The following is a 56,167-nucleotide window of genomic DNA, read 5'->3' as shown; positions in this document are numbered from 1 at the left end:
ACCGCGGCTGGAGCGGTTCAACGGCTCTGCTGCCGTCGACATTCAGGGTGCCGCTGCTGCCGGTGTCAGCTCGGGCGCGGCGATGGACGAAATCGACAAGCTGATGAGCCAGTTGCCGGCGGGTTATTCGCACGAATGGACGGGCCTTTCGGCACAGGAAAAACTGTCGGGCAATCAGGCCACATCGCTCTATGCAATATCTGTCCTGGTCGTGTTCCTCTGTCTGGCAGCGCTTTACGAAAGCTGGTCGATTCCGTTTGCGGTCATGCTCTCGGTCCCGATCGGTATTTTCGGCGCGCTGCTTGCGGCGAGCCTGTTTGGCCAGACCAATGACGTCTATTTCAAGGTCGGCCTGCTGACGACCGTGGGCCTTGCGGCGAAGAACGCAATTCTCATCGTGGAGTTCGCCATCGAACGGCAGACCGCCGGCATGGGGCTGGTCGAGGCCACACTCGAAGCCGCGCGCCAGCGGTTGCGTCCGATCCTGATGACGTCCTTTGCGTTCATCCTTGGCGTGGCGCCGCTGGCAACTGCAAGCGGCGCCGGTTCCGGCGCCCAGAATTCCATCGGTATCGGCGTCATGGGCGGCATGATCGCGGCAACCGTTCTCGGAGTGTTTTTTGTGCCCCTGCTTTTTGTCGCGGTCAGCCGGTTGTTCCGGCGCCGGAAGAGCGCCGATGGCAAGGTTCCCGACAACAGTGAAACGGCAACAGCCGGTTCGAACTGAGGCATGGGGCGAGATAATGAGCAAGATGGACGCAATGACAATCACAACACCAGCCTCACCCGATCAGTCTTCTCGCGGGAAGCGCCATTTCCGCCTCGGTCAATTGCTTGGGTTTCTTCTGTTGAGCTCAAGCCTTGCCGGATGCGTCGTCGGGCCGGACTATCAGAAGCCGTTGATTGCGATGCCCGGCCAGTGGGGAAGCAGCAAACAGGTAAAGGCGCCCAAGCCGGCGGACCTGTCCAACTGGTGGAAGCGGTTGCGCGATCCAGAGCTGGATGCACTTGTCGACGAAGCGGTCGCAGGCAATCTGGATGTTGCCACTGCAAAGGCGAAAATCCGTGAAGCGCGCGCGACATACCGGCAGACCGCAGGCACGCTTCTGCCATCACTTGACGGGTCCGCATCGGCAACCCGAAACAGGGTGAGTGCCACCAGCACGGGGACCTCCGCGGAGACGTCCAGCCAGTTCCAGACGGGATTTGACGCGAGCTGGGAGCTCGATCTTTTCGGTGCCAACAAACGCAGCGTTGAAGCGGCAAAGTATGGTCTGGATGCAGCCGGCGAAGATCTGCGGTCCACATTGCTGACTTTGATCGGCGATGTCACCTCCAACTATGCCCAGGCGCGCGGCTATCAGGCGCGCATCGCACTGGCCCGCCGTACGGCAGCCTCGCAGAGGGAGACGGCGGCGCTCACGCGCACCAAGTTCGAGGCCGGGTCATCCTCCGCCCTCGATGTTGCCAATGCCTCCGGCCTGGCCAACAGCACGGAAGCCAACATACCATCCCTGGAGACAAGTTATGCGGAAGCGGTACACCGGCTTTCCGTCCTGACGGGCAGGGCGCCTGCAGCCCTCACGGACAGGCTGAAGCGCAGCACACCCATTCCGACGCCGCGCCTGCCTGTCCCGACAGGGGTTCCGGCCGACATCCTGCGCACGCGGCCGGACGTGAGGATGGCGGAGCGCCAATACGCGCAGTACACCGCAAAGATCGGGCAGGCTGAAGCTGCCCGTTATCCCAGCGTCAGCCTGACCGGCAATATCGACACCACGGCCCTGAATATTGGCGATCTCGGCAAGAATTCCACCATCGGCTGGTCGTTCGGCCCGGCATTGAGCGTGCCCATCTTCAGCGGCGGCCAGAAGAAAGCCGCGGTGGAAGTCGCCCAGGCACAGCGCGACCAGTATTTTGTTGCCTACCGGTCGTCGATCCTCACCGCGCTCGAAGATGTCGAAAATGCCATCGTATCGCTGGCACAGGAACGCATCAGGAATGGAAAGCTGGCCGCATCGGCCAAGCACTACCGCGATGCGGCCAGCCTGTCCCGCTCTCTCTACCAGAGCGGAACATCGAGCTTCCTTGATGTGCTTGACGCGGAACGTTCGCTGTATTCGGCGGAAGACGCCCTGCTGCAAAGCCGCGTGGCAATCGCGGCCGATTACATCGCCCTCAACAAGGCGCTTGGCGGCGGATGGAGCGGTTTGGTCGATACAGGCAAACCTGAAGTGAAGGATGTCAATACGGGTCCGCACATCGTAAGCAACCGACAGCTGATGACGAACTGGCAGAAATAAAAACGGCGAGCCCGTAAGGCCCGCCGTTCTGTGCAAAGGATTTGACTGGAGATCGTATCAACTTTGCCACTTGGCGATGCTGCTTGAGTGTCAGCGTCGCCAAATTTCTTGCATCGGGTATTAGAAGTTGCGCTGGAAGCGGATCGCGCCACCGAAAGCATCGTCGTTGCCGCCATGGGCAAGCGAATAATCCTTACGGGCACCGTCGAACTTGGTGTAGTTGAATTCAGGCGTGATCGTGAAGCCGGGAACGATTTCATAGGCAACGTTCAAAGCACCCGCCAGCGTGCCTTCGGATTCATAGGCAAGCTGCGCATTGATAGTCGCCTTGTCCGAAACCTTGGCAGCCAGGCCACCCCAGATGGCGTAGTCACCTTCCCAGGTGCCGAACCAGTTGCGGCGGCCGAGCGGTGCATCGTCATAGTTGGACTGGTAACCGCCCATGACCCATGCGGATACCGTGTCGGTGAACTTCACGTCCAGACGCAGCTTGCCGGCCCATTCCTCGACCTTGGAGTCGTAGCCGACGATGCCGGAAATCTTGCCCCAGGACTGTTCATACTTTGCGCCGGCCAGCACGTGAGGCATGTAGTCGTCGATACGATAGTCGTAGCTATAGTAGTTGTTGCCAACGCTTTCACCCTGTTCAGCGCCGATCATGGCAGAGAAGCCATTGCCCGCATTGAACGTATAGCTGACCTGGTTGCTGTGGTCCGACTGATAGTTGATCACGTCGTCGTTGATGACATTGCCGGCATAACCGGTGAACGAGCCGAAGATTTCATCGGCCACGCCGATACGAAAACCACCGAGTTCGATATAGGCATTCGGTATGGACGTATCATTGGCACCATTATTGTACTGGAAACGCGTCTCGATATAGGAGCGCAACGTGCCGAGTTCGGTTTCCGTGCGGGCATCGAAACGGAGCGTGGCGCGCGTCTTCTTCTGCCAGGTTCCGAATTCTCCGCCCTTGTAGACATTATCGCCGCCCTTGGCGTCATAACGCAGATAACCGCCGATTTTCAGGCAGGTTTCCGTGCCGGGGATATAGAAAAAGCCTTTGCCGTAGGTGTCGCAAACGCGAACATATTCAACGGCTTCTGGTTCGGCAACGACGACTGCGTCGGCAGCGCGTGCACCGGTTACTGCAACGAGCGCTGCAGCCGAGCCGAGAAGGAAGCTCTTGATTGTCATGGGGGATCTCCACACTCTATTGAATGAGTTGCTCAGCCGCATTGCCTTGCAACGAACAGATGAAATCGCTGTCTGTACCGTCCGTAATGGAGATTTGTAACGGTTTTATCACGCAACCGGTGTGGGCGGATGGGCCAAGGTGGTTTCTTGTAAAAACCATGCCTTGCCTCGACCCGTGTGCCATTCCTGCAACAGTCAGAAGCCGCTTATTTGCGATGAGAACTGTTTGATTGCGCCGGTAAAACACAATGGCGGGCTCGACAGGGGATATGAAGCAAAATAACTATGAACCATGACCGCAGCCAATGAAGACACCATCGCCAATCGCATTAGCCGCATCCTTGCGGACAGGATTGTGACGGGCCAATTGGAGCCGGGCGCAAAGCTGCGGCAGGATCATGTGGCGGAAGAATTCGGCGCAAGTCATGTCCCGGTCAGGGAAGCCTTCCGCAAACTGGAAGCACAGGGCCTTGCCGTCAGTGAGCCGCGCCGGGGCGTGCGCGTTGCGTCGTTTGACCTGGCCGAGGTGCGCGAGGTCGCCCTGATGCGCGCCGAGCTTGAGGGGTTGGCGCTCCGGCAGGCTGCGCCGCACCTGACATCGTCCATTCTGGAAGAGGCCGAACAGGCCACCGTTGCCGGCGATAATTCCCGCGACGTGCGCTCCTGGGAAGAGGCGAATCGGCGTTTTCATCGCCTGATTCTCACGCCATGCGCGATGCCGCGTCTCCTGGCGGCCATTGATGACCTTCATTCGGTGAGCGCGCGCTTTCTGTTTTCCGCGTGGCGATCGGAGTGGGAAGTTCGAACCGATCATGATCACAGGGCAATCCTGGGTTTCTTGCGCCAGGGCAATATCGAGAATGCAGTTGCAGTCCTCGAACGGCACGTGCAGTGGATCGGACAAAAGCCGGTCAAAAGCCCGACGGGTTCAACCCGCGACGTTTTCGCTATCGTCGGCTGACCAAGACAGGACGTCGCCTGCGTTTCGATTTTTGAACAGACAAACGCTTCCGCTTGTGCCTGCCGTTCACGACGGTTGCATTTTTGTGCGCGCCTTATAAAATTATAGATAATTTATGATTCTATCTATAATAAGCCATCAGATGGCGCAGAACATATGAGGCCGCACGCAAATGTTGAAAGTTTCCCCGCAGAAGCCAGAAGATTTTACGTCCGCTAACGATGTGGAGGGGCGATGGAGCGTTGATGAAGCCAAAAAAATCTATAATTTGCCATTCAATGATCTGCTGTTCGAAGCGCAGACGGTGCACAGGCGGTACTTCGATCCCAACGCCGTCCAGCTGAGCAAGCTGCTGTCGATCAAAACCGGCGGATGTCCTGAAGATTGCGGCTATTGCAGCCAGTCGGCGCATTACCCCACCGGGCTCAGGGCCTCAAAGCTCCTGCAGGTCGAAAAGGTCGTCGCGGAAGCGCGCAAGGCGCGTGATAGCGGCGCAACGCGATATTGCATGGGCGCGGCGTGGCGAGGCCCCAAGGACCGCGACATCGGCATGGTCGTTGCCATGGTCGAAGGTGTCCGCGCGCTTGGCATGGAAACCTGCATGACACTGGGCATGCTCTCGCCGGAACAGGCAGCAAGGCTCGCCGACGCCGGTCTCGATTATTACAATCACAACATCGATACGTCGGAGCGTTTCTACAGCGCGATCATCAGCACCCGCAGCTTCGCCGATCGTCTCGAAACGCTGGCGCATGTGCGCGATGCCGGGATCAAGGTTTGCTCGGGCGGCATCCTTGGCATGGGCGAGACGGTGGATGACCATATCGCCATGCTGGTTACGCTGGCAAACCTGCCCGTGCCGCCCGAGAGCGTGCCGATCAACATGCTGATCCCCATTCCAGGATCGAAGCTGGCCGATGCTGCCCCGGTGGATCCCATCGAATTTGTCCGCGCCATTGCCGTTGCCCGCATCCTGATGCCCGAAACCCATGTTCGTCTCTCCGCCGGTCGCTCGGACATGAGCGACGAGATGCAGGCCTTGTGTTTCCTCGCCGGCGCCAATTCGATCTTTGTCGGCGATACGTTGCTCACCACCGAAAACCCTGGCGAGGACCAGGACGCGGCCTTGTTCCGCCGGTTGGGGCTGAAGGCCATGCCGCTGGGTGCGTCGGAGTGATGTCCGGCTTTCTCGCCGGTTACGGCAGAACCCTGGCCGGGCTGGAACGGAGGGGAAGGCGACGTTCCCTCATTCCGAATGGCGGGATCGATTTTACCTCCAACGACTATCTCGGCTTTGCCCATTCGCAGCGCATCAGAAGCGCCATCGCCGCCGCGATGGAGCGCGGCGTCCCGGCCGGATCGGGCGGCTCGCGTCTCTTGCGCGGAAATCATGCGGAACATGTATTGCTGGAAGAAGAAGCGGCGGCCTTTTTCGGCTCACAGCGGATGCTGTACTTCTCGACCGGTTACGCGGCCAACGCCGCGCTGTTTTCGACCCTGCCGCAGCGCGGCGATCTCATCGTCCACGATGCGCTCATCCATGCAAGCGCGCATGAAGGCATTGCCGCGAGCCGGGCGCAGGCGGTGGTGGCACGGCACAATGATGTCGGGAGCTTCGAAAATGAATTGGCCAAGTGGCGCAAGGCGGGCGGCAGCGGCCATGCCTGGATCGCAGTGGAAAGCCTCTACTCCATGGATGGGGACTGCGCGCCGCTTGCTGAACTTGCGGCGCTCGCGGACCGCTATGACAGCTTTCTTGTCATCGATGAAGCGCACGCCACCGGCGTGTTCGGCGACAATGGCAGTGGTCTCGCGACCGGGCTGGAACGGCGCGACAATGTTGTCCTCCTGCATACGTGCGGCAAGGCGCTGGGCGTGTCCGGTGCGCTCCTGGGGGCAAATGCGGTCGTCTGCGATTACCTCGTGAACCGCGCCCGTTCCTTCATCTATTCCACCGCCCCATCCCCGCTCATGGCAGCAGGGGTGCGCGAGGCGCTGAAAATGCTTGCCGAGGAACCCGGGCGCCGGCTGGACCTGCAGCGCCTTTCGACATTTGCCCGGTCATATCTGGCAGAAACAATCGGCATGGGAGGCAGCAGCTCGCACATACTGCCCATCATGATTGGCGGTACGATCCGTGCATTGCGTATCGCCGAACGCATGCGCGCGGAAGGGTTCGACATCCGTGCGATCCGCCCGCCGACGGTACCCGAAGGCACCGCGCGATTGAGGATTGCGATCACATTGAATGTCGATGAGACCGCGATTTCCCGGATGCTGGATTGTCTGAAAATAGCCCTTGCCGAGGAGGCCGCATGACGCAGCGTTTTGTCGTGACAGGAACAGATACCAATATCGGCAAGACGGTCTTTTCCGCCGCATTGGCTGGTGCACTTGGTGCTTCTTACTGGAAACCGGTTCAGGCCGGTCTTGAGGGGGAAACGGACAGCGAGGCTGTCATGCGTCTCGGCGGGATACCGGCCGGAAGGATCATTCCCGAGGCATGGCGCCTGCGCACGCCTGCCTCTCCGCATCTCGCCGCCCGGCTGGATAATGTCGAGATACAACCGGAATTGCTGGTTCCGCCCTCGATCGAGGCGCCGCTGATCATCGAGGGTGCCGGCGGTGTCATGGTTCCCCTGACGGAAACCGTGGTGTTTGCCGATGTCTTCTCCCGCTGGCGGATACCGGTCATTCTGTGCGCCCGCACCGGACTTGGAACGATCAACCATACCTTGCTGTCGCTGGAGGCCTTGCGGCAGCGCTCGGTGCCGGTTTTCGGCGTCGTCTTTATCGGCGATGAAGTTGCGGATACCCAGCACATCATCGGCGAGCTGGGACAGGTTCGTTGCCTTGGGCGGCTGCCACTGCTTGAAGCCGTGACACCCGAAGCGCTGCGTCAAGCCTTTCGCGATCATTTCGACGTGGCGCATTTCCGGACGGCAGCCGCATGACGGGCGCCCTCGTATCCTCGCCGGTCTGGCATCCATTCACCCAGCACGCGCTTGAACCCGCGATGAAACGCATTGTCAGAACGGAGGGAGCCTGGCTGTTTGACGCGCAAGGCAATGCCATCCTTGATGCGATTTCCTCCTGGTGGGTCATCACGCACGGGCATCGGCACCCACTGATCATGGAGGCGATCCGCACCGCCTGCGACAGTTACGACCAGATCATCTTTGCCGAATTCACCCATGAGCCGGCGGAAAAGCTGGCGCGCGGCCTGCTGGCCGTCGCACCTGCGGGCCTCGCCCACGTGTTCTATTCGGACAGCGGGTCGACCTGCGTGGAAGTGGCGCTGAAGATGGCGCTCGGCTTCTTCCATAATACCGGCGCACCGCGCTCGCGCATTGTCGTCATGGAGGACGGTTATCACGGCGACACGATTGGAACCATGTCGGCGGGGGAGCGCGGCGTCTTCAACGCGGCATACCAGTCCCTGTTGTTCAGCGTCGACCGTTTGCCGTTTCCCTCGCCCGGCCACGAACAGGCCACGCTCGATGAATTTGAAAGGCTGTGCCGGAGCGGTCAGGCCGCGGCATTGCTGGTCGAGCCTTTGGTGCTCGGGGCAGGGGGCATGCGGATGTACCCGGCTTTTGTGCTGGCCGAACTGAAGCGGATTGCCGCGCGGCATGGCACGTTGCTCATCGCCGACGAGGTGATGACGGGCTGGGGGCGTACGGGAACGCTCTTTGCCTGCACTCAGGCTGGCATCGCGCCGGACATATTGTGCACGTCAAAGGGCTTGACGGGCGGTGCCTTGCCGCTGGCCGCCACGCTGTGCACAGCGCCGGTTTTTGATGCGCATCTGTCGACAGACCGCAGCCGGATGTTCTTTCATTCGAGTTCCTACACCGCGAATCCGATTGCCTGCGCAGCGGCCCTCGCTAACCTTGCCGTGTGGGAAAACGAGCCCGTCGAGGCGCGTATTCAAGCGCTGGAAGCCATGCATCGCGGGAAACTCAAACGGTTCGCCGCAGATGGCCGATTCAGCAATGTGCGGCAGGCGGGTACGATTGCAGCGCTTGATCTGGACGTGCCCGCATCGGGTTATCTCTCGGATGCCGGACCCAAACTGCGGGCGTTCTTCCGCTCCCGAAACCTGCTGATCCGCCCGCTTGGCAACATCATCTATCTGATGCCGCCCTATGGCGCGGAGGAGGGCGATCTTGATCGTGCCTATGACGCGATTGACGAGGCAGCGGATCTGTTTGCGGCAGGCAGGCGATGAGCCGTATCATTGGTTTGGGCCATTACGTTCCGGAGCGCCGCGTGGAAAACGCGGAGATAGAGGTCAACCTTGGGCTCGAGCCCGGCTGGATCGAGCGAAGAACGGGTATCCGTACCCGGTATTGGGCAAGGGATGGCGAGCTGCTCACCGATCTCGCCGCAAAGGCCGGACAGTCGGCACTTGATGACGCCGGGCTGCAATCGGCCGATATCGCCTTGACGCTGCTGGCCACGTCAACGCCCGACCACCTGCTGCCACCGTCGGCGCCGCTGCTTGCGCATCGGCTCAAGCTCGTCAATTCGGGTGCCCTGGATCTTGCCGGAGCCTGCTCGGGTTTCCTCTATGCGCTGACGCTGGCGGACGGTTTCGTCCGCACACAGAAGCGGCCGGTTCTCGTGGTTGCCGCCAACATTCTGAGCCGCCGTATCAACCCGGCGGAACGGGCCAGTGCCGTCCTCTTTGCCGACGCGGCAGGTGCTGTCGTTCTGGCGCCGTCGGCAGAGCCAGGTACGGGCCTGCTCGGTGTGGATTTGGCCGCCGATGGCAGCCATTATGATTTGATCTCCATTCCCGCCGGCGGTTCGAAGACGCCTTTTTCGCCGGACATGGCGGCGGCGGACTGCCTGATGACCATGCGCAACGGCAAGGAAATGTTTGCGCAGGCCGTGCACATGATGACGCGCTGCGCCGAACGGGCAATGGCGGATGCGCGCATAGGCGCTCGGGACGTCAGCCGGTTCGTGCCGCACCAGGCCAATGCGCGTATTTTTGATCTCGTCAGCGACAATCTTGGCATTGACGCCGTGCGGACGGTCCGCACCATAGCGGCCTATGGCAATTCCTCGGCAGCCACCATTCCGCTGTCCTTATCGCTGGCGCAGCGTGATCGGCGATTCATGCCGGGTGAACGGCTGTTGCTGACGGCTGCCGGTGCGGGTCTGACCGGTGGCGCCGTTGTCTGGGGCATCTAGACAGGTGTCCGAATAGGCCGCCATGCCCGGCACTATTTCTGAATGTTGCGCATGATCATGTCGTAATGCGCGTTCACATAGTCGCCGAGTTGCGGCAGGTTGGTCTGGCAGTCCAGGAGTTTGTCGATCGTCAATGTCAGTGCCGGGCTGAGCAGGATATGGCTGCTCTCGCTGGTCGCGGCTCCTGGCCGGAAAACACCTTCGCGGACGCCCCTTTCAACGAGGTTCTGAAACATGGTCAGCATGGGCAGGACAAACTCGTTGTAATGAGCCATTGTCAGCTCGGGAAAACTCCGGCCGTCGGAAATCAGAAAACGCAGGATTTCCCGCGAGTAGGGATTGACGGTCATGTGCTCGTAAACCGTATCGAGGAAAAGCCGGATGAGCTCATGCGGCGGGCGGTTCTGATGCTCGCTCAGGAACTGTTCTTCGTTGAAAATCGGCTGCGAAAGCTTGCGCACGACATCGTGAAACAACTCTTCCTTGTTCTGGAAATACAGATAGATCGTGCCTTTGGTAACGCCTGCCCGCCTGGCCACATCCTCGATGCGCGTGGCGGTATAGCCGCGCTCGACGAACTCGTCGAAAGCCGCATGCAGAATCTCCTGCGGGCGCTGTGCCTTGCGGCGCGCCCGCACGCCGGGGGTGGTGTCCGGCCCGGTTGTGCTTGACGCATTTTTTATTTCGGCCATGATTTCATCCAATGGAGCCTTGAAGTCGACTTGGACAACATTATACATTGACTGAACGATCAGTCAATAATATACCCGCCACACCTTTTCATGGATTGGTTGAATGATGCGGCCTGACTTTTTCTCCTCCGGATTTGTGGTTGAGCGCCAGCGGCAACGGTATGATGTGTCTGCCGTGCCCAGGCTGCTGGTGATGATTTTGGGGCTTGCCCTGCTGGCCGGTTGCCAGCCGAAAAAAGCGGCTGAACAGAAGCCGCCGGCCCAGGTGAATGTCGCCAAGATCGTGTTCACGGATTATGCGCAGAGTGTTTCGGTCACCGGTGAAATACGGGCGAAGATCGACAGCAATCTTTCGTTCCGGGTGAGCGGGAAGGTGACCGAACGGCTTGTGGATGTGGGTGACCATGTTGCTGCCGGCGACGTGCTGGCGCGTATCGACCCGACCCAGCAGCAGGCCGACGTTGCCGCGTCCGATGCGGCGGTCCGTTCCGCCGAGGCGCAACTCCGCCAGACCACCTCCGCCTTCGACCGGCAAAAAGCGCTGCTCGCACAGGGTTTCACCACGAGGAGCGCCTATGACGGTGCCGAGGAAGCCCAGCGCACGGCACAGGGCTCGCTCGATGCAGCCAGGGCGCAACTGCAGACATCGCGCGAAACTCTGTCCTATACCGAGTTGAAAGCCGACGCTTCCGGCGTGGTTACCGCGCGCAACATCGAGGTGGGGCAGGTGACGCAGATCGCATCGACTGCGTTCACGGTGGCGGTGGATGGTCCGCGCGACGCGATTTTCAATGTCTATGAGGGACTGGTCACGCGCAGCATCGGCGATCAGCAGATCCAGATTATTCTGTTCGACAACCCCGCCATAACGGCCACAGGCATTATCCGCGAGGTCTCTCCGACGGTGGACGATGCCTCCGGCACCGTGCGGGTCAAGGTGGCGGTGCAGAACCCGACGCCTCAGATGGCTCTTGGTTCCGTGGTGATCGGAACGGTCAAATTGCCGGCCGTCAAGGCGGCTGTTCTGCCATCGTCGGTCTTGACCTCGGACAATGGCAAGCCGGCCGTTTGGGTCGTCGATCCGCAAACAAACGCCGTCGACCTGCGCGACGTGACCGTGACGGCTTACGAGTCGCTGTCTGTCGCGATTGGCGGCGGATTGCAGGCAGGCGAACAGGTGGTGACGACAGGCGGAACCAGGTTGCGGCCAACCGAGATTGTAGCAATCAAGAGTGGTGATCCGTCATGAGGCGTGTTCTCGTTTACGGCGCAAGCCTTGTCTGTCTGGGTGTGGCTCTCAGTGCCTGCCAGAAGGAAGGCGAGGCCAAGCAGCCGGATGTCGTGCGTCCGGTTCTGTCGGTCGTCGTCAAATCGCAAACCCTGCAGGTCCGGGGATTTGCCGGCAAGATAGAACCGCGTTTTGAAACCCAGCTCGGCTTCCGCACCCTCGGGCGCATCGTGCGCCGTGATGTGTCGGTCGGAGACCAGGTTTCGAACGGGCAGGAGATCGCGGCAATCGATCCGCTCGCGCTCGAACTCGCGGTGCAGGCAGCGCAGGCGAACCTGTCGTCCATCAAGGCCCAGCTTGCCAACGCCGCGTCGACGGCCGACCGGCAGAAGGCGCTTCTCAGCCAGAATTCGGCGACGGAAGCTGTCGTCGATCAGGCGCAGCAGGCCTATGAAGCCGCCGTCGCCTCGGTTGTGCGGTCGGAAGCTGACCTGACGAAGGCGCGCGAAGAACTCGGCTATGCGGTGCTGCGGTCCGATTTCGACGGCGTGGTGACGTCCCTGCAGGCCGATGTCGGGCAGACCGTGACCGCCGGCCAGCTGGTGGCCGTCGTTGCACGCCCTGATGTCCGTGAGGCGGTGGTCGATATTCCCGAAACGGTGGCCGGCGCGATCGAGGCGGGAAGCAGGTTCGGTGTCTCCCTGCAGACCGATCCGACAATACAGACGGCAGGTGTTGTCAGGGAAATCGCACCGCAGGCGGATGAAGCCACGCGCACGCGCCGAACCCGCATCACGCTGCAGCAGCCGCCGGAAGGGTTCCGTTTGGGGACCACGGTGACGGCTTATCTCACCACCGCAGCGGATCCGCGCATCCGCATTCCGGCAACGGCAATCTTCGACAAGGATGGCAAGACGTTCGTGTGGCTGATCGATGAAAAGCAGGCGGCGGTTTCGGCCAGGGAAGTCAAACTGGAAGACCGCACCAATGCGGACGCCATTGTCGTGTCCGGACTGACCGACGGTGACCGGATCGCCACGGCAGGGGCGCATAGCCTGGTCGAAGGCCAGAAAATCAAGATGACTGACGGGAAACCGCTATGAAGAAGTTCAACCTTTCGGAATGGGCGCTCGATCACCGGTCTCTCGTCTGGTATTTCATGATCGTTTTCACAATTGCCGGGATTTTCTCCTATCTCAATCTCGGCCGCGAGGAAGACCCGAACTTTACCATCAAGACCATGGTGATCTCGGCCCAATGGCCGGGAGCGTCGGTCGAGGACACGACGACACAGGTCACCGAGCGGATTGAAAAGAAGCTCGAGGAACTCGATACGCTGGACTATACCCGCAGTGTCAGTTCGCCGGGATCGACGACGATTTTCCTCAACCTCAAGGATACGGTGCGCGGCGATGCCGTCACGCAAACCTGGATCCGCGTCCGCAACATGATCCGCGATATTTCTCCGCAGTTTCCGCAAGGGGTCGTCGGGCCGTTCTTCAACGACCAGTTCGGCGATGTCTATGGCAATGTCTACGGCTTTACCTCCGACGGGCTGAGCCGGCGGCAACTGCGCGATTACGTCGAAGACGTCAGGCGGAAAATCCTGACGGTTCCCGATGTCGGCAAGGTCGAGCTTGTGGGTGCGCAGGACGAGGCGATCTATCTGGAGTTCTCGCCCAAGCAGGTCGCGGCCCTCGGGCTGGACCAGCAGGCCATCATCAGCACCCTGCAGGCGCAGAATGCGATCACCCCGTCGGGCGTCATCGAAACCGGCCCTGAACGGGTGATGATCCGGGTGAACGGCCAGTTCGTGTCGGAGAAGAGCCTGCAGGCCATCAATCTTCGCGTCAATGACCGCTTCTTCCGGTTGAGCGATGTCGCGCGGGTTACCCGCGGTTATATCGATCCGCCGCCCAGCCTGTTCCGCGTGAACGGCAAGGAAGCCATCGGTCTTGCCATCGGCATGAAGCCGAACGGCAACCTCCTGAAGTTTGGCGAACACCTCAAGGCGCAGATGCAGCAGATCACGGCGGATCTGCCCGTGGGCGTTGGCGTCAATCTGGTTTCGGACCAGCCGCAAATCGTCGAGGAGGCGGTATCCGGCTTTACGCGCGCCCTGTTTGAGGCCGTGGCCATCGTGCTGGCGGTCAGCTTTGTCAGCCTGGGCATGCGTGCCGGTTTCGTGGTTGCGCTGGCCATACCGCTTGTCCTGGCGATCACCTTCATGGTGATGGAATATATGGGCATCTCGCTCCAGCGTATTTCACTCGGTGCGCTGATCATCGCGCTGGGCTTGCTCGTCGACGACGCGATGATCGCCGTCGAGATGATGGTGGCGCGGCTTGAGGCAGGGGATAATCTGCGCAAGGCCGCCACCTATGTATACACACACACTGCCTTTCCGATGCTGACCGGTACGCTGGTGACGGTATCCGGCTTCATTCCCGTTGGCCTCAACAGCAGTGCGGCGGGTGAATTCACCTATACGCTGTTCGTCGTGATCGCCGTATCGCTGGTTGTTTCGTGGATCGTGGCAGTCATCTTCACGCCGCTGCTCGGCGTGACGCTGCTGCCGAAGACGATGAAGAACAAGCACGAGAACCCCGGCCGGTTTACCCTGTGGTTCCAGCGTATTCTCCTGCTCTGCATGCGGTTCCGCTGGGTGACCATTGCCGCGACCGTCGTGATTTTCGCGGTTTCCCTGTACGGAATGGGTCACGTCCAGCAGCAGTTCTTCCCCAACTCCGATCGTCATGAGCTGATTGTCGACTGGAACCTGCCGCAGAATGCCTCGATCCTTGAAACCAAGGCGCAGATGGACAAGTTCGAGGCTGAGCAATTGGCCGGCAACGCCGATATCGATCATTGGAGCTCCTATGTCGGGCAGGGTGCCATCCGCTTCCTCCTGTCATTCGACGTGCAGCCGTCAAATCCGTTCTTCGGGCAGACGGTGATCGTGACGAAGAGCCTGGAGGCACGCGACCGGCTGCGGACGACGTTGCAGGCATGGCTGAAGAACGAGTTCCCAAGCACCGACGCCTTTGTCCATCTGCTGGATATCGGACCGCCGGTCGGCCGTCCGGTCCAGTACCGGGTCAGCGGGCCGGATGTGCAGAAGGTGCGCGATTACGCCCATGATATGGCCAATCTGATTGCCGGCAATCCATCCATCGGCGACATCACCTTCGATTGGAACGAACCCTCCCGCGTCATCAAGGTCGACGTGCTGCAGGACAAGGCGCGTCAGCTCGGGATCACCTCGGAATCGATTGCCTCGTCGCTCAATGCCGTTGTCGGCGGTTCGACGATCACGCAGGTCAGGGATTCCATCTATCTGATCAATGTGGTTGTGCGCGCCCGCGCCGATGAACGCGGCTCGATCGACCAGCTTCGCAACATCCAGCTGACGACCAGCAACGGCCAGTCCGTGCCGGCTGCAGCTGTTGCGAATTTCCGCTACGAGCTGGAGCAGTCGGTGGTCTGGCGTCGCGCGCGCCAACCCACCATAACGCTCAAGGCCGGTATCGTCGGTGACCTTCAGCCCGCAACAGTGGTGACGCAACTGGCGCCCAAGGTCGCCGAGTTCGCAGGCAAGCTGCCGCCGGGTTACGGTGTTGTCGTTGGCGGTGCGGTGGAAGAAAGCGGCAAGGCCCAGGCGCCCATCGCAGCCGTTGCTCCGCTCATGCTGTTTGCCATGGTGACCCTTTTGATGATCCAGTTGCAAAGCTTCCAGCGGCTGTTCCTGGTCTTCGCGGTTGCGCCGCTGGCCATCATCGGTGTCGTTGCCGCGTTGCTCTCCAGCAATTCTCCGCTTGGCTTTGTGGCTTTGCTGGGCGTCCTGGCGTTGATCGGCATCCTGATCCGCAATTCTGTGATCCTTGTCGTCCAGATCGAGGATCTGCGGCGGGAAGGCAAGGATCCGTGGAGTGCTGTGGTCGAAGCGACGGAGCATCGCATGCGGCCGATCATGCTGACGGCGGCCGCGGCCAGCCTTGCGCTGATCCCGATTGCCCGGGAAATATTCTGGGGGCCGATGGCCTATGCCATGATGGGCGGCATTATCGTGGGTACGGTGCTGACGCTTCTGTTCCTGCCCGCACTCTACATCGCGTGGTTCCGCATCAAGGCGCCTGACAATACTGTTCCGCCCGCAGGGCATCAGGAACCGGCAAGCGTAAATGCATGATTGGTTGAGGCGGGCGGAGCCAGCGTTCCGCCCATAAAAAAACCGGGGCCTTGCGGCCCCGGACAATCAGCCTTTGCGATGACTAGAAATTGCGCTGGAAGCGGATGATACCACCGAAGGCATCGTCATTGCCGCCATGGGCAAGGGAATAGTCCTTACGCGCGCCGTCAAACTTCGTGTAGTTGAGTTCCGGTGTGATCGTGAAGCCGGGAACAAGCTCGTAAGCCACGTTCAAAGCAGCAGCAATCGTGCCCTGTTCTTCGTAAGCAACCTGCGCATTGACGGTTGCCTTGTCGGTAACCTTGGCAGCCAGGCCGCCCCAGATGGCGTAGTCGCCTTCCCACGTGCCGAACCAGTTGCGGTTGACATTGGTGTTGAAGGACTGGTCGTCATAGTTGGTCTGGTAGGCACCCATCACCCAGGCGGAAACCGTGTCGGTGAACTTGACGTCCAGACGAGCCTTGAAGCCCCATTCTTCCACGGCAGAGTCGTAACCGGCGATACCGGAGATCGTTCCCCAGCCCTGTTCGTACTTGGCACCCACGAGGACGTGGGGCATGTAGTCATCGATGCGGTAATCGTAACCCTGATCCACTTCGCCCTGCTCGGCGGCGATGATCGCCGAGAAGCCATTGCCGGCATTGTATGTGTAGCTTATCTGGTTGCTGGCAAAGCTGTTGTACTGGATCACGTCGTCATTGATGATGTTACCGGCATATCCGACCCACGAGCCGAAGATTTCGTCGGCCACGCCGACGCGGAAGCCGCCCAGTTCGATAAAGGCCTGCGGAATGGACGCGCCATCCTGATTGCCATCGGTATACTGGAAACGCGTCTGGATGTAGGAGCGCAATGTGCCAAGTTCGGTTTCCGTCCGGGCATCAAAACGCACCTCGGCACGGGCACGCTTGTAATAGGTGTCGTTCTGGCCGCCCATGTGTCCGCCCTTGTATGGGTCGTCACCGCCGCCGGCATCGTAGCGCATGTAACCGCCGATCTTCAGGCATGTCTCGGTGCCCGGGATATAGAAGAAGCCGGCACCATATGCGTCACACACTTTGACGTACTCGACGGCTTCTGGTTCAGCGACAACAACTGCATCTGCAGCGCGAGCTCCCGATACTGCAACAAGTGCAGCGGCAGAGCCGAGAAGAAGAGTTTTGATATTCATGTCGATCTCCAGTGAAGGATCATTGTTCTAGGGGCAAGCCAAATTCGCGGTGCCTCACTTATGTCTTACTTTGGTACCCTTTTGGTCAAAGGACATAACTGGTGGTATATTGCTACCAGACACAATGTTGCTAATTTGCACCAGTCACCCCGACGCAAAATGCCGTCATGGCGTGTCGGTCTTGTCTTTCCGGCTGCGCGAAACGCCCAGCCGGCTTACTGTTTTTCGATGCAAATCAAATCTTTGTAAGGTCCGCATCCTGCTATAGGTCACCGACGAATCCCGTTCACGAAAACCGCAATCTTCCGCAAATGTCGCGGGAAAGCCGCGTCCGGCGCAATTTGGCTGCGCAAAGTTGGTAGCAAAAAGCCACCAGTTTTATCCTTTGACTGCCTGGAAAATCGGATGCAACGTGAACCGGCAAATTCTCGTTCATGCGGCAAAACTGCGTGGAACAGGGAGGCAAATGAGTTCAATTGATCTCCAGTCAATGCTCAACGACCCTGCCTTTCCAAGGGGCAGGGTCATTTCTTTTGAGCATGATGGTCGAGATCGGGTGGCGCGGCGAGTGCGCTTTCCGCAAGCGAAGGTCTTCAGGCGTTGCGATCTATGGGCAACAGATCGTAATCCCCGTTGGCAAGATGAATGTCGAATTGGGCGCGGGCTATATGGGCGGCGACCATGTTTTCGAAAACGTCATTGAGGGTCGGCAATATCTCGATCTGCCGGCCGCCGTCTTCCAGCAGACGAACGAGCCCTTCCGCTTCGGCCCGTTTCATAAGCCGGCGAATATGGGTGCGTGACACGCCGAAAAGATTGCCGATTTCATCATAGGGGAAGCTGACGATATTCTCCCGGTCTGCCGGTTGCTGTTCCTTCATTGTCATCAGCTTGCAGAGCAGGACTCCGCCGCCATCGCTGATGGCGAAGAGTTGGGAACTGTGCAGGTTGGAAATCATGGTGCTGACATTGAGCAGCGAATGCAGGCTGGAGGCGAAATAGCGTTCGAGGAAGCCGTCCGTATCGTCGATCAATTGCTGGTAATGTCTCGAAGGAAACAATTTGTCGGCCGCAGCGATGGCAACGCCGACAATCCTGCGCATGCCGGATATCAGCTTGTCCGTCGGCTGGATCAGATGGTTCCGGTGGTCGGTTTCGTCGAGCACGCGGCTGACGAGCCCGATATTCTCCAGAAGATCGATTGTCGCCGAGGTGGTGTTCTTGCTGCAGAGCTTCAGGCTCGACGTTATGTTCTGGATGCTGGAAATGGTTGCGCCGTGATGTCCATTGTCGCGGGTGAAATGCAGTGCGAGAATCGACATGCAGATGACTTGCCGGGCGACATTCGCCATGACCTTGTTGGCCATGTAACGGCCTTCAAAAATTCCGACGGCGTCGTCCGCATAGTCCGCCGCTGCTTCGCTGAAATTGGGATGCTGACGCAGGATCGCGACGCGCTGCAGCAGCCACTCGGAACGTGTTTCATGACTTATGAAGGGAAGGGTTTCGGGCATCCGGTCGTTCATGAAGGCTATTCCCATTCGATTGCCACTCCGTCTGGATTTGCACCAGTGTCGTTTTGCCCTTTGCGGGCAGTTGGTTCGGCGGGTGTCGGGGAGCCCTGTCCTGATCACGCAATGTACATGGTCCTGCGATGAACGCTGATAACAAGTGCGTGAATCAAACGGCACGCCTCGCGTGTGGTCTGGCTTCCCCGGGTACAGAAATTACCTCCACCCCCACGCAAGCGGTCTTGCCTGCTGCGCGACTGGTCTCGGCTGGATGGTCAGGTTTGGGACGGTAAAGACAGGGCGTCTCTAGCCGTCACTTGGCGGAATAGGCGGCAATCATGGCGTCGCACGCCCGCTTCAACTGTTGCTGAGGACCTTCCACGCCAGCACTTTGGCCGCACACGCGGGCCCCCTCGACAAGCAGCACAAGCGCATCCGCCAATTGTTCGGCCTGTGTGACCCCTGCCATGCGGCAAAGGTCGATCAGGCGCTGCTTGTGCACTTTCTTGGCATCGACGATCACTTTGAAAGCGGGGTGATTCGCTTCCTTGAGTTCAATGGCGGCATTGGCCAGGTCGCAGCCGCGCGGATCACTGAACACGCATTCGGCGGCTTCATGAATCCAGCCGCGTATCTGCGCAAGCGGATCATCCGGAAAGGCCGTTTCCAGATCGCGCCAGATCTGTTCGCGCCGTGCGGAAACCTGTTTGAGGCACTCGCAGATCAGGTCGTCCTTCGATCCGAAGTGGCGATACAGCGTCATCTTGTTGGAATCGGCGGCCTCGGCAATCGCGTCGACACCAACGCCCTTGATGCCTTGCTGGCGAAACAGCTCGATGGCGCTGGCCACGATGCGGGCGCGCGGCGGCATTCGGCTGCCGTTGGATTCCCCTGATATAACAGTATCGTGAGGTTTCGAAATTTCCTGCGTAGGCGCGCTTGACATAGATGTTACCGTCCAGTAACTATGGGTTGTTACTTACCGGTAACACGCATTTGGTTCTCATGTCAATTTTTCAAATTGGTGTTCGGGCCGACGCCTTACAAAAGTACTGATTTACCATTCTATTCGTTATTGCGGCGCCGTTGCCGCACAGAAGGAGAGCATCATGCCACAGACATATGCCGATCTTACCCTTGCTGAAGCTTTATCAGATCCCATGATCAACGCCGTCATGCGCGCTGACCATGTGACCCGCAGCGAGCTTGAACTCCTTATGAAATCTGTGGCGCGAAAAAATATTGAAGCTGTCGCATCCAATAATTGGCAGCGCCCGTTTACGGTGGATCAACCCGCGGTATCCAAGAGCCTGCTTGCCATGGGCGCGCGCGTTCGCTCGGCCTGCTGCGAAGGGTCCGTTTAGCGTTCGGGTTGGAGTTCGGGCAGTCCACGGATTGCCAATGCAAATGATCGCCGGCAGTTCCCATGGAGCTGCCGGTTTTGTTTTGCAGCAAGCGGTGCTGCACAGGATTTTCGCAGTTGCACAAAATATCGGCAGACAATGTGCAATTGTTGAGCGCGGCTGTTTGTCTTGGCGGCCCGGTTTTGTTTGCTGGCAAGCCATCATTTGCTGTTTTTACGCCTCCGGGCGGGCCCGCAATTAAGCCTCCGCCGAAAGTGGCACGCAAATTGCTTTGGGTAGTGTATCCGCAGGTGATGGCGCACGATTGGGCGCAGCACCGGCAAAAAGGATCAGCACGCACAACTACCTATGAGAGAAGCCATAATGACAAAATACAAACTCGAATACATCTGGCTCGACGGTTACACGCCGGTCCCCAACCTTCGCGGCAAGACGCAGGTCAAGGAATTCGATGCTTTCCCCAAACTGGAACAGCTGCCTCTCTGGAACTTCGACGGAAGTTCGACGATGCAGGCCGAGGGCAGAAGTTCGGATTGCGTTTTGAAGCCGGTTGCCGTCTATCCGGACAGCGAGCGCAAGAATGGCGTTCTCGTGATGTGCGAAGTGATGATGCCCGATGGCAAGACACCGCATCCTTCCAATACGCGTGCAAGCATCAATGACGATGAAGGCGCATGGTTCGGGTTCGAACAGGAATATTTCCTCTACAAGAACGGCCGCCCGCTCGGCTTCCCCGAGGCCGGCTTCCCTGCGCCCCAGGGCCCCTATTATACGGGCGTCGGCTACAGCAATGTCGGCGATGTCGCCCGCAAGATCGTCGAAGAACATCTCGATATCTGCCTTGCTGCCGGTCTGAACCACGAAGGCATCAATGCCGAAGTGGCCAAGGGACAGTGGGAATTCCAGATTTTCGGCAAGGGCTCCAAGAAGGCCGCGGACGAAATCTGGATGGCGCGCTATCTCCTGCAGCGTCTGTGCGAAAAGTACGGTATCGACGTCGAATACCATTGCAAGCCGCTCGGTGATACCGATTGGAATGGTTCCGGCATGCATGCCAACTTCTCGACGGACTATATGCGCGAAGTCGGCGGCAAAGATTATTTCGAACAGGTCATGGCTGCGTTCGAAGCCGCCTGCGATGAGCATATTGCCGTATACGGACCGGACAATCATCTGCGCCTGACCGGCAAGCACGAGACCCAGTCCATCCATCAGTTCAGCTATGGCGTCGCCGATCGTGGTGCGTCGATCCGCGTGCCGCACAGCTTTGTCGCCAATGGCTATCGGGGCTACCTCGAAGATCGCCGTCCGAATTCCCAGGGCGATCCCTACCAGATCGCGTCGCAGATTCTGCGCACGATCGCATCGGTTCCGGAACCGGTCGAAGACAGGCTCGCTGCCGTCGCTTAAGTTGTTCTGGCATGGCGCGGGTTTTCCCGCGCCATGCCGCTCCCCTCGGATGAGCGATGGAAATCGATCGAGATCCGAAGCCGGCTGCAGGCCTGTTCGCAGCCACCCCTTTGCCATACCTCCGGTAGAATATGAACTCACTTGCAATCAGTAAGTGAGAAGATCATGCTGTGTTTGCAATGCCATGGATCAATCATGCCGGGTCACGCTGATGCGCAATTCACCTGCAAATATTCCTGGAAGCGAGACATTTTCAGCCACAATCGACGTGCAGATTCCACTTGATGACTTCGAGTGGTGCGTTGAAAATGCGCTTCACTCCCCAGGGACGGGAGGCATCAAGGCATTGTTAAACCGGAACGCATGGTGCGTGCCCGGGGGAAACGCGAACCAGATCGCAAGGAACATGTGAAGATGAACCAGTTTCTGACACATACGCTCGCCGCATCGGTGATTGTCGGCGCCGGATTGACACTATTTGCCCTCCCTGCATCCGCAGCGAGCACTGCTGCCCAGTCTGTCACCAAAGAGTGCAGCACGAAGTACAATGCGGCCAAGCAGGCCGGTACGCTCAATGGCCAGAAATGGCCGCAGTTCCTGTCGACCTGCAGTGCGAGCCTGAAGACCGATGCTGCGGCACCGGCTCCTGCGGCCACGGCACCGGCGGTCAAGCAGGCTCAGGACGCCACCAAGCCGGCCAAAACGCCGGCAATGGCAGCAGCGCCGGCAGCAGCCGGAACCATGTCGGCCAAAGCGGTGACCAAGGAATGCAGCACCCAGTATCAGGCTGCCAAAACCGCCGGTACATTGAAGGATCAGAAGTGGCCGCAGTTCCTGTCGGCGTGCAGCGACAGCCTCAAGGCCGACAAATCCGATGCGGCAATGCCGCCGGAACCGGCCGCCGCGCCAGCCAAGGCGACCGCCGGCAAAGCGGGCGCAGCAACCGAAACCGCCGCCAACGGCAAACCTTTGTCTGCCGGTGAAATCGCATTCCGTTCCCGCATTCGCGAATGCGGCGATGAGTGGCAGAAGGCAAAGGCTGCCAACAAGGTTGCCGGCCAGACATGGCCGCAATACTGGAGTGCATGCAACACCCGCCTGAAGTCTGAATAGGAACAGCCTGCCATTCGGCAGGCCGCGATTGAATTCCAAGCACGCCCGGACGGCTCAATTGCCTGTCCGGGCGTTTCTGCTTGCAACGTCGTGGCTTTTCTGGCGTCATCCAACGCTCACAGAGGCGGTATAATATCCGGCTCTGCGCTCGCAAACAGGAGAATGCCATGCCGATCCAGGATCTGGTGAACACCATAGCCACCCAAGCCAATCTCGATCCGCAGGCAGCGGAAAAGGCGGCAGGAACCGTGTTGTCCGTGCTCCAGCATGAAGCTCCGGAACAGGCAGCCAGCCTTTTTGCCAAGATGCCGGGCGCGGCCCAGTTGGCGCAGAGTTTCGACGTCATGGCTGCCGGCAATCAGTCGGGCGGGCTCATCTCCAGCATAACCGGTTTTCTCAGCGGCGCTGCGGGTGAAAAAGTCGGCGCGCTGGTCAATGGCATGGCGGCGCTCAAGGCCAGCGGCTTGACGGTGGAGCAGATTCAGCAGGCGGGTACCGCCGTGATCGCCCATGCCAAGCAATCCGCCGATCCGCAGCTGGTCGATAAGATCGTTGCATCGGTTCCGGGCCTGAAGGGGCATTTTGGTCTTTGAAACAATAGGGTTGATGCGGTTGCCGGCTGACAACCGCATCGCCACCGGATAAACCGCTTCTCGTATCGCGAAGGGCTAGCGAAGGAGCGGGCAGGATGAACGGAACGCGACGCGCGTTTTATTTCGCGCTTGGCTGGGTGATGGTTGCGCTCGGCTTTATCGGCGCGCTCCTTCCGGTCATGCCCACCACCATTTTCCTGATCATCGCCGCCTGGTGTTTCGGCCGTTCTTCGCCGCGTTTCGAGAAATGGCTGCTGGAACACCCGGTCTTCGGCCCGACTTTGGTGCAGTGGCAGCGCCATGGCACCATTCCGCTCCGGGTGAAATGGATTGCCTGCGGCGGCATGGCGTTCGGTTATGGCTCCTTCTGGTATTTTGCGCGGCCGACGCCGCTTCTCGGCGGTGTCGTCATGTTGTTCCTCATCGCCTGCGCCATTTATGTCGTTTCCCGCCCGACCGGGAAATGACGGGCGACCTCGTGCGAATCGAAACGCCCATTCAAGGCCATTGACGTCCCGTCGGCGATGCAGGGAGGTTCCGTCCTGCGGATAAGCGGGATCGCGCGAAACCGGAAGTTGCAGGAATCGGGTGGACAGTGGGGACGCGGGCGAGATGCCGCCCCGAAAAACAGTTGACAAGCGCGCGCAAAAAATCCAACTCTATTACATTAAAAGGGGATATATTCCATTACAATGGAATTATTTGGATGAGGAGCAGCGGTGTCTGATTTACTCGTAAGCTTGTACACCGACAAGCTGGCCGAACTGAAGACCAAGGCTGACGGCGTTGCTGTGACCATCCGTCCGGTGCTCGCGCCCGAGGCACAACTGGTCACGGACTGGGTCCGCGAACATTTCAGTGCCAATTGGGCCAGCGAAGTCACGGTTGCCATCACCCGCCAGCCCTCGGCCTGTCTCATCGCCATCGAGGATGGCGCGCTTGCAGGATTTGCCTGCTACGACGCGATAGCGCGCGGCTTCTTCGGCCCGACGGGCGTCCATCCCGACAAGCAGGGGAAGGGCTTCGGCCTTGCCCTCTTTTCAGCCGCCTTGCAAACCATGAAAACGCTCGGCCATGCCTATGCGTTCATCGGTGATGCCGGTCCGGTGGACTTCTACGTGAAGGCCGCCGGCGCCATCGAAATCCCAGCCGAAAACAAAGGCATCTATCAGGGCATGTTGCGCGCCAAGCGAACCTGAAGCCTATCCCCAATCACAGTTCCCATGGAGTGAATACAGTGTCCAGCCAATTGCCTCTCGCCCTGTTCGTCGGCATTCCCAACCCGGTCCTGTCACCCGATGAGATCGCGCTGTTTCGCGAGACCAACCCGCTCGGCCTCTTTGTCGGCCGCCGCAACCAGCGTGAGCCCGAGCAGGTCAAGGCATTGATCGAAAGCTTCCGCGAGGCTGTCGGGCGTGCCGATGCGCCGGTCTTCACCGACCAGGAGGGTGGCCGCGTTCAGCATCTCGACGCCGGCCCGTGGCCGCTGTTCCGCAGTTTTGGCGAGTTTGCCCGTCTCGCACGGCATGATCTTGAGCTGGCACGAAAGGCGCTGCGGCTCTCTTCCCGTGCCATGGGCACCATGATGACCGAGCTTGGACTGTCCAGCGGTTGCTCGCCGGTGCTCGATCTGGTGTTCGATACCACAAGCGACGTCATCGGCGCCCGGTCGTTCGGGGCTGATCCGGAACTCGTGACGCTGCTCGGCCGCGAGGTCATCGACGGTTTGCTGGAGACGGGCAACATGCCGGTCATGAAGCACATCCCGGGCCACGGCCGCGCCACGCTGGATTCCCACAAGGAGCGGCCGGTCGTCGATGCGAGCAAGGAAACCCTCCTTGCAACGGATTTCAAGCCGTTCATCGATCTCAAGGATACGCCCTGGGCGATGGTGGCGCATGTGGTCTATTCGGCCTATGACAAGGAGCAGCCCGCTTCCGTCTCGCCCGTCATGCTGGATGTCATCCGCAAGGACCTGGGGTATGACGGTGTCCTCGTCTCCGACTGCATTTTCATGAATTCTCTGACCGGCACCATGCCGGAACGCGTCGCGCAGGTTCTCGACGCGGGCTTCGATATTGCGCTGCACAGCCATGGCGATCTTGCGGACAGCGAAGCGGCGGCGAAGGCATCCCGCCCGCTGACCGCAGACGCCGCCCGCCGCATCGCCGCCGCCAATGCCCGGCTTGGATCGCTGAAAGTCGATGTCAAGGCGGTGCATGCGGAAGTGGAAGACATGTTTGCAGGTGCACTGGTCAGCTGATCGTCTTTAATCAATAAAAACAGGGGAATACGCATGTCGAGAAACCGTCTGTTTGCAGCAGCTTCTGCAATGATGCTCCTGTCTGCGCCTGCCATGGCGCAGACGGTGCTGACCGTCAACATCGAGCCGGCCACCACCTGGGTGCGCAATTTCAATCCGTTCAACCAGACGTCGGCCCGTCAGAGCACGCTTGATTTCATTTATGAGCCGCTCGTCGTCTTCAACCGCTTCGACAACAACAAGCCGAACTATCGCCTCGCCGAAAGTTTCAAGCTGGCGGACGATCTGAAGAGCATCGAGTTCAAGCTGCGGCCGGACATGAAATGGTCGGATGGCAAGCCGCTGACCTCGGCCGACGTCAAATTCACCTATGACTATCTGCAGAAGTTCCCTGCGCTGGATTTCGTCAGCATCTGGAAATTCATCAGCGGCGTCGAGGTTGTCGATGCGCAGACCATTCGTTTCACGCTGGTCAATCCAAGCTCGCTGGCCGCCGACCAGCTGGTGCAGGTTCCGATCATTCCGGAACATGTCTGGAAGGATATTGCCGATCCGGTGACTTTCGCCAACGAGAATCCGGTCGGCAGTGGCCCGATGACCGAGATTGCCCGGTTCACCGGCCAGACCTACGACCAGTGCCGCAATCCGAACTACTGGGATGCCAAGGACCTCAAGATCGACTGTATGCGCTTCCCGCAATTGGCCGATAACAACCAGATCCTGACCGCAACCGCCAATGGTACGCTCGATTGGGGTGTGTCGTTCCTGCCGGATATCGAGAACACCTATGTAGCCAAGGACCCGAAGAACTTCCACTACTGGTACACGCCGGGCAGCATGGTTGCTTTCCTGTTCAATCTGGAAACGGCCAACGCCAACAACCGCAAGGCCTTCAACGACGTGAAATTCCGCCGCGCCGTCAGCATGGCGCTGGACCGCAAGGGCATGATCGACGTGGCCGGTTACGGTTATCCCACGCTGAATGACGATCCCTCGGGCATGGGCGAACTGTACAAGAACTGGTCCGATCCGTCTGTGCTGACCGACTTCGGCAAATACGGCAAATATGACACGGACGCGGCCAAGGCCCTGCTCGACGAGGCGGGCTATGTGGACAAGGACGGCGACGGCTTCCGTGACAACCCCGATGGCACAAAGCTGTCGTTCTCGCTGATCGTGCCCAATGCCTGGACGGACTGGATCGACACGGTGCAGATCGCCATTGAAGGCATGCAGGCGGCCGGGCTCGATGTGAAGATTGCAACGCCGGAAGAAGCGGTCTGGTCGGGTAACCTGATCAATGGCAATTTCGACATGGCCATCAACAGCCTGCCGGCGGCGGCCTCACCCTATTATCCCTATCAGCGTGCCTATAACGAGCAGGACAAGGGCAAGACCCGCTTTACCGCGCAGCGCTGGTTCAATCCTGATCTCGCCAAGCTGCTGGTCGATTTCACACGGACCGCTGATCCGGCAGAACAGAAGACCGTGATGAACAAGGCCCAGCGCATTGTTGCGGAAAACCTGCCGATGATGCCGGTGTTCAACAATCCGAACTGGTATCAGTACAACACCAAGCGGTTCAGCGGCTGGTCGACAAAGGAGCACCCCTTCGTCAATCCGTCGATCACCCGCAACAATCCGGCGCGTCTCATCCACCTTCTGGCGCTTGAGCCGGTCAAATAGGCATCGCACATGTGGGGACGGGTGAAACCTGTCCCCGCCGCGATGGGAGATGCATATGGCCTTTTTGCTTCGACGCCTCGGATTCTATCTGGCTGCCTTCATTGCGGCTGCCACGATCAATTTCTTCCTGCCGCGCCTGATGCCGGGGGATCCGATCCAGATCATGTTTTCCAGCACCGGCACGGAACTGTCGGCGGAAAATCTCGCGTCGCTGAAACTGACTTTCGGCTTCGTCGACGGGCCGCTCTGGCAGCAGTACCTCACTTATCTCAAGAGCATTTTCACGGGCGATCTCGGCCGGTCGATCAAATATTTTCCGCTGCCGGTAACGGAGGTTCTCGGCCATGCCCTGATCTGGACCGTGGCCCTGATGGGAACCGCCACACTGATCAGTTTCACGCTCGGGACATTCCTCGGCATTCTCGCCGCCTGGCGGCGCGGCAGTGTCTTCGACGTCGTCGTGTCCGTCGGTGCGATCTTCGCCACCTCCGTCCCGGCGGTGGTCACGTCGCTGATCGTGCTCTTCTTCTTCGGCTTCACGCTCAACTGGTTCCCGACCGGCTATTCCGCCGATCCGGCGCTCGATCCCGCGTTCTCCCTGACCTATATCCTCAGCGTTCTCTATCACGGCATCCTGCCGATGCTGACCTTGTGCACGGTGCTGACCGGTGGTTTTGCCGTCACCATGCGCAACAACATGATCAACCTTCTTGGCGAGGATTATATCGTCATGGGGCGGGCCAAGGGGCTTTCCGACAGCCGGGTGATGATCTGGTATGCGGCGCGCAATGCGCTGCTGCCAACGGTCAGCAGCCTTGCCATCGCCATCGGCACGGTGCTCGGCGGTTCGCTGGTCACCGAAGTCGTGTTCAATTATCCCGGCCTCGGGAACATCCTCTACCAGGCCATTCTCGCCCGCGACTATCCCGTCATTCAGGGCCAGCTCCTGATCATGACCATCGCCATGCTTGTCGCCAATTTCATCGTGGATATCAGCTATGTGCTGCTCGATCCGCGCCTGCGGAGGACATGAGCCATGCAACCTCTCATCGCCGGACTTGTCCGCAACCGCAAGGCCCTGGTCGGCATGATCATTCTTCTGATCATCGTCCTGATCGCCCTCGCGGCACCGCTGCTGACAGAGTATAACCCGGCAGCGCGCGTCGGCCGGCCGCACCAGCCGCCATCGGCCGAGCATTGGCTCGGCACCACACGCATCGGCCAGGATGTCTTTGCCCGGTTGATCTACGGGGCGCGGACATCGCTTGCCGTCGGTTTCGGCGCCGGGCTCCTGATTACGGTGCTGGGCACGGCGCTCGGCATCATTGCCGGGTATCGCGGCGGCAAGACGGATGAAGTCATCAGCTTCTTCACCAATATGGTGCTGGTGGTGCCCAACCTGCCGCTGCTGCTGGTGCTTGCCTCCTTCATCGGTCAGGCCAGCCCGCTGGTCATTGCCATTATCCTCGGCTGCACGTCCTGGGCCTGGGGCGCGCGCGTAACCCGCGCCGAAACCCTGTCGGTCAAGCAGAAGGATTTTGTCAAATCGGCCGAAATGATGGGCGAGCCGCGCTGGCGTATCATGACCTTTGAAATCTTCCCCAATCTGATTTCCATCGTCGGCATCAATTTCATCGGCAGCGTGATTTTCGCGATCATCACGGAAGCAACGCTGGAGTTCCTTGGCCTTGGCGATCCCAAGACCGTGTCCTGGGGCATGATGCTGTACAACGCGCAAAAAGCGTCAGCCCTGTCCGTCGGCGCCTGGTGGGATATCCTGACCCCGTGTTTCGCCCTCGCGCTGCTGGGGATCGGCCTGTCGCTGCTGAACTTTGCCGTCGACGAGATCGCCAATCCGCGCCTTCGCACGGGAAACAGCATGAGCCGCTGGTCGGCACTGATCAGCTCCGGGGAGGGCCGCCTGTGACCGCACCGCTGCTTCAGGTGAAAAACCTCACCATCGACTATATCGGCGACAGCACGGATTTTCGCGCAGTGGACAATGTCAGCTTCGACGTCGCCCGCGGGGAAGTCTTTGGTCTTGCCGGAGAATCCGGTTGCGGCAAGAGCACCATCGCCTTTGCCATCAGCCGGCTGCACAAGCCGCCGGCATTGATCCGGTCCGGCGAGATATTGCTCGAGGACAGGGATGTGCTTGATCTCAACCCGGCGCAGTTGCGGGATTTCCGCTGGCGTGAAGTTGCCATGGTGTTCCAGAGCGCCATGAATTCGCTCAATCCCGTGCTGCGCATTCAGGAACAGTTTTATGACGTGCTGCGCACGCACCAGAAGATGAACCGGGCGCAGGCGCGCGAGCGGACGGCGGAGATGCTGCGTCTTGTCGATATTCCGCCCGACCGGATGAAGGACTATCCGCACCAGTTTTCCGGTGGCATGCGCCAGCGTATCGTTATTGCGATCTGCCTTGCGCTCAATCCGAAGATCGTCGTGATGGACGAGCCGACCACCGCGCTCGATGTGGTGGTGCAGCGCGAAATCCTGCAGCGCATCAACGAGCTGCGCCGTACCTTCGGCTTTTCCGTGCTGTTCATCACCCATGACCTCGGCCTGATGGTGCAGTTCTGCGACCGCATCGGCATCATGCTGGCGGGCAGGCTCGTGGAGCAGAACACCGCGGAAAACATCTATGGCGCGCCACAGCACGACTATACCAAAAAGCTCTGGGCTTCCTTCCCGTCGCTGCACGGAGAACCGGTGATGGAGAAGGTATCGATATGAGCGATCCGCAAACCGCCATCCTTGCGCTCGACCGCGTGTCGAAGTCCTTTGGCACCGCGCCCTTCAAGGTGAATGCGGCGCAGTCGGTTTCCTTCGAGCTGCATGCCGGCCGGACCCTTGCGCTGGTCGGTGAATCCGGCAGCGGCAAGACCACCTGCGCCCGGCTGGTGATGCGGGAATACATGCCAAGCGAAGGCCAGCTGCTGTTCAAGGGCAAACCTGTCGCGACCGACAACGCCAAGGCGCTCGCCGCCTATCGCCGCTCGGTGCAGATGATCTTCCAGGATCCGTTTTCCTCGCTCAATCCGGCCCATACAATCGACTATCACCTGCGCCGCCCGCTGCAGTTGCACCGGCGCGATCTGCGGGGAAAACAGCTCGATGCTGCCATTGAGGAACTGCTGACCCGGGTCAAGCTCGATCCGAAAATCGTCGCGCGCAAACACCCGCATGAACTGTCGGGCGGACAGCGCCAGCGCGTCAACATCGCCCGCACGCTGGCGGTCGGCGCCGAAGTGATCGTGGCGGATGAGCCGACATCCATGCTGGATGTCTCGGTGCGTCTCGGCGTGCTCAACCTGCTCAACGAGATGAAGCGGGACATGAAGCTTGCGCTGCTTTATATCACCCATGACATCGCTACTGCCCGCTACGTCGCCGAGGACATTGTCGTCATGTATGCCGGACAGATCGTCGAATGGGGCAATGTCAACAAGGTCATCGACAACCCGCAGCATCCCTACACCCGGCTTCTCCTGTCGGCGGTGCCCGATCCGGAGATGCGGTTCGACGATCCGAAGGCGCAATTGAAGGCGGCCGATGTCGACGAAGTCCGGCGCTTGTCAGCGGTGCCGCAGGATCGCATCGTCGCTATCGAGCCCGGCCATTTCATCCGCCAGATCGCAAGCGGCAGGGCGGCGTAAAGCGCGCCGTCGCGATTGACCAAAACTGCCGGATGATTGCACAATCCTCCAAAGCGGATCAAAGCTGGCGGTTCGGCTCTGGTTCGCGCGCGTGATGACACCTAGATAGGGTGGGCATTACCCGAGGAGAACTGCCGTGGACAAAATTACCGAGCTTGCACAATTGATCGAAAAGCACACGGGTGCCGATGGGCTGTTTTCGACGGATATTCCGCGCCTGAACCTCGCCCGTGCCACGGCGCCGACCGAGCCGAACCATGTGGTGCATGAACCGGCGGTCTGTGTGATCGCCCAGGGCCGCAAGCGCACCATGCTGGGTGACGAGGTCTACTATTATGACAAGGCGACCTATCTGACCGTTTCGGTTGATCTGCCGATTGTGGGTCATGTCATCGAAGCGTCGGAAGACGAGCCCTATCTGTCGCTGCGCCTTGACCTTGATCCCACCATGCTCAGCGCATTGCTGCTGGAAGCACCGAAGGAAAGTTTCAGCAACCAGCTGCCCGACCGCGGCATGTCGCTCAATCCGATGGGGCCGGACCTGCTCGACAATGTCGTGCGGCTCGTCCGCCTTCTCGATACGCCGAAGGACATTTCCATGCTGGCGCCGCTGACCGAGCGTGAACTGCTCTACCGGCTCCTGACGGGCGAACAGTCCGGCCGCCTGCGCCAGATCGCCCAGTCGGAAAGCCGTCTGCATCAGGTGAACAAGGCCATCGGACTGATCAAGCGCAATTTCCGCAAGACGCTGCGCATCGAGCATGTGGCCTCCGAAGCCAATATGAGCCCGTCCTCCTTCCATCAGCATTTCAAGGCGGTGACGTCGATGAGCCCGCTGCAATACCAGAAGCAATTGCGGCTGCAGGAAGCACGGCGGCTCATCCTCAGCCAGTCGCTGGACGCGGCAACGGCGGGCCACGCGGTGGGCTATGACAGCCCCTCGCAGTTCAGCCGCGAATATGCGCGCCTGTTCGGCCAGCCGCCGCTGCGCGATATCGCCCGGCTGAAGGACATGCCGGACTATCTGCTGGAAGGCTAGAGCCGCCTACCGGTCGCCTTGTCGAAAATGTGCAGGGCACCGGCATCGATGGCAAAGCGCTGGGCCATCCCGGCTGTCACCGCCGATTTCGGCGGCAGGCTGGCGGTCAGGCGCTGGCTGCCGATGGTTGACGTAACCACCAGTTCGGGGCCGGTCAGCTCCACCACCTCGACCATGGCATCGATGCCAAGCGCCGCGTCACCAGCCGGAGCAAGGCTCAGGCTTTCGGGGCGGATGCCGATGACGACATCGCGTGCCTGACCGGCCTTTTCCCGGATATCGGCGGGAAGCGCAAAGCCGCTCAGCGATCCGTCAATATGGGCAATGCCCTCGGCCACCGTGGCTTCCAGCATGTTCATCGGCGGCGAGCCGACGAAGCTGGCGACATAACGGGTGGCCGGGTGGTTGTAGATCTCATCAGGCGTTGCCAATTGCTCGATCTGGCCGTCGCGCATCACGGCGATGCGGGTTGCCAGCGTCATCGCTTCGATCTGGTCATGGGTGACATAGACAATCGTCGTCCCCAGCATCAGGTGCAGGCGCTTCAGTTCGGTGCGCATTTCCATGCGCAGTTTCGCATCGAGGTTCGACAGCGGCTCGTCGAACAGGAAAATCTGCGGATCGCGCACCAGAGCCCGGCCGATGGCGACGCGCTGGCGCTGGCCGCCGGAAAGTTCGGAAGGCTTGCGTTCAAGCAGGTTTTCGATCTGCAGGATTTTTGCGGTCTTGCGCACTGCGTCCGTGCGTGCGGCCGCCGGAACCTTGCGCATTTCCAGCCCGAAGCCGATGTTGCGTGCCACCGACATGTTCGGATAGAGCGCATAGGACTGGAACACCATGGCGATGTCCCGGTCCTTCGGATGCACGCCGGTCACGGAGCGGTCGCCGATGCGCACATCGCCTTCCGTTGCTTCCGCCAGCCCTGCAATGATGTTGAGGAGCGTGGACTTGCCGCAGCCGGAGGAGCCGAGCAGCACCAGGAACTCGCCGCTGGCAAGCGACAGGTCAATACCTCTCAGGGTTTCGATGACGCCGTAGCGTTTCCTGATGTCGATGAGTTCAAGGGCGCTCATTGCGCATTCTCCGGCGTGGTGTCGAGGTCGTGGCTGTCATAGCGGCGGGGTACGGTCGAGATGGCTTTGGACGCCACATGGACACCGGCGGCGATGCAGTGTTGCAGGGGCATTTCCCGGGCAAGGGCGGCCAGGAAGGCCGCATTGAAAACATCACCGGCGCCGATCGTGTCGGCAACGGACACCATCGGTGCATCGGTCGTCACCAGCTGATTGTCCGGACCGATGGCCAGGGCACCGTCCGATCCGCATTTGACCACGACGATGGCGTTTTCCGGCATCAGCGCCTTCAGCGTGCGCGCCGCGTCTGCGGGCTCGATGCTGTTGGCCAGCCGCGTTGTTTCCACCTCGTTGAACAGGGCGCAGTGACAGCGTGACAGCCATCGGCGGGTCGCCGCACGGTTGGCGTCGCTCCAGCCGCCGGCTGGCCAGCCCGTATCGAGCGCGACGCGGATATCGTTGGCATCGGCCCAGTCAAACAGCGCATCATAGTCCGCAACCAGCGCATCGGTCAGGAACGAACCGCACAGGAGGACATAACCGCCGCGCAACTGGTGCGTGTCCAGCATGGCGAGCACATCCGGCCAGGACAGGGCGCCGAGATGGCCGCGCGTCGTGAAGAACGTGCGCTCGCCATTGGGATGGGTAATACCGACGGACAGGGTTGTTCCCATCGGGGCAACAGGCCAGCGCTGGCCGCGCACGCCGAATTCTTCGCGCAGCCATTGGCCGAACTGGTCGCTGCCGACATTGGCGGCGATCTGGAAGTCGATGCCGAGCCCTTCCCAGGTCAAAGCCGAATTGCCGGCCGAACCGCCGACACGCAGTTCGTCGTAATCGACCATGATCTCGGTGCCGGGCGTCGGCCAGGGGTCGGCAGGGCCGAGGATCAGGTCCACGTTGACATTTCCAATGACGGCCAGCGGGCGCATGTTCCTACTCGCTCCGCGTAATCTTGGTGGAGCGCACGGGCGTTCCGACATCGGCGACCCGTTCACCGGCAAAGGCGATCATGAAATGCTGCGCGGCGGGCAGCAGCGCGAAAATGGCGGCGATCCCGGCGGCTTCTCCGGCATTGACGGTGGTAACGCCATCAATCGGCTTTTCGCCCGAGGCGTCGAACACCACCACAGGCGATCCTGCTTCGCACGCGGACACGGCCATTCCGGCAACCAGCCCGGCGGTGGCATCCTTGCCGCGGAACAGCACGACACCGACCTTCGGTCCGAGCATTTCCATCGGCCCATGCCGCAATTGCCCGCCTTCCAGCGAGAAGCAGGGGATGCGCGACAGTTCGGTGAGGCCGAGCGCTATGGCTTCGGCAACGCCCTGCAAACGGCGCCCCGATGTTACCACCGAGGAAACATCGGAGAGTGTTTTGACGGCCGCATCAATCTGCGCTGTGTCACCGCGTTGAAGGCGCTCGAGCGCTGCCGCGGGATCATCGCCAAGCGCTGTCAAAACAGCAAGATGCAGCGCAAAACTGACGGTCAGGCTGCGGGTGGCGGCAAAGGCGTTTTCGGTGCCGCCGGCACCCACGAGCGAGGGCACGGTGCGGGCCAGCGTCGATCCGCCTTCGAGCGTCAGGCCGAACGTATCGGGCGCCACGCCCGCCTCGGCAAACCAGCGCAGCACTTCGGCGCTTTCACCGGACTGGGACGTTACAAACACTGTCTTGCCGCTGATCGGCACCGGCTGCCCGAGCTGTTCCGACAGGGGCAGCGCCACCGCATCGATCCCCAGGCTGCGATAGAGGGGCTCGACGGCCCGGCTGACCGCGTGGGAGCCGCCCATGCCGAGCAGCAGGAGGCGTCCGGTCTTGCGCAGCGACTGGACGATTGTCGCGGCAAGCGGCTTTGCCGCTTCGAAGGAAGCGATTGCATCGGCATTCTGCCGCGCCATTTCCTTTTCGATCGCCACAAGGCCGGCGGGCCGGTTCTGGTCAGATGTCATGCTCATCCCTTGACGCCGCCATTGGTCAGGCCCGAAATCAGGGCACGCTGCATGAACAGACCGATGATCAGCGGCGGCAGGGCGGCCAGCACACCCGCTGTGGCGATCAGTCCGTAATCGGAGACCCGGCCGCCTGCAAGATCGGCGATGGCGACGGTGAGGGTCTTGGCCCGCTGGTCGGAGGTGAACAGCAGGGCATAGAAGAATTCATCCCAGGCGAGCAGGAAGGCAAAGAGAGCTGCCGTCGCCATAACAGGCGCAGCAAGCGGCAGGGTAATCAGGCGCAGGATCTGGTCAAGCCGCGCGCCATCGACCGTCGCCGCGCTTTCGATTTCGCGCGGAATGGAATCGAAGCCGGATTTCATCAGCCATGTGGTGAAGGGCGCAAGGATGGTCAGATACACCAGGGCCAGTCCGAAAACATTGTTGAGAAGACCGAGGGCCGAGAGGGCCATATAGAGTGGAACGGCGAGAGCGACCGGCGGCAGCATGTAGGTGGCGATGACCGCATAGAGGGACCAGCCGACGCTTGGCGTGCGCGACACCGCCCAGGCCGAGGGTATGGCGACAACAAGTGCCGCCGCTGTTGCCATGCCTGCCACTTTGAGACTGTTGAAAAGCGAGGCGACGAATGCCTCCCCGGCGCTGTTGGCGACGCTCGACAGGAGAACGCCATAGCGTGAGAGGTCGATGGTTTCGGGCCACCAGCGCAGCGGCTTGGTGATGAGGTCGGTGGTCGACGAAATGCTCATGATGAACAGCCAGACCACCGGCGCAAGGATGACTGCCGCCAGAAAAAGTGCCGCGGCATGGACAAGGATCGTGGCTGTCAGGCTGCGGCGTTCCATCAGGAGGCTCCTGCGCTTTTGCGGATCAAGGCGGCATAGGCGACGGCAAGAACGGTGACGAGAAGCGTGACGATCAGGGCAAGCGACGCTCCGGACCCTGCGCGCTGAAACGAGAAGGCTTCCTGATACACAAGGATGGACAGGGTGCGGGTGCTGTTGGCCGGGCCGCCGCGCGTCATCACCCAGATGAGGTCAAAGACCTTGAATGCTTCGATGGTGCGCAGGACCAGCGCCACCATCAGCGGGCCGGCGAGATAGGGCATGATGACGAAACGGAACCGGGCCCAGGCGCCGGCACCGTCCACCATCGACGCGGCGGTGATATCGCGCGGCACGGCCTGCAGCGCAGCAAGCGCGATCAATGCCACCAGCGGAAAATTCTTCCAGCAGTCGGCAACGATGAGGGCGGTCAGCGCCGTGCCGGGCTCGCCGAGCCAAGAGCGATAGGTATCGAGAAGGCCGATCTGCGTGAGCGCCGCGTTGAGCGCGCCATATTCCGGGTTGTAGATCAGCCGCCACAGGGTGGCATTGACCACCGTGGGCAGGGCCCATGGCAGGATCATCAGCGCCCGCAAGACGGAGCGGCCATAGAACTGCTGGTTCAGGAGCAGCGCGGCGAGAACGCCGATCACCATTTCGGCTGCGACCGAAAGCACGGCGAACAGCGTGGTGGTAACGAGGGTCCGCTGGAAATTCGCGCCGGACAGCATTTTCACGTAGTTGTCGAGGCCAACGAAGCCGCCTGCCGTGCCGACCAGTTTGGCATCGGTGAAGGAAAGGCGCACGGTATCGACCAGCGGCCAGCCGATAATCGCAATCATGACGATGAGAAGTGGCAGCATCAGGAGCCACGCGCGTGTCGTAATCCAATTGCTCGTCATGAAAAGCAGCCTGCCACACTATCAATCATTGAGAAAGATACGGGCGGCGGTGCACATCCGCCGCCCGTATGGTTGCATCACAGGCCGCTGTTTGCAGCGGCTGTCTTGAGCGCATCTTCCGGCTTGGCCTGGCCGAGCAGCGATTCCTGCACTGCCTGCTGCAGGGCGGTCGACAGCTCCTGATATTTTGGCGTCGTCGGGCGCGGATACATCACCGCAAGGCTCTGCTTGGCGGCGGCAATCAGCTCTTCCTGGCCTTTTGAGACCGCCGGATCCGTATAGGATGATGCCCAGATCGGCAGGCTCAGCTTGGCATACTGGTTCTGTGTCTGCTGCGAGGTCATGAACGCAATATACTTCCAGGCCTCATCGGGATGCTTGCTGGTGGAGGTGATGCCGAGGCCCATCGAGCCGTTGACAGCGGAGACGGCGCTCTTGCCGTCGATACCCGGCGCGGGAACAACGCCGACCTTGCCGGCAACCTTGCTGTCCTTCGGATCATTGGCCATGTTGTACATGTAGGTCCAGTTGAGCGCGAAGGCGGCTTCGCCGTTCTGGAATACGCGGCGCACGTCCTCTTCCAGGAATTCCTTGGAGTTGGGGTTGGTCAGGCCGGACTTGTAGCTGTCGACCATGTAGTTGAGGGCATCGAGGCCGCCGCCCGACTGGAAGACGGGCTTGCCGTCCTTGATGAAGCTGCCGCCATAGGCACTGACCAGCGTGGCGTAATCGCAGATCGCGGCTTCCGCCTGCGACCAGCTCCAGGCGATCGGTGTTGCCAGGAGGCCCTTGTCCTTGATGGTCTTGGCCTGCTCGGTCAGTTCGGCCCAGGTCTTGGGCGGGTTCTTGATGCCGGCCCTTTCAAGGATTTCCTTGTTGTAGAACAGGTACTTCGTGTCGAGAATCCATGGCATGCCATAACGCTTGCCCTGATACTCCACCGTGGTCCATGCCCCCGGGAGCACGCCGGTCTTCATGTCGCCGGTAATCTTGTCCGAAACGTCGAGCAGCACCTTGTTGGTGGCGTATTCCGCCGGCCAGATCACATCGAACAGAACCACGTCGTAACCGCCGCCCGAGCCCTGGGCCAGGACGGTCTTGTCATGCAGGCCTTCATAGGGCACGAATTCGAGGTTGACGGTGACATCCGGATTGGCCTTGGTGAAGGCCTCGCTCATCGCGCGGACATCGGCTTCGCTATAGGCAGCCTGCGCCATGAAAAGCGCGTTGATCTTGGTTTCTGCATGGGCGGGAGAGGCAAGCGCTGCTCCCAGAAGTGTTGCGCCAAGCAGCGCGGTCTGGATGGATTTCAACATGGTACCTCCTATTTGGCTCTTGTGGCCCGGAACCTGTCCGTGGTGAACGGGTGCCGGTTGGTGGTCATTATGCGCGGGAGCTTTTGTCATTCAGGACTGTCCGCGACGTGCCTACGTCCAGCCAGTGCTCACGTTCCCCAAGACTCTTGCGGTCTTTTGATTAAATCAATTGTTTTGACTTATTTCTTGATCAATATTGATCTGGTGTCAAGAGGGGGCGGAATGGACGCGAGAAAATCGATCCGGGCCAAGAGCGGAACCAATCTGGGTGGTGCGAGCGCGCACAACCGTCGCATCATGATCGATGCGCTGCGGGTCAATGGCGCCTTGTCCCGCGCCGACCTTGCCCGTGCCACCGGACTGACCCCGCAGACCGTGTCCAACATCATCGAGGAACTGGCCCGGGACGGGCTCGTGCAGTCGCAGGCCAGTGTCCGCAAGGGCCGGGGCCAGCCTGCCACACCGTATCATCTGGTGCCCGATGGCGCTTTCGCCGTCGGCTTGCAGATCGACCGGCATGTCACGCGCACCGTCATCGTCAACCTGGTTGGCGACGTGCTGGTGCAGACGGAATCCAAATTGCCCTCCGGCGGCCCCGCGGAAGGGGTTCTTGTCATTCTCGATATCGTCAAAAAGGCCTGTGAAGCGCTGACAGCGCAATTCCCGCATGCGGCGAGAAAGCTCGTCGGGCTCGGCCTTGCCATGCCCGGCCCCTTCGGCATCAACGAGCTCTACGACGATCCATGGATGATGACAGCGTGGCAGAACTTTCCGCTGGCCGAACGGATAGCGGAAGGCACCGGCCTCGAAGTTGCCCTGCAGAACGATGCCTCGGCGGCGGCAACGGCGGAAAGGCTGCTGGGCGCCGCCCATGGCCTTGACCATGTCGTGTGCATTTATCTCGGCTATGGTCTTGGCGCCGGGCTGATCCTCAATGGCGAGATCTATGGCGGGGCCTACTCCAATGCCGGCGAGATCGGCATGATGCTGGCGCTGGCTCCCGGCGACGATGCGAATGTCGAGCCGCTGGAGCACTACACGTCCATGGCCTCGCTGTGCAATGTGCTGGGTATCGACCCTTCGGACCCCCGGCTTTTCGCGCTGGTCACCGATGCGGTGGTCAATGGCGGTCCCGAAGTGGAGCGCTGGATCGACAACGCGGCGGACCGTTTGCGCCGGACTGTCCAGATGCTGGAATCGATCTTCGATCCGCAGACCACCATTCTGTGCGGCGGCGCGCCCAAAGCGCTGATTGACCGCCTGATCGAGCGGATGGGGCCCCTGATGCCGTCGATAGCGGACCGGGCTCTCCGCTACCCCGAGCCCCGCCTTCAGGCAGGGCTAGCTGATCCTTGGTCAGTCGCCTTGGGAGCGGCAGCGGAGCCGATTGCGCGGGCCTTTGACCCGCGCTTCTCGGCAATTTTGAAAACGCCCTGATCAGGCGGCGTTCTTGATCGCGTCGCCCAGCATCGACACGATGGTGTCGATCTGTTCCTTCTCGACGATCAATGGTGGCGACAGGGCGATGATATCGCCGGTCACGCGCACCAGCAGGCCTTTCTTGAAGCAGTCGGTGAAGACATCGTAGCCGCGAGCACCCACAGCGTCGGGACGCGAGGCGAGTTCTATGCCGGCAACGAGGCCGATGGTGCGGATGTCGACGATGCCGGGCAGGCCCTTGAGGCTGTGGATCGCATCCTGCCAGTGCTCCGCCACATCGGCGGCGCGGGTCAGAAGCCCTTCCTCCTCGTAGACTTCCAGCGTAGCCAGACCGGCGGCGCAGGCGACGGGATGCCCGGAATAGGTATAGCCGTGGAAAAGCTCGATCTGGCTCTCGGGGCCATGCATCAGCGCATCGTAAATGGTTTCGCTGGCAAACACCGCGCCCATGGGTACGGCACCGTTGGTCAGGCCCTTGGCGGTGGTGACGAGATCGGGCACCACGCCGAAGTAGTCGACGGCAAACGGGGTGCCGAGGCGGCCGAAGCCGGTGATGACTTCATCGAAAATCAGCAGGATGCCATGCTTCTGGCTGAGTGCGCGCAAACGCTCGAGATAGCCCTTCGGCGGCAGGAGAACGCCGGTTGACCCCGCAACCGGTTCGACGATGACTGCGGCGATGGTTTCCGCACCGTGCAGCGCGACCAGCCGCTCCAGATCGTCGGCCAGATCCGCGCCGTGCTCAGGCAGGCCTTTGACGAAGGCGTTGCGGACGGGATCGTGCGTGTGGCGGATATGGTCGGTGCCTGGCAGGAGCGGAAAGACGCGGCGGTTGTTGACAAGGCCGCCGACGGAAATGCCGCCGAAGCCGACGCCGTGATAGCCGCGCTCACGGCCGATGACCCGGGTGCGTGTGCCCTGTCCGATGGCGCGCTGATAGGCGATGGCGATCTTCAGCGCGGTATCGACGGATTCCGAGCCGGAGCCGGTGAAGAATACTTTTGTCAGGCCGGCCTTCTTGCCGCCCGGCGCGTGCGCCGCAAGTTTTTCGGCAAAGTCGAAGGCGAGTGGGTGGCCCATCTGGAACGACGGCGCGTAGTCCATGGTGATCAACTGGCGCGCCACGGCGTCGGCAATCTTTTCGCGCCCGTGCCCGGCATTGACACACCAGAGGCCAGCCGTGCCATCCAGCACCTGTCCACCATCGACATCGGTGTAGTACATGCCCTTGGCGGAGGCGAGCAGGCGCGGCGCTGCCTTGAACTGCCGGTTCGCCGTGAATGGCATCCAATAATTTTCGAGTGATGGTGTATTGCTCATGAGCATGTGGGGCGACTCCTCTTCTCACCACAGGGAGCCATGCTTTCTATTCACCAACAAGTCCTTTTCTATGTTCACATAAAGCATTGATTTTACTGAGTACGTCATTCATAAATTCATTATATCGAACATGTAGAACAGCCAAAGGGGCATCCGATGCAAATTGATCTGGGCGGGCGTCTGCGTTTCCTGCGGCAAAGGCACAACCTGTCGCAGCGCGAACTGGCCAAGCGGGCCGGCGTGACCAATTCCACCATCTCGCTGATCGAGTCCAATCAGACCAATCCCTCGGTCGGTGCGCTCAAGCGCATTCTCGATGGCATCCCCATCGGCCTGTCCGAATTCTTCGCCCTTGAACCGGACCGCAAGCAGAAGGTGTTCTACGAGGCGGGCGAGTTGGTCGAAATCGGCAAGGGCAACATCTCCTATCTGCAAATCGGCGAGAACCTGTTCGGCCGTGCCCTGCAGATCCTGAAAGAGCGCTATGAACCCGGCGGCGATACGGGGCGTGTCATGCTCGTGCACGAGGGGGAAGAGGGCGGTGTCGTCATCAGCGGGCGGATTGAAGTGACCGTCGACGACCAGCGGCGCATTCTTGGCCCGGGCGACGCCTATTATTTCGAAAGCCGCCAGCCGCACCGCTTCCGCTGTGTCGGCCCCAATCCCTGCGAGGTCGTCAGCGCCTGCACGCCGCCGACATTCTGATCAGCGCAGGGATGAAAACCAGGCGATGAGTTCGGCGCTGTTGTGCAGCCCGAACGCGCGCATGATGCGGGCGCGGTGCGCCTCGATGGTGCGTTTCGACAGGCCGATTTCCAGGGCAATCTGCGCATTGGTCTTGCCTTGGGAAACAAGGGTCAGCACCTGTTTCTGCCTGTCGGAAATGAGGCTGGCATTGCCTGCCACCGTCCGGTTCATCGGCTCGAAGCAGTAGAGCGCTTCGGCGAAGGGATCGGCGTGGTTGCCGCTGCGTCCGCGCACCCGGCACCAGAAGCTGGCGCCGTCGCGCCGCCGCATCACCCGTTCGTCGTAATAGACGCGCCCGCCGGCGAAATTCGTTCGCCACATTTCTCCTGTACGCACGAAGTCAGTGATCTTGGGATAGAGGCGGCTGAAGCTCTGGTCGATCAGTTCGCCGCGTTCATAGCCGAAGGTCTCGGCGAATTCGAAATTGCAATCGCGTATGATACGGTGTGTCGCATAGACCATCGGCACCGGCATGTCGGTCAGCACGAAGCGTTTTGCGCTTCCTGAAACGGCAATGTCGGAGATAGGAAACTCGGCTGTGGTCATGCAGTATTAATACGACTACCTGTGCCATCAAGACAAGCCATACCGTTGCGGCAACGGCAGCGTTCAGACCCTGCCGCAGAGGATGCAGAACAATGGGAGAGTGTTCTTGAAAAAAGTACGATCAAATGTAAGCGATGCGCTGGATGGCGTGCTGTTTGACGGCATGACGATCATGGCGGGAGGCTTTGGCCTGTGCGGCATTCCGGAAGCCCTGATCTATGCGATCCGCGATTCCGGCGTGAAGAATCTGACGGTCATTTCCAACAATGCGGGCGTTGACGGCATTGGCCTTGGCGTGCTTCTGGAAACCAGGCAGATCCGCAAGATGATCTCGTCCTATGTCGGCGAGAACAAACTGTTCGCCCAGCAATATCTTTCCGGCGAACTGGAGCTGGAATTCAATCCGCAGGGCACGCTGGCCGAACGCATCCGCGCCGGTGGCGCAGGTATTCCGGCGTTCTTCACCAAGACCGGCGTTGGCACCATCATTGCCGACGGCAAGGACGTGCGCGAGTTCGATGGCGAGTCCTATGTGATGGAACGCGGCCTGTTTGCCGACCTGTCCATCGTTCACGCCTTCAAGGGCGATACTGAAGGCAATCTCGTCTATCGCAAGACCGCCCGCAATTTCAATCCGATCATGGCGACAGCCGCCAAGGTGACGATTGCCGAAGTGGAAAACCTGGTCGATGCCGGCAAGATCGATGGCGACCATGTCCACACGCCGGGCATTTTCGTCAAGCGCATCGTGCATGTGCCGAACCCTGTCAAACATATCGAACAACGGACGACCCGTCCGCGTCTTGTCGCTGCAAGCGAGGTGAACTGAGATGGCCTGGACACGTGATCAGATGGCCGAACGGGCCGCGAAAGAACTGCAGGACGGTTTCTACGTCAATCTCGGCATCGGTATTCCAACCCTTGTCGCCAACTACATCCCGACCGGCATGAGCGTTCAGCTGCAGAGCGAGAACGGCATGCTCGGCATGGGCCCGTTCCCCTATGAGGGCGAGGAAGATGCCGACCTCATCAATGCGGGCAAGCAGACAATCACCGAACTGCCGACAACCAGCTATTTCTCCGGGGCCGACAGTTTTGGCATGATCCGCGGCGGGCACATCGACCTGTCGATCCTTGGTGCCATGCAGGTGGCGCGCAATGGCGATCTGGCCAACTGGATGGTTCCGGGCAAGATGGTCAAGGGCATGGGCGGCGCCATGGACCTGGTGGCCGGTGTCAAGAAGGTCGTCGTTGTCATGGAGCATGAGGCCAAGGGCGAGGCCAAGCTTCTGGAAGCATGCACGCTTCCGCTCACGGGACAGCGCGTCACCGATCTCGTCATCACCGACCTTGGCGTCTTCACGATCGAGCGGCGCGGTGAACCGAAGATGACGCTCATCGAGATAGCGCCCGGCGTTACCGTGGACGAAATCAAGGCAAAGACACAGGCGGCATTCGACGTCGCCCTGTAAGATATTTTACGTGTCATGCGAGCCGGCAGAGTGTGATCCTCTGCCGGCTCGCTGCGTTTCGGCGGGGGCGCGGCCATTTTACCGCCGTTTTATCGGCAATTGGTCTGCAATGCTGACGCAATCTCGTCCTGCGATGATCAGGGCCAGGATGAATGACGACCGCCCGTGCAGGCGGTCAATAGTAAAAAGGCCATCGCATTGAAGTCTGTTTTTTGTGCGCTTATCTCACCCGAAGCGCTTTGGCGTATCATGCAACCGATCAAGCGAATGGCGTAACGGCGTGGATTCTTCAACAAACCAACCCGATCTGAGCAAGACTCTGGCTTCCATTGTGGACAATAAGAGCCGGCGGAACGTCTTTCGCAGGCATCCCTTTCTGTTTGGCGGCGGGCTTCTCGTCATCCTGGCTTTGGCGGCGGTGAGCTGGTTTTCGCGCGGGACCCACTATGATTACACCCAGAAGCCGCTGACGAGGGGCACGCTTTCCATCACCGTATCGGCGACCGGAACCGTTCAGCCGACCGAACAGGTGGATGTGTCCAGCGAGCTCTCCGGCACCGTGCGCACCGTTCTGGTCGACTACAACAGTTTTGTCGCCAAAGGCGACGTGCTGGCAACGCTGGATATCGACACGATCAGAACCAACATCGAGAGCTCGAAGTCAAAACTTCTGGCATCACGTGCGCGGGTCGTGCAGTCGCAGGCGACGCTTGAGGCCAAGAAGAACGCGTTCGAGCGCATGACATCGCTGCAGGACAGCAAGGTTTCATCGGTACGCGAGCTGGATGTGGCCAAGTCGGAATATGACTCGGCCGTCGCCGCGCTCGACGTCGCCAATGCGGAGGTAGCCGTTTCGGAAGCGGAACTGCAGGTGAACGAGACCTCCCTGCGCAAATCCAAAATCGTTTCGCCGATCGACGGCGTCGTGCTCAGCCGCTCGGTCGATCCGGGGGCGACGGTGGCTGCCGCCTTTCAGGCGCCCGTGCTGTTCAAGCTCGCCGGCAACCTGAAGAAGATGCAGCTGCAGGTCAATGTCGACGAAGCCGATGTCGGTCTGGTCAAGCCGCAGCAGGACGCAACCTTCAATGTCGATGCCTATCCGGACCGGACATTCCCGGCGAAGATCGTCAATATCCGGTTCCAGCCGGAAACCGTATCGAATGTCGTGACCTACAAGGCGATGCTGGCCGTCGAGAATGATGATCTTGCCCTGCGTCCCGGCATGACGGCGACAGCCTATGTCAAGGTCAGGGAGGTCAAGGATGCCCTGCTGGTGCCGAATGCGGCCCTGCGTTTTGCGCCGCCCAACGCGCCGGCGAAAACCGAGGCAGCCGAAAGTCCCGAGCAGACGGCAAGCATCCCCGACACGGTGAAGAAGGAAGCCGGTGTGCAGCGGTCCGTCTGGGTGCTTCGTGCCGGCAAGCCGGAAAAAATCGAGGTGCGTGCCGGGGCGACGGACGGGCGCAACACCATCGTGCTCTCGGGCGGCGTCAAGGAAGGCGACGAGGTCATCGTGGCAGCGAGCACGCCGCCCAAATGACCATCCAGTCCGTGCAAAAAGCCGTGCCGCTGATCGAATTCCGCCGGATCACCAAGAGTTATGGAGCTGGCGAGGCGGCGGTCCACGCCCTGGCGGGAGTGGACTTTGCCATCGAACGGGGCGATTTCGTTGCCATCATGGGGCCGTCGGGTTCCGGCAAGTCGACGGCGATGAACCTGATCGGCTGTCTCGACCGGCCAAGCACCGGGCAGTATCTGTTCGGCGGCACCGGCATCGACCAGCTCGACCGGCATCAGCAGACGACGCTGCGGCGCGAATTGCTGGGATTCGTCTTCCAGGGGTTCAATCTCCTGCGCCGCACATCCGCCGTGGAGAATGTGGAGCTGCCCCTCATCTATCGCGGCATGGGCGCTGCGGAGCGGCGCAAGCGCGCACTGGAAGCATTGCGGCAGGTGGGGCTGGCGGCACGCGCCAATCATGTCCCTTCGGAATTGTCGGGCGGCCAGCAGCAGCGTGTGGCGATTGCCCGCGCCATCGTCACCAACCCGCAGGTGCTGCTCGCCGACGAGCCGACCGGCAATCTCGACACGAAGACGAGTGTCGAGATCATGGAACTGATCTCCGGCTTTAACCGCGACAACGGCATTACCGTGATCATGGTCACGCACGAGCCGGATATAGCCGCCTATGCCAAGCGCATCATCCGCTTTGTCGATGGTCACATCCAGAGCGACGAACGCAGACAGGATATATAACCATGCTGCTTGAAGCGTTCCGGCTGGCACTGCACTCCATGTCGCGCAACATGATGCGCTCCTTCCTGACGATGCTGGGCATTGTCATCGGCGTCGGCGCGGTGATCGCCATGGTCACCGTCGGCAATGGCACGCGCCAGAGAGTGACCGGTGAAATCTCCAAGCTCGGCACCAATCTGCTGTTCGTATCACCCGGCAATCCGGAGCGCCGGTCGACTCTGCCGCCGCGCACATTCGATATCCGGGATGTCGATGCGATCCGCGACCAGGTGCCGGGCGTGGCCGCTGTGGCACCGCTCGGCCAGGTCTCGGGCACCGCCATCCGCGAGGGCAACAGCCGGACGGCATCGATCGTCGGTTCCACCAACGATTACTTTACCACCATGAACTGGCAGCTTGCCACGGGCCGCAATTTTCTGGAATCGGAGGAGCGCAGCGGCCGCTCCGTCTGCATCATCGGTGCGACGGTGCAAAGGGTCCTGTTCGGCAACAGCATTCCGGACGGCGAGCGCATCCGCGTCAACCGCATTTCCTGCGAAGTCATCGGTACGCTGGTCTCCAAGGGCAAGGCAATCGACGGGCAGGATCAGGACAATATGGTCCTCATCCCATTCCGCATGTTCCAGCGGCGTATTGCCGGTTCGACCGATGTCTCCCTGATAACAGTTTCGGCCAGGGATGGGGCAACGGCACCGGTCAAGACAGCGCTCGAGGACCTGTTCAAGGAACGCCGCAAAATCCGCCAGTCGGGCGACCGGGATTTCGAGGTGACCGATCTCAGTCAGATTCTTGGCATCGTTTCCATGACCACCGTGATCCTGACCGGGCTCTTGTCGTCCATCGCTGCGGTCAGCCTGCTCGTCGGCGGCATCGGCATCATGAACATCATGCTGGTCTCCGTCACCGAGCGCACCCGCGAGATCGGCGTGCGCCTGGCCATCGGTGCCACGGAAGGGCAGGTGCTGACGCAGTTTCTGGTCGAGGCCATCGTGCTTTGCCTGTTCGGCGGCCTGATCGGCACGGTTATCGGCCTGGCGCTTGCCTTTACCGCGGTGACATTGATGGGGGTGCCGTTCGTCTTCGATCCGTCGATCGTCCTCATCGCCTTCGGCTTCTCCGCCCTGATCGGCGTGGTGTTCGGCTATTTCCCGGCGCGCCGCGCCGCGCGGATGAATCCCATCGACGCACTGCGCTATGAGTAGCACCGGTAGCCATATGTCCTGTTTGAGCAGGAAAGACCCCTAAACAGAACGGAGAGAAAACAGTCTTGGCGGGCAGGGACTGATGGGCGGGATCCCTGCAAGTGCCTTGACCATTCTCTCTCCGAACAGTGCCCATGATGGATAGGCACTTCTACGCCGCAGGCGCGTGGACGGGACTGAAATCCACGGCGCTGCGGAGTGCGGTCGGACATGATCCCGGCGGCCTTTGCGCCACCGGGATCATACGTCGTCGTCAGAACCGGTAGTTGAGACCGGCTTTAAGCTCATGACTGCCAATGTCGGTCTCGCTGCGGCCGAGAGCCGACGTTGCCTTCACATTGGGCGTGTGGATGTAGTTGTATTCAATCTTGGCCGACAGGCCGCCGGCAAAGGCCTGTTCAACGCCGGCGCCAACGAGATAACCGGTCTTCCAGCCGCTGGTGTCGCGCACCTTGTCGCCCGAATCGAATTTGGTCATGGCCACGCCGGCCGTTCCGAAGACAAGCGTCTGGTTGAAGGTCAGGCCCGCCTTGGCCTTGGCGGCGGCGCGCCATTTTTCTTCGACCTTGCCGCCAAGGACCTTGTGCTCGGCACCGCCGAGATAGGAGCCTTCCACTTCGGCACCGAGGACAGCCGGTCCCATCTGGTAGTTGTAGCCGCCCTGGATGCCGCCGCTCCAGCCGTTTCTGTCGGCGAAGGGGTTGGGAAACTTGGTAAAGGCGGTTCCGCCGTGGGCACCGATATACGCGCCGCTCCACTGGGAGGCGGGCGGATCACTATAGGCCGGTGCGGAATTGTAGAGATCGGCGGCCATCGCCGTCCCGGTTGATAAGGCCGCCAGCGCAAACACGCCGGCGAGCAAGACAGTCTTTCTCTGAGAGGACATTCGCATTACTCCAAACATACAAGCGCATGATCCACCGAACTGTCCGGCGACATGTTGATGCGCGGGTTCAACTCCTGAGAGCCTGATACACTTGGGTTGATCACGCTCTGGTACAGATGTCTTCCGGCGCGATGATCGCCCGATCCATGAAATGGCCACCGAAACTGACGCAAAACCCCTGCAATCGACCACCCCACTTCCGGCAATACCTCTTGCGCCGGAAGACATGGTTTATTTTGCAATTGAAGATTGCATCCACATTGCACAGAACGGGAAAATGAGAAATTTTATTATATATTTCAATAATTTATAGCGTTTTTGTTTACGGTTTCTTAAGCAAAAAAGGCATTCGGCGTGTCAGACGCTGTTCGCCGGCATGCCGCAAGGCGCGCCCTGTGCCTGGCGCCGCCGCGATCCCCCGGAAGGGTTTAACGGGTCTTTTCCACCACGCAGACCGGACCCCGCTCCGGGTGGCGCGAATCCGTGTCGACGCAGGTCGCATCATACCGGAACGTATCGTAGTAGACACCGCCTGCGCATCCCGTCAGCAGGGGAAGGCCTGCGGCCAGCGTCAAAAATACCGGTTTGAAATATTTCAGGGGGTGATGGTTCATTTCCGCCGCATCTTTCCTATATATAGCCTGTCACAAGTGACACAGTGGCGTAACAATCCACTGATATTCTTTAGGAATTGGTCGAGTTAACATTCCGCGAATTACAGTATCCTACTGACATCTGGTGCCTAAATAAGGCATGTTCGGACGGAGCTTTGCGATCACGTTTTTGGTGATCGCTGATAAAAGGCTTGATCGAAGACGATGGACGTATAAGTTCTGCCTTCCGATTTGTTAACCAACCATTCACGTTAGGAGCAAAGCGATGAGCACAACCGTCGGCGACTATTCATTGCCAGAAGCCATTTCCACGGCGATAGCCAATGGTACAAACATTGTTAGGGCGTTCCGCGAACAATTCGGATATTCCGTAGAGGATTTGGCCGTTGCGTGCGGTCTTACAACCCTTGAAATTGATACAATTGAAAGCGGGCAGAATTCCGACCCGACGAAATTGGAACGCATTGCCCATGCCCTCGGGCTGCCGGCAAATGCCATGACGCCTGACGTCTCAAAACGTCTAAGCGCATGAAATAATTGATTTTTTAAATCAAAAAATCCAAAAGACTGCCAGAGCCAAATCCCAACTCTGGCAGTCTTTTGATTCTGGCGATTGCCTGCCTACAGGCAGAGCAGCGTACGCGTCAGCGGGTGCTCGCCATCGGCCAGACCGTCAATCACATCGAAATGATGCTTTCCCGGCTCTTCCACCACATCCGCGTGACACTCGAAGCCTGACCAGATATTGGCCAGCAGTGCGCTCTGGCGCACGAATTCCGGCCGTTCCGCGCCGCCGACCCAGGCCGTCACATCAATGCCTTCCTGCGGTTCGAGCAGGGCAGGGCTCTCCAGCCGCGCCTCGACAGCATCGAGATGAAACGTTTCATTCATCCGCGTCTTCATCAGAGGGCGCAGATCGCCGAGCGCCGATATGGGCACCGTTTTGCGGATGCGATGGCGAATCGGCTGCCCGAGCGGCGAGGTCGACGACACCATCCGCGCGACGAGATGCCCGCCCGCCGAATGGCCCGTCAGGTGAACCGGTCCGGGGACTTCTCCCGCGGCATGGGTAATGGCGGTGCCAATCTGCACGGTGATGTCGCTGATGCGGGCCTGCGGGCACAGCACGTAGGATGGGATGGCGACGGCAAACCCGTGCGTGAGCGGCCCCTTTGCCAGATGCGACCATGCCGACTTGTCGAAACTCATCCAGAATCCGCCGTGCACGAACACGACGAGGCCCTTCGCCTCACCGCGCGGCATGAAGAGATCGAGGACATTGCGTTCATGCGGACCGTAGCCGATATCGGCCCTCAGCCGGCCGGCGGTTGTCATTTCCGTGCGAAAGTCCGCGGCAAGCCCCTTCCATCTCGGCGGAAAATCATTTCCTCCGGGGATGTAGGCGCCATTGGAATAGGCGGCGTCCCAGTCGAATTTCGCGCTCATGACGGTTCCCCCATCGATGCCGTTGCCCAAGACTATCAGAGGACGAACCCGGCGCAAAATGCCGGGTTCATCATGCGCGTTGCCTATTCCCGTATCTTTTCGCGAATCTGCGTACCGGAGCCGGATTTGCGCAGGTTGGGCAAGGCCAGCATCAGCAGAACGAATGCGCCGGTGGCGAATTTCAGATCGGCCGGGGCCAGACCAAGCGTCAGGCAGAAGGAAATCAGCTGGTAATAGACGATCGAACCGACCACCGGCGCCATGACCTGGCGCAGGATGGTTTGCCGTCCGGTGATCGCTTCGCCGATGATCAGCGCCGCAAGCCCGTTGATCAGGATGCCGAAGCCCATGTTGACGTCGACGAAACCTTGCGTCTGCACCATGATGCTGCCGCCGGTTGCCGAAAGCGCACTGGCAACGCCGACACCCATGATGGTGGCGATGCCGACATTGATGCCCTGTGCCTCGGCCATGTCAGGGCTTGCGCCGACGGCGCGCATCGACGTGCCCTTTTCCGACATGAAGAAATACAGCATCAGGCCGACAACCAGGGCAATCAGGGCGCCGACGATCAGGATTTTCACCCATGAAACATTGGCAGAAGGACCCGCAAGAATGGTGAACACCGTGTCATAGGTGAAGAGCGGAATGTTTGTGCGGCCCATGATGCGCAGGTTGATGCTGTAGAGCATCGTCATGACCAGGATACCGGCGAGCAGCGTGTTGATCTTGAAGCGCAAATGGATGAATGCCGTGGTGCAGCCGGCGAGAAAGCCGCAGACGAGCGCGACACCGCAGGCCAGAAACGGATTGACGCCCATGCTGATCAGCGTGCCGCAGACGCAGCCGCCGAGCGGGAAGGCGCCTTCCGATGTCAGATCCGGGAAATTCAGGATGCGGAACGGCAGCATCACGCCGAGCACCACGAAGGCGACGATCAGGCTTTGCGCTATCGTGACGGGAATGAGACCGTAGAAACTGGTAAGAATGTCCAGCATGCTGCTCAACTCCCCTGCAATGCGATGGCGTCGGATTTGGTGTGAAACCGGTCAATGAGGTCGGGTACGGTAATGCCGCGTTTCTCCTCCTGTCCGATCTCAAGCAGAACCTTGCCCGCATCCATCATGACGATCTTGTTGCCGTACTTGATCGCATGTTCCATATTGTGCGTGACCATCAGCGTGGTCAGCTTCAGTTCCTCGACGGCGCGCACGGTGGTGTCCATCACCAGCTTGGCGGTGCGCGGATCGAGCGCGGCCGTATGCTCGTCGAGCAACAGCAGTTTGGGCCGGGTCGACACCGCCATCACCAGCGATAGCGACTGGCGCTGGCCGCCGGACAAAAGCCCGACGGGCATGTCCAGCCGGTTTTCCAGGCCGAGATTGAGTTCCGCGAGCTGTTCACGATATTTGGCCTTGCGCGGCGCGGTCAGCCCGTAGGAGAAGCCGCGCGGCTTGCCGCGCAATTCGGCCAGCAGCATGTTCTCGCCGATGGTCATGGTCGGCGCTGTGCCGATCATCGGGTCCTGGAACACGCGGGCAATGAACTGCGCACGGCGATGCGCGTTCAGCTTGGTGACATCCTGGCCGTCAATCGTGATGCGTCCGGCATCGAGCGGCAGTTTGCCGGAAACGGCGTTGAGAAAACTGGACTTGCCCGCGCCATTGCTGCCGATGACGATGCAGAAGTCGGCCGGTTTGAGCGCGATGTTCAAGCCATCAAGCGCCCGGCGTTCATCCAGTGTGCCGCGATAGAAAATCTTTGTGCCGCCCGTTACGGCAAGCATGTTGGTAGTCATGTTTGAGCCCCTCAAACCAGGACGAAGCGCCCCGTGTCAAAAGTTCCTGCGCCTGTGATGGCGCAGGAACTATATGTTTGCAGACGATAGGAGAAGGCTTATTTGACGAAACAGCCGCAATCTTTGAGGGAGTCCGGGGCTTTATGCCCGGTTTTCTCCAGGACCTTCTCGTTGATCAGCGCCGCGTGATCCGCATAGGACGGCTTGATCGGTGCGAGGCTGGCAGCAGACTTTCCGGCAATGATCTCGGCAGCAAGCTTGGCGGCGTTCTGGCCAACCTTGGTGTAGGACACTTCGAAGGCAGCGGCGACAAGGCCGTCACGCACGGCCTGGGCCGAGGCATTGACGATCGGGATATTGATGCTGAGCGCTGCGGCGGCAACAGCGGGAACGGCCGGCTGCACCAGGTTCGAGGCCGGTACGTAAATGACATCGGCCTTGCCGGCGAGCGAGCTCACGCGCATCGGGATGTCATTGGTATTGTCGAGACCGACTTCCACGACGGTCAGGCCCTGCGCCGCGGCAGCTTCCTTGACCAGCTTCAGCACGGCAACGTCATTGTCTTCACCCGGATTGTAGAGATAGGCGAGACGCTTGGCATCCGGCAGCAGCTGCTTGATGAACTTGACGACGGAGTTGACGTCCTGCAGATCGGACGCACCGGTCATGTTCTTGTCGCCGGCTTCCCAGGATGGTGTCAGCTTGGCGACGACCGGATCGGTCACGGCGGCGAAAACAACCGGCGTGCCGGTGTTGCCGACGATCTGGCGGGCGCCCTGTGCCACCGGCGTGGTGACGGCGAGGATCAGTTTCGGATTGGCCGAAGCCAGTTTCGTCACCATTTGCGGAATGAGCGTTGCGTCGAAATTCACCTGCAGCTCATCGAAAACCGCATCGGTAATGCCGAGCTTGACCAGTTCGGCCTTGAAGGCGGTGACGGTCTCGTCCAGCTGCGGATGCTTGCCGAACTGCGCAATGCCGATCTTCGTTTCCGCATAGGCTGCGCTGAGCCCAAGCCCCATTCCCAGTGCTGCAGCAAGCGCTGTCCGCACGACGTATTTTGCACCGATCATCGATTGTTCTCCATTTTTTGTTGGCTTTTTATTGGCCTCGCCTCCTCAGGCTTGAAAATAATATAACAAACGTGAAATGATATACAAACAGAAAATGGCAAAGGCCGAGGGAACGCAATGGCCGAAAGCATCAAGTCGGAAAACCTCTATACAGCGTTGCGCTCGCGCATCCTGAATGGTGACCTGCAACCTGGGCAATCTCTGCGGTTGCGCACGCTGGCCGCCGAACTCGGCAGCAGTGCCACGCCGGTGCGGGAGGCGCTGAACCGGCTGCAGGCGGAGAGCTTTGTCACCACCGAGGCCAACAAGGGCTTTCGCGTGGCCATCGTCACCCTGGAGGAACTGCAGGATCTCGAAGCGGCGCGGTCCGTCATCGAAACCCAACTGCTCGTCAGTTCCATCGAGAACGGCGACCGGGACTGGGAGGCCAATCTCGTCGGGGCGCATTACCGGCTGTCGACCTGCGAAGTGCCCAATTCCTTTTCGCAGTTCGAGGCAATCGATGTCTGGGACGTCGCCCACACCGAATTTCACATGGCGCTCATCGCCGGGGCGTCATCCAAGTGGCTGCTCAACTTTGCCCAGCAGCTGCATGCCCAGCTGCACCGCTATCGCCGCCACATCATCCTGCGGATCGATCACCTGACCCGTGTCGCGCAGGAAAACAGCGACAAGTCGCTCGGCAACCTGTCGCGCGAAGCGCTGGGGATCGATGCCCACACGGCCCTGATGGAGGCGGCGCTCGCCCGCGACAAGGCCAGGGCGGCGGCCCTGATGCTGGACCATGTGCGGCTTGCCAAGGACGCCTTTCTGAAACTTGCCAAAGCCAGCGGCATCGCCGGTTTTGATACGGCCGCCTGACAGATCAAAGAGAAGAGTGACGATGACACGGATCAATGCAACACATTCGGATGAGACGGATACCCTGCGCCATTTCCGCGAGCGGTTCGATCTGCCGGATGGGGTGATTTACCTCGACGGCAATTCACTGGGCGCCCTGCCGAAGACGGTGAAAGCCCGCGTGGCCCAAACCATCAGCGAGGAATGGGGCAATCAGCTCATCCGCAGCTGGAATACGGCGGGCTGGGTGCATCTGCCGCAAAAGGTCGGCGGCCGGATCGGCCGCCTGATCGGGGCGCAGGAGGGCACTGTCGTGTCGGCCGACAGCACCTCCATCAACCTGTTCAAGGTGCTGTCCGCCGCGCTCGGCCTCAATCCGGGCCGCAGCAAGATTGTCTCTGAACGGGAGAATTTTCCGACCGATCTCTATATCGCCGAGGGTGTCGCCAGGCAGATCGGTCAGGGCCACCGGCTTGTGCTGGCTGACAAGCCTGCCGATATCCCGGCGATGCTGGCGGACGATGTCGCCGTTCTCATGCTGACCCATGTGAACTATCGCACGGGCTATCGGCACGACATGGCCGCGATCACCCAAGCGGCGCATGACAAGGGCATTCTCGTCATCTGGGATCTCGCCCATTCCGCCGGTGCCATGGCGATTGATCTCACTGGAGCGGACGCGGATTTTGCCATCGGCTGCGGCTATAAATATCTCAATGGCGGTCCCGGCGCCCCGGCGTTTCTCTATGTCAATCCGCGCCATCACGGCGGCTTTCGCCAGCCGCTGTCCGGCTGGTTCGGGCACCGCGCGCCCTTCGCCTTCGAATCATCCTATGCACCGTCGAACAGCATTGACCAGTATCTGTGCGGCACGCCCTCCGTGCTTGGCATGGTGGCGATGGATGAGGCACTGGCGCTCTGGGACGACGTGGACATGGATGCGCTGCGGGCCAAGTCCGTGGCGCTGTGCGATTTCTTCATTCAGGAAGTCGACGGTTTTGCCGGAGAATTCGGCCTGACGCTGGTCACGCCGCGCAACCCCGATCAGCGCGGCAGCCAGGTTTCCTATTCCTGCGACAATGGCTATGCCATCATGCAGGCGCTGATCGCCCGCGGCGTCATCGGCGATTTCCGCGCGCCCGATATCATCCGCTTCGGCTTTACGCCGCTTTATCTCAGCTTTGCCGAAGTGTCCGAAGCGGTTGCCATCCTGCGGGACATTCTGTCGACACGGGCCTGGGATGCACCGAAATACAAGGTGAGGGAGGCCGTTACATGAGCCGCACACCCTACAATCCGGAGACGGAAGGCGCGCAGATGTCCTTCGACGGGCGCATGTCCTATGGCGATTACCTGCGCCTCGACAAAATATTGACGGCACAGGCACCGCTCTCCGATGCCCATGACGAAATGCTGTTCATCGTGCAGCACCAGGCGTCGGAAATCTGGATGCGGCTGGTCATCCATGAACTCATGTCGGTCTGCGAACACATTGCCAAAGACGATCTTGCGCCGTCGTTCAAGATGCTCAGCCGCGTCTCGCGCATTCTCGACCAGCTGAATTCCGCCTGGGACGTGCTCCGGACCATGACGCCGAGCGAGTACACGACCTTCCGCGAGGCGCTCGGCATGTCATCGGGTTTCCAGTCGTTCCAGTACCGCGCCATCGAATTTCTGGCCGGCAACAAGAACGCCGCCATGATGCGTCCGCACGCCCACAGACCCGATATTCATGCGTGGCTGGAGGGTATCCTGCGCGCGCCCAGCATTTACGACCAGTCCATCCGTCTGCTGGCCCGCAAGGGCTTTGCCATCGACGCGGCGGTGCTGGAGCGGGATTGCGCGTTGCCCTACGAGGCCAATGACAGCGTGCGCGATGCCTGGCTGGTGGTCTACCGCTCGCCGGAGACCCACTGGCCGCTGTATGAACTGGCGGAAAAGCTGGTGGATTTCGAGGATTATTTCCGCCGATGGCGGTTCAACCATGTCACCACGGTGGAACGCATCATCGGCTTCAAGACCGGCACGGGCGGAACATCCGGCGTCAACTACCTGCGCAAGATGCTCGATGTCGTGCTGTTTCCGGAATTGTGGAGCATGCGGACCGAACTTTAGGTCCGCATTGCATCAGGCGGCGTATTTGTCGATGGCGACGCAGTCCATCGCCGACTTGGCGTGAATGTGGTTGCTGTGCGCAAAGCCGTGCCTGGCAATGGCTGCCAGATCGTCGTCCGGCTTGATCGGCCGTGACCACCAGTTGTCGTTGAGCACCCAGCCCTGGGCGGTGGCGCTTTCGACGTCCTGGCTGTCGGGGCGCAGCACGCAGGACTCATGCATGATTCGGGCATTGGGCGAGCGCCTGTTCATCATCTTGCGGCCTTCGGCGAGGGCCGTGGCCTCGTCTTCGGCAATGACAAGCTGATGAAACAGATGACGTGTCTGTTTGTATTTGGTCAGATAGGCAAATTTGACTTGATACGCTGGCACTTCATTCTCCTGCACCAAAGACTCAGTCGTTAACCATTTATTAATATTGGCACTTGACACGGCTTTTTCAAGGAGATGCAGGTTTTATACAGGTTTATTTGCGGGCGGTTTTCATCGCCCGCACATTCGTCAAGACCTTGTTTTCAAACGATAAAGTTATTTTGTTTCACGGTCGAAATAAAAAGCCGTCCTGCCCTTGGGGGCAGAACGGCTCAAATGTGGCGTCAATCGGCTTGACGCGAATCAGCCATAGACGAGCTTGTCCTGCCGCTTCCGCAGTTCGACGATCTTCGAGCCGGGGATGGGGGCGGCATTGGCGCTGGTGATGAGTTCGCCCTTGGCGATGGGTGCCGTCACCGTGCCGCCCTGCCACACGCCCCCGGCG

Annotated in this window: 56 protein-coding genes and 1 pseudogene (1 of these 57 cut by a window edge); 36 read left to right on the top strand and 21 right to left on the bottom strand. The window is 60.2% G+C overall.

The annotated features are described in order from the left end of the window. Together RDL77_RS05665 and RDL77_RS05660 are read left to right on the top strand one after the other, a co-directional pair. Positions 1-727: the 3' end of an efflux RND transporter permease subunit gene (locus RDL77_RS05665; protein ID WP_288192104.1), read on the top strand. Its footprint begins 2,429 nt before the window's first position; only the last 727 of its 3,156 coding nucleotides appear in the window; its start codon lies off the left edge, out of view; it ends in the stop codon at positions 725-727. Positions 728-761: 34 nt separating this feature from the next. After that, on the top strand, positions 762-2,303 hold the full coding sequence (locus RDL77_RS05660; protein WP_288192103.1) for an efflux transporter outer membrane subunit: 1,542 nt from the start codon (positions 762-764) through the stop codon (positions 2,301-2,303). Between the two features lie 120 nt (positions 2,304-2,423). On the opposite strand, the gene RDL77_RS05655 is transcribed toward RDL77_RS05660, so the two are convergent. After that, entirely contained in the window at positions 2,424-3,500 is a 1,077-nt protein-coding gene (locus tag RDL77_RS05655; protein WP_223614711.1) for a porin, read from the bottom strand. Between the two features lie 292 nt (positions 3,501-3,792). Between RDL77_RS05655 and RDL77_RS05650 the strand changes: the two genes are divergently transcribed. The 6 genes from RDL77_RS05650 to RDL77_RS05625 all read left to right on the top strand — a co-directional run bounded on the left by RDL77_RS05650 (position 3,793) and on the right by RDL77_RS05625 (position 9,663). Next, entirely contained in the window at positions 3,793-4,461 is a 669-nt protein-coding gene (locus RDL77_RS05650) for a GntR family transcriptional regulator (RefSeq protein WP_223614712.1), read from the top strand. A gap of 172 nt (positions 4,462-4,633) precedes the next feature. Beyond that, positions 4,634-5,638, top strand: coding sequence for a biotin synthase BioB (bioB, locus tag RDL77_RS05645; RefSeq protein WP_288192101.1), 1,005 nt, complete (start codon positions 4,634-4,636; stop codon positions 5,636-5,638). Continuing rightward, positions 5,635-6,780 (top strand): 8-amino-7-oxononanoate synthase, encoded by a 1,146-nt coding sequence (locus RDL77_RS05640; RefSeq protein WP_288192099.1) that lies wholly within the window; start codon positions 5,635-5,637, stop codon positions 6,778-6,780. Before bioB ends, RDL77_RS05640 begins: the two co-directional genes overlap by 4 nt. Next, a complete protein-coding gene (bioD, locus tag RDL77_RS05635) occupies positions 6,777-7,415 on the top strand; it encodes a dethiobiotin synthase (RefSeq protein WP_288192098.1) in 639 nt (212 codons plus the stop codon). The genes RDL77_RS05640 and bioD overlap by 4 nt, the downstream gene beginning before the upstream one ends. After that, positions 7,412-8,692 carry an adenosylmethionine--8-amino-7-oxononanoate transaminase gene (locus RDL77_RS05630; protein WP_288192096.1) on the top strand — a complete coding sequence of 427 codons (1,281 nt, stop codon included), beginning with the start codon at positions 7,412-7,414 and terminating at the stop codon, positions 8,690-8,692. Before bioD ends, RDL77_RS05630 begins: the two co-directional genes overlap by 4 nt. Further along, complete coding sequence (locus RDL77_RS05625) at positions 8,689-9,663, top strand: beta-ketoacyl-ACP synthase III (RefSeq protein ID WP_288192094.1); 975 nt, start codon at positions 8,689-8,691, stop codon at positions 9,661-9,663. Before RDL77_RS05630 ends, RDL77_RS05625 begins: the two co-directional genes overlap by 4 nt. A 32-nt stretch (positions 9,664-9,695) precedes the next feature. On the opposite strand, the gene RDL77_RS05620 is transcribed toward RDL77_RS05625, so the two are convergent. Continuing rightward, the gene (locus RDL77_RS05620) at positions 9,696-10,355 is read right to left on the bottom strand and encodes a TetR/AcrR family transcriptional regulator (RefSeq protein WP_288192093.1); all 660 of its coding nucleotides are present in this window, start codon (positions 10,353-10,355) and stop codon (positions 9,696-9,698) included. Between the two features lie 103 nt (positions 10,356-10,458). Here RDL77_RS05620 and RDL77_RS05615 point away from each other — a divergent pair, with 103 nt between their 5' ends. From RDL77_RS05615 to RDL77_RS05605, 3 genes are read left to right on the top strand one after another with little or no spacing between them, the layout of a single operon-like run. Next, entirely contained in the window at positions 10,459-11,604 is a 1,146-nt protein-coding gene (locus tag RDL77_RS05615) for an efflux RND transporter periplasmic adaptor subunit (protein WP_288192092.1), read from the top strand. Beyond that, positions 11,601-12,686: an efflux RND transporter periplasmic adaptor subunit gene (locus RDL77_RS05610; RefSeq protein WP_288192091.1), complete on the top strand. Its 1,086-nt coding sequence runs from the start codon at positions 11,601-11,603 to the stop codon at positions 12,684-12,686. The genes RDL77_RS05615 and RDL77_RS05610 overlap by 4 nt, the downstream gene beginning before the upstream one ends. Further along, a complete protein-coding gene (locus RDL77_RS05605) occupies positions 12,683-15,772 on the top strand; it encodes an efflux RND transporter permease subunit (protein ID WP_288192090.1) in 3,090 nt (1,029 codons plus the stop codon). Before RDL77_RS05610 ends, RDL77_RS05605 begins: the two co-directional genes overlap by 4 nt. Before the next feature lie 82 nt (positions 15,773-15,854). Here the strand turns inward: RDL77_RS05605 and RDL77_RS05600 are convergent, their stop codons facing one another. The 3 genes from RDL77_RS05600 to RDL77_RS05590 all read right to left on the bottom strand — a co-directional run bounded on the left by RDL77_RS05600 (position 15,855) and on the right by RDL77_RS05590 (position 19,325). Continuing rightward, the gene (locus RDL77_RS05600) at positions 15,855-16,943 is read right to left on the bottom strand and encodes a porin (RefSeq protein WP_223614722.1); all 1,089 of its coding nucleotides are present in this window, start codon (positions 16,941-16,943) and stop codon (positions 15,855-15,857) included. Positions 16,944-17,536: 593 nt separating this feature from the next. Beyond that, positions 17,537-18,469: a hypothetical protein gene (locus RDL77_RS05595; RefSeq protein ID WP_288192089.1), complete on the bottom strand. Its 933-nt coding sequence runs from the start codon at positions 18,467-18,469 to the stop codon at positions 17,537-17,539. A 298-nt stretch (positions 18,470-18,767) separates the two neighbouring features. Next, positions 18,768-19,325, bottom strand: coding sequence for a TetR/AcrR family transcriptional regulator (locus RDL77_RS05590; RefSeq protein ID WP_223614724.1), 558 nt, complete (start codon positions 19,323-19,325; stop codon positions 18,768-18,770). Between the two features lie 238 nt (positions 19,326-19,563). Between RDL77_RS05590 and RDL77_RS05585 the strand changes: the two genes are divergently transcribed. The 14 genes from RDL77_RS05585 to RDL77_RS05520 all read left to right on the top strand — a co-directional run bounded on the left by RDL77_RS05585 (position 19,564) and on the right by RDL77_RS05520 (position 31,584). Beyond that, the gene (locus tag RDL77_RS05585) at positions 19,564-19,818 is read left to right on the top strand and encodes a hypothetical protein (protein WP_223614725.1); all 255 of its coding nucleotides are present in this window, start codon (positions 19,564-19,566) and stop codon (positions 19,816-19,818) included. Positions 19,819-19,855: 37 nt separating this feature from the next. Then, positions 19,856-20,059: a hypothetical protein gene (locus RDL77_RS05580; protein WP_288192088.1), complete on the top strand. Its 204-nt coding sequence runs from the start codon at positions 19,856-19,858 to the stop codon at positions 20,057-20,059. Positions 20,060-20,181: 122 nt separating this feature from the next. Then, positions 20,182-21,228: a glutamine synthetase beta-grasp domain-containing protein gene (locus RDL77_RS05575; protein ID WP_223614726.1), complete on the top strand. Its 1,047-nt coding sequence runs from the start codon at positions 20,182-20,184 to the stop codon at positions 21,226-21,228. A 414-nt stretch (positions 21,229-21,642) separates the two neighbouring features. Continuing rightward, a complete protein-coding gene (locus RDL77_RS05570) occupies positions 21,643-22,341 on the top strand; it encodes a hypothetical protein (protein ID WP_223614727.1) in 699 nt (232 codons plus the stop codon). A gap of 167 nt (positions 22,342-22,508) precedes the next feature. Further along, complete coding sequence (locus RDL77_RS05565; protein WP_223614728.1) at positions 22,509-22,934, top strand: hypothetical protein; 426 nt, start codon at positions 22,509-22,511, stop codon at positions 22,932-22,934. Positions 22,935-23,029: 95 nt separating this feature from the next. Continuing rightward, positions 23,030-23,401, top strand: a complete 372-nt coding sequence (locus RDL77_RS05560) for a YbaN family protein (RefSeq protein WP_288192087.1) — start codon at positions 23,030-23,032, stop codon at positions 23,399-23,401. A gap of 252 nt (positions 23,402-23,653) precedes the next feature. After that, positions 23,654-24,133, top strand: a complete 480-nt coding sequence (locus tag RDL77_RS05555) for a GNAT family N-acetyltransferase (RefSeq protein WP_288192086.1) — start codon at positions 23,654-23,656, stop codon at positions 24,131-24,133. Between the two features lie 38 nt (positions 24,134-24,171). Continuing rightward, positions 24,172-25,197: a glycoside hydrolase family 3 N-terminal domain-containing protein gene (locus RDL77_RS05550; RefSeq protein ID WP_288192085.1), complete on the top strand. Its 1,026-nt coding sequence runs from the start codon at positions 24,172-24,174 to the stop codon at positions 25,195-25,197. A 33-nt stretch (positions 25,198-25,230) separates the two neighbouring features. Continuing rightward, positions 25,231-26,883: an ABC transporter substrate-binding protein gene (locus RDL77_RS05545; protein WP_288192084.1), complete on the top strand. Its 1,653-nt coding sequence runs from the start codon at positions 25,231-25,233 to the stop codon at positions 26,881-26,883. Positions 26,884-26,938: 55 nt separating this feature from the next. Further along, positions 26,939-27,916, top strand: a complete 978-nt coding sequence (locus RDL77_RS05540) for an ABC transporter permease (protein ID WP_105733352.1) — start codon at positions 26,939-26,941, stop codon at positions 27,914-27,916. Between the two features lie 15 nt (positions 27,917-27,931). Then, positions 27,932-28,810, top strand: coding sequence for an ABC transporter permease (locus RDL77_RS05535; protein ID WP_288192173.1), 879 nt, complete (start codon positions 27,932-27,934; stop codon positions 28,808-28,810). Beyond that, entirely contained in the window at positions 28,807-29,622 is an 816-nt protein-coding gene (locus RDL77_RS05530) for an ABC transporter ATP-binding protein (RefSeq protein WP_288192083.1), read from the top strand. The genes RDL77_RS05535 and RDL77_RS05530 overlap by 4 nt, the downstream gene beginning before the upstream one ends. Beyond that, complete coding sequence (locus RDL77_RS05525) at positions 29,619-30,545, top strand: ABC transporter ATP-binding protein (RefSeq protein WP_288192082.1); 927 nt, start codon at positions 29,619-29,621, stop codon at positions 30,543-30,545. Before RDL77_RS05530 ends, RDL77_RS05525 begins: the two co-directional genes overlap by 4 nt. A gap of 136 nt (positions 30,546-30,681) precedes the next feature. Next, positions 30,682-31,584, top strand: a complete 903-nt coding sequence (locus RDL77_RS05520; RefSeq protein WP_105733355.1) for an AraC family transcriptional regulator — start codon at positions 30,682-30,684, stop codon at positions 31,582-31,584. Here the strand turns inward: RDL77_RS05520 and RDL77_RS05515 are convergent. From RDL77_RS05515 to RDL77_RS05490, 6 genes are all read right to left on the bottom strand, one after another. Beyond that, on the bottom strand, positions 31,581-32,657 hold the full coding sequence (locus tag RDL77_RS05515; protein ID WP_288192081.1) for an ABC transporter ATP-binding protein: 1,077 nt from the start codon (positions 32,655-32,657) through the stop codon (positions 31,581-31,583). The genes RDL77_RS05520 and RDL77_RS05515 overlap by 4 nt on opposite strands. Beyond that, a complete protein-coding gene (locus tag RDL77_RS05510; protein WP_223614736.1) occupies positions 32,654-33,589 on the bottom strand; it encodes a PfkB family carbohydrate kinase in 936 nt (311 codons plus the stop codon). The genes RDL77_RS05515 and RDL77_RS05510 overlap by 4 nt, the downstream gene beginning before the upstream one ends. A 4-nt stretch (positions 33,590-33,593) precedes the next feature. Then, positions 33,594-34,616 carry an SIS domain-containing protein gene (locus RDL77_RS05505; RefSeq protein WP_288192080.1) on the bottom strand — a complete coding sequence of 341 codons (1,023 nt, stop codon included), beginning with the start codon at positions 34,614-34,616 and terminating at the stop codon, positions 33,594-33,596. Continuing rightward, on the bottom strand, positions 34,613-35,458 hold the full coding sequence (locus RDL77_RS05500; RefSeq protein WP_288192079.1) for a carbohydrate ABC transporter permease: 846 nt from the start codon (positions 35,456-35,458) through the stop codon (positions 34,613-34,615). Before RDL77_RS05500 ends, RDL77_RS05505 begins: the two co-directional genes overlap by 4 nt. Further along, positions 35,458-36,339 carry a carbohydrate ABC transporter permease gene (locus RDL77_RS05495; protein WP_288192078.1) on the bottom strand — a complete coding sequence of 294 codons (882 nt, stop codon included), beginning with the start codon at positions 36,337-36,339 and terminating at the stop codon, positions 35,458-35,460. The genes RDL77_RS05500 and RDL77_RS05495 overlap by 1 nt, the downstream gene beginning before the upstream one ends. A gap of 77 nt (positions 36,340-36,416) precedes the next feature. Continuing rightward, the gene (locus RDL77_RS05490; RefSeq protein ID WP_288192077.1) at positions 36,417-37,655 is read right to left on the bottom strand and encodes an extracellular solute-binding protein; all 1,239 of its coding nucleotides are present in this window, start codon (positions 37,653-37,655) and stop codon (positions 36,417-36,419) included. A 222-nt stretch (positions 37,656-37,877) separates the two neighbouring features. Here RDL77_RS05490 and RDL77_RS05485 point away from each other — a divergent pair, with 222 nt between their 5' ends. Then, positions 37,878-39,092, top strand: a complete 1,215-nt coding sequence (locus RDL77_RS05485; protein WP_288192076.1) for an ROK family transcriptional regulator — start codon at positions 37,878-37,880, stop codon at positions 39,090-39,092. Here RDL77_RS05485 and RDL77_RS05480 read toward each other — a convergent pair whose 3' ends face one another. Further along, a complete protein-coding gene (locus RDL77_RS05480) occupies positions 39,093-40,421 on the bottom strand; it encodes an aspartate aminotransferase family protein (protein WP_288192075.1) in 1,329 nt (442 codons plus the stop codon). 150 nt (positions 40,422-40,571) lie between these two features. Here RDL77_RS05480 and RDL77_RS05475 point away from each other — a divergent pair, with 150 nt between their 5' ends. Further along, positions 40,572-41,120, top strand: a complete 549-nt coding sequence (locus tag RDL77_RS05475) for a cupin domain-containing protein (RefSeq protein WP_223614742.1) — start codon at positions 40,572-40,574, stop codon at positions 41,118-41,120. Here the strand turns inward: RDL77_RS05475 and RDL77_RS05470 are convergent, their stop codons facing one another. After that, positions 41,121-41,708, bottom strand: a complete 588-nt coding sequence (locus tag RDL77_RS05470; RefSeq protein ID WP_223614743.1) for a LuxR C-terminal-related transcriptional regulator — start codon at positions 41,706-41,708, stop codon at positions 41,121-41,123. A gap of 82 nt (positions 41,709-41,790) precedes the next feature. Between RDL77_RS05470 and RDL77_RS05465 the strand changes: the two genes are divergently transcribed. From RDL77_RS05465 to RDL77_RS05445, 5 genes are all read left to right on the top strand, one after another. After that, positions 41,791-42,537 (top strand): CoA transferase subunit A, encoded by a 747-nt coding sequence (locus RDL77_RS05465; RefSeq protein WP_223614744.1) that lies wholly within the window; start codon positions 41,791-41,793, stop codon positions 42,535-42,537. A gap of 1 nt (position 42,538) precedes the next feature. Next, a complete protein-coding gene (locus RDL77_RS05460) occupies positions 42,539-43,180 on the top strand; it encodes a 3-oxoacid CoA-transferase subunit B (RefSeq protein WP_223614745.1) in 642 nt (213 codons plus the stop codon). A 331-nt stretch (positions 43,181-43,511) separates the two neighbouring features. Next, positions 43,512-44,720, top strand: a complete 1,209-nt coding sequence (locus RDL77_RS05455; RefSeq protein WP_288192074.1) for an efflux RND transporter periplasmic adaptor subunit — start codon at positions 43,512-43,514, stop codon at positions 44,718-44,720. Beyond that, positions 44,717-45,436 (top strand): ABC transporter ATP-binding protein, encoded by a 720-nt coding sequence (locus RDL77_RS05450; RefSeq protein ID WP_288192073.1) that lies wholly within the window; start codon positions 44,717-44,719, stop codon positions 45,434-45,436. Before RDL77_RS05455 ends, RDL77_RS05450 begins: the two co-directional genes overlap by 4 nt. A 2-nt stretch (positions 45,437-45,438) precedes the next feature. Then, positions 45,439-46,638, top strand: coding sequence for an ABC transporter permease (locus RDL77_RS05445; RefSeq protein WP_223614748.1), 1,200 nt, complete (start codon positions 45,439-45,441; stop codon positions 46,636-46,638). A gap of 253 nt (positions 46,639-46,891) precedes the next feature. Here the strand turns inward: RDL77_RS05445 and RDL77_RS05440 are convergent, their stop codons facing one another. Beyond that, positions 46,892-47,524, bottom strand: coding sequence for an outer membrane protein (locus RDL77_RS05440; protein WP_223614749.1), 633 nt, complete (start codon positions 47,522-47,524; stop codon positions 46,892-46,894). 428 nt (positions 47,525-47,952) lie between these two features. Continuing rightward, the gene (locus RDL77_RS05435; RefSeq protein ID WP_223614750.1) at positions 47,953-48,138 is read right to left on the bottom strand and encodes a hypothetical protein; all 186 of its coding nucleotides are present in this window, start codon (positions 48,136-48,138) and stop codon (positions 47,953-47,955) included. A gap of 265 nt (positions 48,139-48,403) precedes the next feature. Between RDL77_RS05435 and RDL77_RS05430 the strand changes: the two genes are divergently transcribed. Beyond that, positions 48,404-48,670, top strand: coding sequence for a helix-turn-helix domain-containing protein (locus tag RDL77_RS05430; RefSeq protein WP_105733374.1), 267 nt, complete (start codon positions 48,404-48,406; stop codon positions 48,668-48,670). Positions 48,671-48,759: 89 nt separating this feature from the next. Here RDL77_RS05430 and RDL77_RS05425 read toward each other — a convergent pair whose 3' ends face one another. The 4 genes from RDL77_RS05425 to RDL77_RS05410 form a co-directional block, all read right to left on the bottom strand. Continuing rightward, on the bottom strand, positions 48,760-49,584 hold the full coding sequence (locus tag RDL77_RS05425) for an alpha/beta hydrolase (protein ID WP_288192072.1): 825 nt from the start codon (positions 49,582-49,584) through the stop codon (positions 48,760-48,762). 83 nt (positions 49,585-49,667) lie between these two features. Continuing rightward, positions 49,668-50,582 carry an ABC transporter permease gene (locus RDL77_RS05420; RefSeq protein ID WP_223614752.1) on the bottom strand — a complete coding sequence of 305 codons (915 nt, stop codon included), beginning with the start codon at positions 50,580-50,582 and terminating at the stop codon, positions 49,668-49,670. Between the two features lie 5 nt (positions 50,583-50,587). After that, positions 50,588-51,370, bottom strand: a complete 783-nt coding sequence (locus RDL77_RS05415; RefSeq protein WP_223614937.1) for an ABC transporter ATP-binding protein — start codon at positions 51,368-51,370, stop codon at positions 50,588-50,590. Between the two features lie 110 nt (positions 51,371-51,480). Further along, positions 51,481-52,455, bottom strand: a complete 975-nt coding sequence (locus RDL77_RS05410; protein ID WP_223614753.1) for an ABC transporter substrate-binding protein — start codon at positions 52,453-52,455, stop codon at positions 51,481-51,483. A gap of 117 nt (positions 52,456-52,572) precedes the next feature. On the opposite strand from RDL77_RS05410, the gene RDL77_RS05405 reads away from it, so the two are divergent. The 3 genes from RDL77_RS05405 to kynA are packed head-to-tail and all read left to right on the top strand — an operon-like array spanning position 52,573 to position 55,410. Beyond that, positions 52,573-53,316: a GntR family transcriptional regulator gene (locus RDL77_RS05405; RefSeq protein WP_223614754.1), complete on the top strand. Its 744-nt coding sequence runs from the start codon at positions 52,573-52,575 to the stop codon at positions 53,314-53,316. Between the two features lie 22 nt (positions 53,317-53,338). Further along, complete coding sequence (kynU, locus tag RDL77_RS05400) at positions 53,339-54,574, top strand: kynureninase (protein WP_288192071.1); 1,236 nt, start codon at positions 53,339-53,341, stop codon at positions 54,572-54,574. Then, positions 54,571-55,410: a tryptophan 2,3-dioxygenase gene (gene kynA / locus RDL77_RS05395; RefSeq protein WP_288192070.1), complete on the top strand. Its 840-nt coding sequence runs from the start codon at positions 54,571-54,573 to the stop codon at positions 55,408-55,410. The genes kynU and kynA overlap by 4 nt, the downstream gene beginning before the upstream one ends. Before the next feature lie 12 nt (positions 55,411-55,422). Here the strand turns inward: kynA and RDL77_RS05390 are convergent, their stop codons facing one another. After that, complete coding sequence (locus RDL77_RS05390) at positions 55,423-55,782, bottom strand: hypothetical protein (RefSeq protein WP_223614757.1); 360 nt, start codon at positions 55,780-55,782, stop codon at positions 55,423-55,425. Positions 55,783-56,025: 243 nt separating this feature from the next. Next, positions 56,026-56,167, bottom strand: a pseudogene (locus tag RDL77_RS05385) (homoserine dehydrogenase); the annotation flags it as partial.

The organism is uncultured Phyllobacterium sp. (assembly GCF_902479695.1).
GTDB classification, from domain to species: Bacteria; Pseudomonadota; Alphaproteobacteria; order Rhizobiales; family Rhizobiaceae; genus Phyllobacterium; species Phyllobacterium calauticae.
Note: the sequence above shows the minus strand (reverse complement) of the source record. Positions and strands in the feature narration are given on the sequence as shown.

What these genes read in the sequence shown, in the direction of transcription:
- RDL77_RS05660 (WP_288192103.1), top strand. Translation starts at nt 762, where the DNA reads ATGACAATCACAACACCAGCCTCACCCGATCAGTCTTCTCGCGGGAAG.
- RDL77_RS05655 (WP_223614711.1), bottom strand. Translation starts at nt 3,500, where the DNA reads ATGACAATCAAGAGCTTCCTTCTCGGCTCGGCTGCAGCGCTCGTTGCA.
- RDL77_RS05650 (WP_223614712.1), top strand. Translation starts at nt 3,793, where the DNA reads ATGACCGCAGCCAATGAAGACACCATCGCCAATCGCATTAGCCGCATC.
- bioB (WP_288192101.1), top strand. Translation starts at nt 4,634, where the DNA reads ATGTTGAAAGTTTCCCCGCAGAAGCCAGAAGATTTTACGTCCGCTAAC.
- bioD (WP_288192098.1), top strand. Translation starts at nt 6,777, where the DNA reads ATGACGCAGCGTTTTGTCGTGACAGGAACAGATACCAATATCGGCAAG.
- RDL77_RS05630 (WP_288192096.1), top strand. Translation starts at nt 7,412, where the DNA reads ATGACGGGCGCCCTCGTATCCTCGCCGGTCTGGCATCCATTCACCCAG.
- RDL77_RS05625 (WP_288192094.1), top strand. Translation starts at nt 8,689, where the DNA reads ATGAGCCGTATCATTGGTTTGGGCCATTACGTTCCGGAGCGCCGCGTG.
- RDL77_RS05620 (WP_288192093.1), bottom strand. Translation starts at nt 10,355, where the DNA reads ATGGCCGAAATAAAAAATGCGTCAAGCACAACCGGGCCGGACACCACC.
- RDL77_RS05615 (WP_288192092.1), top strand. Translation starts at nt 10,459, where the DNA reads ATGATGCGGCCTGACTTTTTCTCCTCCGGATTTGTGGTTGAGCGCCAG.
- RDL77_RS05610 (WP_288192091.1), top strand. Translation starts at nt 11,601, where the DNA reads ATGAGGCGTGTTCTCGTTTACGGCGCAAGCCTTGTCTGTCTGGGTGTG.
- RDL77_RS05605 (WP_288192090.1), top strand. Translation starts at nt 12,683, where the DNA reads ATGAAGAAGTTCAACCTTTCGGAATGGGCGCTCGATCACCGGTCTCTC.
- RDL77_RS05600 (WP_223614722.1), bottom strand. Translation starts at nt 16,943, where the DNA reads ATGAATATCAAAACTCTTCTTCTCGGCTCTGCCGCTGCACTTGTTGCA.
- RDL77_RS05595 (WP_288192089.1), bottom strand. Translation starts at nt 18,469, where the DNA reads ATGAACGACCGGATGCCCGAAACCCTTCCCTTCATAAGTCATGAAACA.
- RDL77_RS05590 (WP_223614724.1), bottom strand. Translation starts at nt 19,325, where the DNA reads ATGCCGCCGCGCGCCCGCATCGTGGCCAGCGCCATCGAGCTGTTTCGC.
- RDL77_RS05585 (WP_223614725.1), top strand. Translation starts at nt 19,564, where the DNA reads ATGCCACAGACATATGCCGATCTTACCCTTGCTGAAGCTTTATCAGAT.
- RDL77_RS05580 (WP_288192088.1), top strand. Translation starts at nt 19,856, where the DNA reads ATGCAAATGATCGCCGGCAGTTCCCATGGAGCTGCCGGTTTTGTTTTG.
- RDL77_RS05575 (WP_223614726.1), top strand. Translation starts at nt 20,182, where the DNA reads ATGACAAAATACAAACTCGAATACATCTGGCTCGACGGTTACACGCCG.
- RDL77_RS05570 (WP_223614727.1), top strand. Translation starts at nt 21,643, where the DNA reads ATGAACCAGTTTCTGACACATACGCTCGCCGCATCGGTGATTGTCGGC.
- RDL77_RS05565 (WP_223614728.1), top strand. Translation starts at nt 22,509, where the DNA reads ATGCCGATCCAGGATCTGGTGAACACCATAGCCACCCAAGCCAATCTC.
- RDL77_RS05560 (WP_288192087.1), top strand. Translation starts at nt 23,030, where the DNA reads ATGAACGGAACGCGACGCGCGTTTTATTTCGCGCTTGGCTGGGTGATG.
- RDL77_RS05545 (WP_288192084.1), top strand. Translation starts at nt 25,231, where the DNA reads ATGTCGAGAAACCGTCTGTTTGCAGCAGCTTCTGCAATGATGCTCCTG.
- RDL77_RS05540 (WP_105733352.1), top strand. Translation starts at nt 26,939, where the DNA reads ATGGCCTTTTTGCTTCGACGCCTCGGATTCTATCTGGCTGCCTTCATT.
- RDL77_RS05525 (WP_288192082.1), top strand. Translation starts at nt 29,619, where the DNA reads ATGAGCGATCCGCAAACCGCCATCCTTGCGCTCGACCGCGTGTCGAAG.
- RDL77_RS05515 (WP_288192081.1), bottom strand. Translation starts at nt 32,657, where the DNA reads ATGAGCGCCCTTGAACTCATCGACATCAGGAAACGCTACGGCGTCATC.
- RDL77_RS05510 (WP_223614736.1), bottom strand. Translation starts at nt 33,589, where the DNA reads ATGCGCCCGCTGGCCGTCATTGGAAATGTCAACGTGGACCTGATCCTC.
- RDL77_RS05505 (WP_288192080.1), bottom strand. Translation starts at nt 34,616, where the DNA reads ATGAGCATGACATCTGACCAGAACCGGCCCGCCGGCCTTGTGGCGATC.
- RDL77_RS05500 (WP_288192079.1), bottom strand. Translation starts at nt 35,458, where the DNA reads ATGGAACGCCGCAGCCTGACAGCCACGATCCTTGTCCATGCCGCGGCA.
- RDL77_RS05495 (WP_288192078.1), bottom strand. Translation starts at nt 36,339, where the DNA reads ATGACGAGCAATTGGATTACGACACGCGCGTGGCTCCTGATGCTGCCA.
- RDL77_RS05490 (WP_288192077.1), bottom strand. Translation starts at nt 37,655, where the DNA reads ATGTTGAAATCCATCCAGACCGCGCTGCTTGGCGCAACACTTCTGGGA.
- RDL77_RS05485 (WP_288192076.1), top strand. Translation starts at nt 37,878, where the DNA reads ATGGACGCGAGAAAATCGATCCGGGCCAAGAGCGGAACCAATCTGGGT.
- RDL77_RS05480 (WP_288192075.1), bottom strand. Translation starts at nt 40,421, where the DNA reads ATGCTCATGAGCAATACACCATCACTCGAAAATTATTGGATGCCATTC.
- RDL77_RS05475 (WP_223614742.1), top strand. Translation starts at nt 40,572, where the DNA reads ATGCAAATTGATCTGGGCGGGCGTCTGCGTTTCCTGCGGCAAAGGCAC.
- RDL77_RS05470 (WP_223614743.1), bottom strand. Translation starts at nt 41,708, where the DNA reads ATGACCACAGCCGAGTTTCCTATCTCCGACATTGCCGTTTCAGGAAGC.
- RDL77_RS05465 (WP_223614744.1), top strand. Translation starts at nt 41,791, where the DNA reads ATGCAGAACAATGGGAGAGTGTTCTTGAAAAAAGTACGATCAAATGTA.
- RDL77_RS05460 (WP_223614745.1), top strand. Translation starts at nt 42,539, where the DNA reads ATGGCCTGGACACGTGATCAGATGGCCGAACGGGCCGCGAAAGAACTG.
- RDL77_RS05450 (WP_288192073.1), top strand. Translation starts at nt 44,717, where the DNA reads ATGACCATCCAGTCCGTGCAAAAAGCCGTGCCGCTGATCGAATTCCGC.
- RDL77_RS05445 (WP_223614748.1), top strand. Translation starts at nt 45,439, where the DNA reads ATGCTGCTTGAAGCGTTCCGGCTGGCACTGCACTCCATGTCGCGCAAC.
- RDL77_RS05440 (WP_223614749.1), bottom strand. Translation starts at nt 47,524, where the DNA reads ATGTCCTCTCAGAGAAAGACTGTCTTGCTCGCCGGCGTGTTTGCGCTG.
- RDL77_RS05435 (WP_223614750.1), bottom strand. Translation starts at nt 48,138, where the DNA reads ATGAACCATCACCCCCTGAAATATTTCAAACCGGTATTTTTGACGCTG.
- RDL77_RS05430 (WP_105733374.1), top strand. Translation starts at nt 48,404, where the DNA reads ATGAGCACAACCGTCGGCGACTATTCATTGCCAGAAGCCATTTCCACG.
- RDL77_RS05425 (WP_288192072.1), bottom strand. Translation starts at nt 49,584, where the DNA reads ATGAGCGCGAAATTCGACTGGGACGCCGCCTATTCCAATGGCGCCTAC.
- RDL77_RS05420 (WP_223614752.1), bottom strand. Translation starts at nt 50,582, where the DNA reads ATGCTGGACATTCTTACCAGTTTCTACGGTCTCATTCCCGTCACGATA.
- RDL77_RS05415 (WP_223614937.1), bottom strand. Translation starts at nt 51,370, where the DNA reads ATGCTTGCCGTAACGGGCGGCACAAAGATTTTCTATCGCGGCACACTG.
- RDL77_RS05410 (WP_223614753.1), bottom strand. Translation starts at nt 52,455, where the DNA reads ATGATCGGTGCAAAATACGTCGTGCGGACAGCGCTTGCTGCAGCACTG.
- RDL77_RS05405 (WP_223614754.1), top strand. Translation starts at nt 52,573, where the DNA reads ATGGCCGAAAGCATCAAGTCGGAAAACCTCTATACAGCGTTGCGCTCG.
- kynU (WP_288192071.1), top strand. Translation starts at nt 53,339, where the DNA reads ATGACACGGATCAATGCAACACATTCGGATGAGACGGATACCCTGCGC.
- kynA (WP_288192070.1), top strand. Translation starts at nt 54,571, where the DNA reads ATGAGCCGCACACCCTACAATCCGGAGACGGAAGGCGCGCAGATGTCC.